Source organism: Pseudovibrio sp. Tun.PSC04-5.I4, from assembly GCF_900104145.1.
Classification (GTDB): Bacteria; Pseudomonadota; Alphaproteobacteria; order Rhizobiales; family Stappiaceae; genus Pseudovibrio.
On sequence record NZ_FNLB01000001.1, the window covers coordinates 576,716 to 634,386 of the forward strand.

Genomic DNA, 57,671 nt, shown 5'->3' on the forward strand with positions numbered 1-57,671 from the left:
CTGGCAATTTACGGCATTGGTTCGCTCATCTTCACCTTCGTGATCAGCTTTGTCTTGGCTGCAATGCTGGATCGCAAGATCCGTTTTGAAGGGGCCTTCCGGTCCATCTTTCTCTACCCCTATGCGTTGAGCTTCATTGTTACTGGTCTCGTCTGGCAATGGATACTTAATCCTGATTTTGGTGTTCAGCATATTGTCCAGTCCATGGGCTGGGAAAGCTTCGCCTTTGATCCACTAAACAATCGCGATATCGTGATTTATGGGGTGCTGATTGCCGGCCTTTGGCAAGGTACGGGCCTGATTATGGTGATCATGCTGGCAGGTCTCAGGGGCATTGACGAAGATATCTGGAGAGCCTCCCGCGTAGATGGCATCCCGGCCTGGAAAACTTATGTCTTTATCATCATCCCCATGTTGCGCCCCGTTTTCGTAACGGCCCTCGTGTTGGTCGCAGCAGGCATTGTTAAGGTCTATGACCTTGTGGTCGCCCAGACATCGGGGGGCCCCGGCATCGCATCCGAAGTGCCCGCAAAATATGTCTATGACCGTATGTTTATGTCGCAAAATCTTGGCCAAGGCTTCGCAGCCTCTACCATGATGTTGGTGACCGTTGCCATCATCCTCATCCCTTGGGCCTATCTCGAATTCAGAGGTAAAAAACGTGGCTGATACAAGCTTGCATCTCGGTCTGGAAGACGGCCCCTCCGGGCCTAAGCCGACAAAGGTCATGACACCGCGCAATATCATGCTTTATGGCACTTTGATTGTTGTGGCGATTTATTATCTTTTACCGCTCTGGGTCATGGTCATGACGTCGCTCAAGGGTATGCCGGAAATACGTATGGGCAATATCTTCGCCCCACCGATGGAAATCACTTTCGAGCCTTGGGTCAAGGCTTGGTCGGAGGCGTGCACCGGCATCAATTGTGATGGTTTGTCCCGCGGTTTCTGGAACTCAGTCCAGATCCTGATACCGTCGGTCGTGCTTTCCATCACAATCGCCTCTGTCAATGGTTATGCGCTGGCCAACTGGAAGTTCAAGGGATCGGAAATGTTCTTCTCCATCCTGATTTTGGGAGCTTTTATCCCCTATCAGATCATGATCTATCCATTGGTTATCCTTCTGCGCGAAATGGGTTTGATGAGCTCTCTTGCCGGTCTCGTACTGGTCCATACCATCTTCGGTATGCCGATCCTGACCCTTCTGTTCCGCAATTACTTTTCTGGTATCCCTGAGGAATTGTTCAAGGCCGCTCGCATTGATGGGGCTGGATTTTGGGGAATCTATTTCCGGGTCATGATGCCCATGTCCCTGCCCATCTTTGTGGTCGCCGTGATCATGCAGGTGACTGGTATCTGGAACGACTTCCTCTTCGGTGTCATCTACACCAAGCCGGATATCTACCCCATGACGGTGCAGCTCAACAATATCGTCAACTCCGTCCAAGGGGTGAAGGAGTATAACGTCAATATGGCAGCGACGCTGCTGACTGGCCTTGTTCCTCTCACCATCTATCTTGTTTCCGGCAAATTGTTTGTCCGTGGCATCGCCTCCGGTGCGGTGAAAGGATAAGTCATGTATTCAGTTTCTGTACGTAATCTAGACCTTCAGTTCGACTCAGTCTCCGTGCTGAAAACCCTCGATCTGGATATTCACAAAGGCGAGTTTCTGGTTCTTCTGGGAGCATCCGGCTGTGGTAAGTCCACCTTACTCAATTGTATCGCAGGGCTGCTCGATATCACCGCTGGCCAGATCTTCATCAATAATCGCAATGTCACCTGGGAAGAGCCATCCGAGCGCGGCATCGGCATGGTGTTTCAGAACTACGCCCTCTATCCGCAAATGACGGTGGAGGGCAACCTTACCTTCAGCCTGAAAAACCAGGGAATGAAGAAGGAAGAGATAAAAGAGAGAGTGGACCGCGCCGCCAAGGTGCTGCAAATTGAACCATACCTCAAAAGAAAACCGAGCGCCCTTTCCGGTGGTCAGCGCCAGCGTGTGGCCATTGGCCGGGCTCTGGTCCGCGATGCGGATGTCTGCTTGTTTGATGAACCGTTGTCCAACCTTGATGCTAAACTGCGCGCTGATTTGCGCGTCGAGATCAAACGGCTCCATCTGAAATTGCAAAACACCATGATCTATGTGACCCATGATCAGGTGGAGGCGATGACACTGGCTGACCGCATCGCCGTCATGAAAGACGGTGTCATTCAACAGCTATCCAGCCCCCATGAAATTTACAACAAACCGAGCAACAAGTTCGTTGCTGATTTCATTGGTTCACCATCGATGAATTTCTTTGATGGTGAACTGGAGAACGGGCATTTCACCGTCAATGGGCAGAAACTGGACACAACACGCTATGACTTTGCCGATCAAAAAGACGGAGCGGCGGTCTTCGGAGTGCGGCCTGAACATGTAGCAACGGGTCATGAACTGGAGGGTATGCCCATCCAAGCCGAAGTGACGGCTGCACTGGTTGAACCCATGGGGTCAGACACCCTCGTCTGGACCAGTTTTGCCGGCAGTCCGCTGCGCTTCCGTATGGATGGTCAAGCCATTGTCAACAAAGGCGATGTGATCAGGATCGGTATCGATCCCAAAAGATCCTCCTTCTTTGCGAAGGATACGGAACAGAGGCTGTGACATTTCCAGCTCATGTCAGTGCTCTTAAGTTGTCCGGTCAATGGCCCGCTTCTGACGAGCACGGACATTACTCCTTTGCCATGTCCCTGCCGGGCGATGTCGTCTCGGGTCATTTTTCGGACAACGCCATTCTGCTGCTGCCCAATGAACCCGCAACCATCACCTTCACGCCGAATGACCCGAAGGCCAAAGCAAGCATTACGGTACGAGATCCCTATTCGGCGACCTGCATCCAAAAAATATCAGGGTGGGAGACCACCCCTTTCCAATAATTTATTAAAAGGAACGCCACATGGCGGACAACCATCTCAAAGAACTCGTCGACCAGCTCACTTTGGAAGAGCAGGTTTCTCTGCTGTCTGGTCAGGATTTGTGGTCACTCAACGCTATTGAACGGCTTGATATCGGCTCATTGCGGGTGACGGATGGCCCGAATGGAGCAAGGGGCGCGAAAGGGTCCGGTGGCCTGTTAGAAGGAGCCCCTGCTGCCAGCTTCCCAGTGGGGATCTCAATAGGCGCTTCGTGGGATGTAGATCTAGCCGAGGAAATCGGCGCAGCACTGGCCGACGAGGTGATGACCAAAGGAGCTCACGTGCTTCTAGCCCCTACTGTCAATATTCATCGCTCGGTGACCAACGGCCGCAATTTCGAATGCCACTCAGAAGATGCCGAACTAACCGCTAAGCTTGCATGCGCCTATATCAAGGGACTGCAGGACAAGGGCATTTCCGCAACCATCAAGCATTTTGCCGGCAATGAAAGCGAAATCGAACGCACGACCATGAGTTCGGAAGTTGATGAGCGGAGCCTGCGAGAAGTTTACTTGCGCCCCTTTGAGGACGCGGTCAAACTCGCAGATACTTGGGGTATTATGACCTCCTACAATCGGCTCAATGGCACCTTTACCTCCGAACATGACTGGCTGTTGGAAGATGTGCTGCGGGGTGATTGGGGCTATCAAGGCATCGTGATGTCGGACTGGTACGGCTCGCACTCAACCGCTGAGACAGTCAATGCAGGCCTTGACCTTGAAATGCCCGGTCCAACGCGGGATCGCGGCGACAAACTGGTGACCGCAGTTGAAGCTGGGGAGGTTTCCCGTGAGGTGGTGCGCAAGCGCGCGCTCACCATGTTGCGTCTGTTAGACAAGACAGGTGCCTTAAACTCTACCCGTCCCAAACAGGAATTATCGGTGGACGCGCCCGAGCACCGTGCCCTTATCCGCAAAGCCGGTAGTGCTGGTGCCGTGCTGCTGAAAAATGAAGGTGCCATACTTCCGCTCAAAGAAACCAATGGCAAGGTTGCAGTGATCGGGCCAAATGCCAAGATTGCGCAAATTATGGGCGGCGGCTCGTCCCAGATCACGCCGCATTACCGCGTATCGCCATGGGATGGTCTTGCCTCCCGTTTGGGTGAAGAGCAGCTGATTTATGCGCAGGGTTGCACCAATCACCGCTTCGAGCCGCTCTGGACCTGCGATATCAAGGCGGACTATTTCAACAATCAGGATTTTGCCGGTGATCCGGTTCATACCGACGTCTTCTCCTCTGCGGAAGTGGTATGGGGTTTACCGATCGCTGAAGGCCATGTAACCGATCCGAACCGTTTTAGCGTGCGCATGTCCGGCACATTTAAAGCTGAAAAGTCCGGGTTGCATCAATTCGGCGTTAATTCCGCCGGTTATCTCAAACTCTTCGTCGATGATGAACTGGTTGTTGATGCCCATACCGATTGGGAGATTGGCCATACCTTCTTCGAAGAAGGCTGTGATCCTGTAGTTGGTGAAAAAGCACTTGTCGCCGGACTGAGCTATGCGATCCGGCTCGAATTTGTCACGAATGAGAATGCCAAACTGCTTTATGCCGCCTTCCGTGCCGGGATTGGTATTGGTTTGAGCGACAAGGATATTCTGGATGCCGTTCAAGCAGCCAGCGAAGCCGAAACGGCTTTGGTTTTTGTTGGCCGTTCCGGCGAATGGGACACAGAAGGCTCTGATCTTCAAGATATTACCCTGCCCGGTCGGCAAAATGAGCTGGTGAGCGCTGTCTTGAAAGCCAATCCACGCACAATCGTGGTGCTACAGACCGGCGGTCCGATTGAAATGCCATGGGTCAAGGATGCTCCGGCTATCCTACAGGCCTGGTATCCTGGCCAGGAATGCGGCAACGCAATTACTGACGTTTTATTTGGTGATACAGAGCCCGGCGGGCGCCTCTCCCAGACCTTCCCAGCCACATGGGTGGGTAATCCAACAGGTGGTAAAGGCGATGAAGTTTATCCCGGCAAAGATGGGAAAGTGCTCTATGAGGAAGGCGTCTTCATCGGCTATCGCCATTATCTCAAAACAGGGATCAAGCCGCTGTTCCCGTTCGGCTTTGGTCTTTCCTACACCGACTTCGATCTCTCGGATATGAGCGTTGTTTCAAACGGAACCAAGGCGACCGCCTCTGTGACACTGACAAATACCGGCAAAAGAGCCGGGTCTACAGTTATCCAGCTTTATGTTGGTGATGTGCAAGCCTCTGTTGAGCGCCCAATGCGCGAACTGAAAGCCTTTAAAAAGGTCAGCCTTGATGCAGGTGAAAGCCAGTGTATTGAGCTGACTCTGAGTGAAAGGGATTTCGCCTTCTTTGACACCGCAAACCGCCTCTGGCGCGTTGAACAAGGAGAATTCACCGTAGAAGTCGGTCTCTCATCGACAGATATCCGTTGCTGCGAGACCATCCAGATGGAAGCGATGACAATGAAACCCTAAGGTAACTTCCCATTTGCGACGGAGTTTTGGCGTAGATTTATGCCGCCATTTTCAGTTTGGTGGCAGGCGTGATCCCACCGATTACCCTGTTGGGGCGTTCGTTATTGTAAGTCCAGAGCCAATAGGCCCAAGGACCCAGTAACGGCATCCCCTCAGCGGTTCATCCCCGTACGTTTTCATCTCTGTGTGTGCGGGGAACGGTTGCGTTGGGAAGTATTCCGATGGTTAAGACGGACTTAGTGGGGTCTGCTCCGGCAAGGGGCGAAATGATACTCTAAGGGGTTTGCCGATAACTTTTGACGGGTTGTGTTGCAAATAAAACTTGGTAACCCAGCGGTTGAGGGTCGCGTGATGAACTACAACACCGCATGCAAAATCACGTCTTTAGGGTAATGGGTGCCTTTGAAACTGATCAACTCACCAAACCGTAAATTCAGAGCGTGCCTGTTGCAAACGAAACGATCAAAGTTGGAAACCGACTAAACTTTGCAGCACAACCCCTATTGAATCAAAAGTGCCCGCAAAAAGCGGGCACTTTTGATTCAGTTTAAGGCCCAGCAACATGCCGGGCCTATTTCTTGTTCTCCGGTCTATTCAGCCGGGAGTTTTTCTACTTCTTCTTCTGGTTCATCATCTGATGAGAAGAAATCTTTGGTCAGTTTGATAACCACCGGACTGAGGAGTGCCAAGGCGATCAAGTTTGGTATCGCCATCATGGCGTTCAACGTATCAGCGAGCAACCAGATGAAGCCCAGATCAGCTGTAGCGCCGAAGTAAATCGCGATGATCCACAAGACCCGGTAGGGTATAAGAGACTTACTGCCGAAGAAGAACCCGACACATTTCTCACCGTAAAAACTCCAACCAAGGATGGTTGTGAATGCGAAGATCGACAAAGTAATCGCGATGATATACCCACCAAATCCTGGCAAAGCAGTTTCAAAAGCGAGTGATGTCAAAGCTGCGCCGGATTGGCCGGAAGTCCATACTCCGGAAGAGACAATAGCAAGACCAGTGATACTACATACGATAATTGTATCGATGAATGTACCCAGCATCGCAATCAGACCCTGATTAACCGGGCTGTTTGTTTCTGCCGCCGCATGAGCGATTGGGGCAGACCCAAGGCCAGCTTCGTTAGAGAAGACGCCGCGAGCAACACCAAAGCGAATGGCAGCCCAAACAGCAGCCCCAGCAAACCCGCCTTCAGCGGCAGATGGGGTAAACGCTTGTGAGAACACCGCTTGCACTGCACTACCGATTGAATCGATGTTGATGAGCAGAACCAAAAGACCGGCTGCAATGTATGCAACGGCCATAAACGGAACCAGCTTACCAGCGACAGCACCAATGCGTGAGATTCCTCCCAGAATAACGGCTGCCGTCAAAACCATGAGAACGATTGCGGTTGCTTCAACAGGCACATCAAAATTTTCTTTGATGACGTGAGCAACACCATTGGCCTGCACACCATTGCCGATACCAAACGCAGCAACAGCACCAAACAATGCAAATGTTGGTGCCAGCCAGTACCACTTGGAGCTGAGTCCATTTTTGATGTAGTACATCGGGCCGCCAACAAAGTGGCCGGACTTGTCCTGCTCGCGGTATTTAACCGCACAAACAGCCTCGGCATATTTAGTCGCCATGCCAACAAGGGCAGTCATCCACATCCAGAACAATGCACCAGGTCCACCCAGGAATACGGCTGTTGCCACACCTGCGATGTTACCGGTACCAATTGTTGCGGAGAGGGACGTCATAAGCGCATTGAAGGGGCTAATGTGACCATTACCCTCGCCTTCGCGTCCGTTCCAAAGCAGGCGGAAACCAGTTGCCAGTTTCAAAATGGGCATAAACTTTAGCCCAACCTGCAGGGCAAAACCAACTCCCAGAATAAGGACCAGCATAACTGGGCCCCATACAATAGAATTAACTTGTCCGACGATATCATTTAGTACGTCCATGGTTAGCCTCCCACCATGATTTTTATTATAAGTTATCTTACATCGTCTACATGTATCGCGAATACATCTACAATATTACTATTTCAAAGAAATCATCACAATATCAATTAGTTATGTAAATTATAGGTGTTTTACCTAGGGTCATCACGGAAAGTTTTAGCGAATTTTTCCCGCTAAGATAGAGGTTTTGACTCCATGCAATCGCAATTTTTGGCAAAAGACGTGCCGCGCAGCAGTCTGTCTTGCGTATCCAATCGCACGACTAGGTAATCAACTGAAAAATGGGGCTTTTGCAAAGGGGAACAGGCAACTGGAAAATAACTTAGATTATTGAAAAGGTGAATACTTTGTAGATTTGTTCGCGGATGGATCTGGGGCATAGATGATGTCGCTCCCTCGCGTTTCTACAGCTAATTGCACCGAAACCCGCAGCACCTTCGCGAAAATCTGGGTTGCGGGAAATTAACCAAAATGCAGGGGAGGTTGAGGCGTTACGCGTAATCGAGCGCGGGCTTTATCCTGACTGCGAGGGACCTGTGAGGCTGAGTTCATCATGCCCGTGTTGGGCTGGATGAAGGGCTTCATACCTAAAGCTTGCAGTATGCCATAGACAGCAGGAAACCATGAGTAGACAGGCGTTGTTGGGTGAAAGTATTTCCAGCATCTATATTTGTTGAAGTTCTCTTTTTCAAAGACCCTTTTCAAACCGCATAAGAACAATGTCGATCATCGACCTAAATTTCCGCAGGTTAAGTTTGGCGTGATTAACTGGCCAAAGTATTACGTTAGCTTAGGCCGCCGTGGGAACATCGCTGTGTGGAACCATGATGACGTTGCAAGTTAATGGCCCGCTCAGCGCCATCTTACTTGGTTTAGTTTGAATGAGTATTTTCTTCTTCAGTTTTTGCTAAGGAGGCAAGTCAGCATGGGAAGAAGAGCACTCAACTGCGCCGGAGCTGCTGCCTCCCACATCTAACAGGACACCAAATCCGGCCCACGGCAAACACCGGATACATAACGATGAGGAACACGAGCGCGGTACTCTGCAATCGCCTCAAGCGTGCCTTCATTATGGCGACGAACTACGGCTCAATGGTAAGGATGTGCCTGAACTGGTGGAGTTCATCACCGCAAAGCTAAAAGTGATTGAAGCCGTGTACCAAGGAGACCTGCCAAGCCAACTCTAAGATGATGCAAGCTCCCGCGCCAACCCGACCCTTTTAAAGATCAAGCGTCGGAGCCAGCTTATCAGTGCATATTCTGGTCTCCAAATTTGATAGGCATTTGCCGCTGTACCGTCGGAGCGAGTTTTTTGGCCGTCACTGCATTGATATTTCCCGCTCTACTCTGTCGGACCTGTGCGGCCTTGCCATAAAAACACCGCTCCGTTGAAGGGGTAACCCGAGTTTAATATTCTTCCATCTTCAATTTATTTCCCTGAGAAACAAACTTCTTTATTTGCCGTACTCACTTTTGCAGGCTCGGACTGAGCTCCTTCGATAAAGGCCAAGACTCCAAAGTGAACAGCAAACAAGACACCGGGTTACCAGAGCTTAATCTGTATAAATAATCCAATCTTTTCAGCTTTTTAGTTTTTCCCAACAACATTTGGAATGCTTGATGATGTATTGGAGACGTTATATTATTGACCATTTGGTAGAAAATGCGACATCACGCACTGTATTCATTTAGATTTATTGATATACTTTAGTGATAACTTCAACAATCATTTGCACACTGCACATTACCAGGGTATTTAGCCGACTTTAGCAGAACAATTTCATACAGGCTGTCTTTAACCTCGCAGTGCATGTAGTGGAGCTACCGGCAAATAGCCGAAGCTGCGCTTTTTGTTGCAGGCGAGAGCTGATTTGGCACGCGCTTACTTGCGCTCTGTAAATATTTACTGTCACGACAAGAATAAAAACGTCAGGATCTAAGAGATGGCTCAAACCCAAGTTCTGGATGAGGTTTCGCGCGGCCAATCGCGCCTAATGGAACCCTCAATTCTTCCCGTCTGGCTCAATCAGCGTGCCATCAGCAATCGCGGATACATCGGCCTTTGGATCTCAATGGCGGTTATCATTGCCACATTTCAACTGGGTGCTGGCGGCGTTGCCGGACTTCCTCTGCCAATCGTTATCGCGACAATCTTCTTCGCCAACCTTTTGCTTGGCATCGTTATGGCGCTCACAGCAGATATTGGGACTGAACACGGCATCTCTTTTGCTGTTTACCTGCGCGCACCGTTTGGTACGGTTGGCACACACATCCCCTCCATTACCCGCGGTATTGTGGCCGCGATCTGGTTTGGCATTCAAACCTACCTTGGCGCACTGGCGCTTAACGGAATTTTCGCTTATCTCACCGGCTTCGATAACTGGATTGTCTGGTACATCAGCTTTGCGATCCTTCAGGTTGCTAACACAGCCATGGGCATTCGTGCTGTTGAGCGGCTTGCGAAAATCGCGGCTCCGGCGATCATGGCTATTTCAGTTTGGATGTACTTCACCGTCGACGGGTTAGCGACTGCCAGCGGAAAAGATATCTGGTCATTTGCGGGCGATGCGGAAATTTCCATTCTGGCTCTTTTTGTCGCCAACATGGCCTTCTGGTCCTCTCTGGCCGTCGACATCCCCAACATCACCCGCTTCTTGCATGTTGAAGCGGGCACCAAAAGCTTCTTCAAGCGTAACAAGAATGTATTTTTGGCTCAGTTTGTTGCGCTCCCGGTCGTACAGAGCTGGATCGCGCTGATCGGCGCGGTATCCTTCATCGCAGCTGGTGACTGGAACCCGATCACGGTCATTCAGGGTCAAGGTGCTGGCATTACCCTCGTGGTTCTGCTCGTGATGGTGGTTCTGGCGCAGTGGTCTACTAACACCAGCGCGAACCTCATTCCGGCGGCGCTGACTTTCGTGAACGCAGGCGCTCCATGGATCAACTACGCGATGGGCCTTGTCCTTGCAGCGATTGTTGGCACACTAGCCATGCCATGGCTGATCCTTGATCACCTCTTCACCTACCTCGGTCTGTATGGTGCGATGCTTGCCTCTCTCGGCGGTATTATGATCTGCGATTACTTCGTGATCCGCAAACGCCGTCTCAACGTGCCTGAGCTTTATGAGGAAGATGGTCAGTTCCATTACATTGCGGGTTGCAACCCAGCAGGCCTGATTGCATGGGCCGTCGGCGGCGCACTGGCGATCTACGCAATTGAGCTCTCCTACTTTGTCGGATTTTTCACCGCCTTTGCACTGTACTGGGTGCTTATGAAGGCTTGGATCCTGCCGAAGTTCAAACAGGATGAACTGATGCATGCCGATGATGAGAAATATCTGGCAACCAGCGTCAACCGCAACTGGGTGTATCTTGAGGGTCAAGGCATGGTGAAGATGGACTGTGCAAGCATTCCCGCACACGCTTTGTCTCGCGAAGACCTCTAACGCTCCGGTGTGGGGGCATATTCAAAGACACGACAAATTAACAGCATCAAACCCCTTGCACATCCGTGTAAGGGGTTTGCGCGTATATGAGAGGCTAGGAGAGTGGACGGGCGAGCCGAGCACCATCCCCAGTGTTGTAACCCCGAACCTGAACTCGTAAGTGACGGTATTTGCTGCAATCAACGCAAACATAAAGAATAGGGGCCGCACTCAGTGTGGCGGCTTCCCTTTGTGTTTGCAATTCTAAGCCCTAGTGGATCGCTGTAAGTTTATCTGGATTGCGTTGCGCATAGATGGCGTTCACCTTCATCTCCGCATCATATGCAAAGGCAAACGTGGTGGTGATGCCGGACCCATCTACTGTTACCAGAGACAGACAAGCGTTGAGTTCCATAATCCACGCACGCCCACTGCGCGTTGCGGGCGATATAGCTTTGCGAATAAAGCCGAGCACTTGCTCAAGCCCCACCAACGGTTCCGGGATAGCGTTGACCTTGCCACCACCATCAGAAATGAGGGCAACATCTGCGGCTAGTAATTGAGAAAGCTTATCAGTTTGCCCTGTTTCCAAGGCAGACTGGAATGCATGAACCATCACAGCCTGTTTTTCAGCTGGCGCAACATAACACTGAGAGGCTTGCTGAACATTAGCTTTCGCCCGCGAGACAAGTTTACGGCAGCTTGCTGGGCTTATTTCCAGAATATCTGCAACCTCTTCATAGCTTGATGAGAATACTTCTCGCAGCAAAAATGCAGCTTTTTCCTTGGGACCAAGGCGTTCCATTACCAGCAAAAATGCCATTGTCAGGCTTTCCGCCAACTCAATACGGTCCTCTGGATTATCCTCTGATGCGGTGTGTAACGGCTCTGGAAGCCACATACCCACGTAGCTCTCCCGCTTTTTGCGTGCGGACTTCAAGAAATCCAATGCCTTACGCGTACACACGGTGGTGAGCCAAGCATCCGGGTTTACGATTTCAGCGTGCTTAGCGGTTGACCAGCTCAGGTACGTTTCCTGAACTACATCCTCCGCTTCTGCAACGGTGCCAAGCAGACGATATGCCAGCCCCATAAGCATGGGTCTGGCACTTTCAAAAACAGTTAGTGTAGAGTTTTTTATCATTATCAATGGTTCGATATTGCGATGCGGTTCCAGAGGTTAATCATGCCGACCATAGCAGTCATAGTGGAGATTTCCACATCACTATAGTGGGTTCTCAGCTTCTGGCGAAGCTCTGGTAATTCTTCTTCCCGGTTTAATTGAGTCAGGGCTTCAGTCCATTCAAACGCCAGCCTTACGTGCATCGCGAGTGTGCATCTGCACGCAAAATCCACAACCGTTGATTTGTGACGCACGTAGCAAAATGAGGTGGTGCAGTTTCTCATCAAACCCGGTGTTGCTGATCGTTGCTTCAACGCCTTGCAAGGCTGCCATAATCGGAGCAGCGTTTTCATAATGATTGATGGTGTTTTGAACGGTCATGTCCGTCTCCAGTGATTGTTTTTGTTGCCTTCACTGGTTCGACGAGACAGGTCTTCCATATGTGACGTGGGAATTGAAGAAAACCGTTTGAAAGCTATCACCTTTCAAAGACGACATACCAACCACATCACCCACCAATTAGAAGAGGCGGAGGCGGAGATATCCCGTTGGATTTGCCATTTGAAACCTGAGAAGGCCGAACAGATCGACGTTTTTGTGGCTGACTGGCATAGTTTGGATTACTTACTTTTACGGTCGGCGCATCTGTAATCTTATCAAAATATGACCTGTCATTGATAAGGTAAATTTCTTTTTTGAAGCGATAAACCAATCTGTCCGCCAGACGATTAAAAACCCATTCTGGTGAATAGTACTTGTTGAATCCAACAGACAAAGACGCGAACGTTCCCTTGCCTGGGTCGCCGCTCAACTTAAAGCGATGGACAACGCCGTTTGCTTTGGGGCCGATAAAGAAATAGCCATTCAGGTAACCGTTTGCTGAGCCTTTAAACCCCAAAACCGTTGTATATTTGATCTTCGTTAGCGCAATAGTCAGTTCGTGAGATGAAGTACCCGCAGGTACCCATTTTGCGCTTTCCCGAGCCATCCTATTGAATTTTTGCGTGAGCTGCTTTGCAACGAGAGCACCATGTTTAACATTAGGTGCAATGACCTTCACCTTATTGATCCGATAGGCGCCGCGCTCTTCTGGCGTCTTAGTGGTTACACACCCGCCCAATAGGAATAGAGGAAGAAGTAAAATCAAAAAACGAGTCATTTTTGCAATACCTGTAAGAGAATGAATGCAATTTACAGGTGTTAAAGTTAAACGTCGTTTAATACTGATCGCTTTCCATCCGCATCGCCTCTGTGCCAATTCATCCTGTGCACCACTCCTGATTTCCTACCGGAAATTGCGGTAGTTCAAATCTTCGCGCGGTTTGCTGGTTTAAGATTGGTTCCAAAGAGCAATAAGGAACAGACCCATGTCGGAGCTTCTTGAACGGTTTAAAGGGATCACCGAGGATCCTAGCCTCTCCTTTGCGCAAAAAGCGCGTTACCTCTCGCTGGAGGCAGAAAATTCTCTGCCCTACCCCGAGCTTGATGAGGAAACCGCCAAGGCACTGGAAGAGCGCGTTATCTGCGATATGTACGAGGGACACGCGCCCTTTAAACCGCGCTATGTGATGCCGGATTATTCGGTTGTGTTGGAACAGGGCAGCAAGTTCCTTGAGCTTGAGCCAGCCACAACACTGGATGAAGCCATCAACTCGCTGATGATCGCGTACCATCACGTGCCATCAGTCACCAATATGCCGGTGTTCATCGGGCGGCTGGATAATTTGCTGCTGCCCTATTGTGACGGCGTGAGCGATGAAGAGCTATACACCAAACTCAAGCTGTTCTGGCGCTATCTGGACCGGGTTCTGCCGGATGCTTTCATGCATGCCAATGTTGGGCCAACAGATAACCGTGTTGCTCGTGCGGTTATGCAGGTGGACGCTGAGCTGAAGCAAATTGCCCCAAACCTCACCTTCATATGGGATCCTGAGGTCAGCACAGACGAGATTTTCAGTCAGGCGTGCCAGAGCATCATTGAATGTTCCAAGCCGCATATTGCCAACAACCCACTGCATCAACCGTTGTTTGATGATTACGGGTATGGCATTGCCAGTTGTTACAATGTTTTGCCGTTGTGTGGCGGTGCCTCTACTCTGACACGCATCAACCTGCGTGAAGTGGCGCGCCGTTCTAAAGACACCGCTGATTTCTTTGAGAATGTGCTGCCGAAATACATCGCCCTGAATTTCCGCCTGACAGAAGCGCGGATTGATCACCTCTTCAACAAATCAGGTTTCTTTGAGAGCTTTCTGATTGAAGAAGGCTGGTTGCGCAAAGATCGTTTCACCGCCATGTATGGCATTTTCGCCATGGCTCAATGTGTAAACGAGCTGCAGGAGAAAGAAGGCCGTGACGGCAAATATGGGCATGACAAGGTAGCCAACACACTGGGTCATCGCATCTCCAAAGCGCTTTATGAAGCGGTTGAAGCACGCCCAATGGAAAACGTTTGGCAAGGTAAGGCTATGCTGCACTCACAAGCGGGCCTGAGCGATGATGATGGCTGTACCCCGGGAGTTCGTATTCCCTATGGCACCGAGCCGGACCCAGTGACCCATGTGCAAGCATTAGCTGGGCATCATGCTTACTATCCATCAGGTGTTTCCGAAATTCTGACGCTTGACGAAACCATTGAGAACAACCCAGCCGCGCTGGAGCAACTGGTTAAGGGCGCGTTTACTATGGGATTCCGTGAGTTTTCTGCCAACATCTCCAACAATGATCTGATACGCATTACCGGATACATGGTACGTTTGTCAGACATCGCGAAGTTTAAGGAATGCGGCGGGTCTCGCATCAATACGACAGTGCTGGGCGCGGAAGCTGCCGACTCCGGTAAAATTTTGGAGCGCGCACCACGAGTGATGAGCCATGAACTTACCCCACGCTACAGTAAGTAAGGTAATCAAGTTCTCTTGTGTGGACGGGCCGGGAAACCGGCTTGTCCTGTTTTTGCAAGGGTGCAATTTTGCCTGCCCGAGCTGCCACAACCCGCACACCATGAAGCTATGCAACGATTGCGGTGATTGCATACCGGAATGCCCAAGCGGTGCGCTGACAATAGTGCAAGGCAAGGTGCTGCATGATCCAAGTATTTGCGAGCATTGCGATAAATGTCTGGACGTCTGCCCAATCAACGCCAATCCGAAGGTGACGCAATACAGCGTTGAGGATGTGCTGGTTCTGCTGCGCCGGAATAAGCCATTTCTCAATGGCATCACCATCTCTGGCGGGGAAGCGACCACACAACTGAAGTTTATTATAGCTCTGTTTAGCGCCATCAAAACAGAAGAGAAATTGAAAGACCTCACCTGTTTTATTGACAGCAACGGCTACCTACCAAACACTGCGTGGCAAACTGTATTGCCCGTAACAGATGGCGTGATGCTGGACATCAAAGCGTTTAATAATGATCTCCACAGTCTGCTGACATCACGCAGCAACGAGCGAGTTCTCAGCTCTGCCAAACTGCTTTACGATGCAGGCAAGTTGCATGAACTGCGCTATCTCCTCATCCCGCACCGGACAGATAAACCGGAGGAACTGGAGCAACTCAAAGCGTTTATGCTTGGTCTGGATGTAGACCTACCATTGCGCCTCAACGCATTTCAGCACCACGGCGTCAAAGGCGAAGCTCTCAACTGGCCAACCATGCAAAAGCCGGATGTGGAACGCATTGCGTTAGAGCTACAAACAGCGGGCGTGAGGAATGTCATCACCCCTGCGGTTTATGTGTGAGGTAGACGCAAAGCCTCACACTACGCTTTCTTCTGCATCCGGAACTTCTGCGGCGAGAGGCCTATCGCACCTTCGAATGCTCGTGAGAAAGCACTGCGGCTGCGGAAGCCGATGAGGTGTGAAATGCGCTCAATGGGATGGTCGGTTTCCAGCAGCATGGTAGCGGCCCTGCGCATGCGTACATCTCGCAGCAGTTCCATAGGTCCGCTGCCATAGGCCTCCTGAAACCGCTTGGCAAACCCACTGCGGCTCATGCCTGCCAGGGAGGCGAGGCTTTCAACGGAGTGTGAATCTCCCGGCGTATCAAGGATATGTCGCAAAACGGGCCACATGCGTTGATCGCGTAAGGCAGCCATCCATTCCAAACCACCAAGGGGATCATCAAACCGACGGCGGACCAACTCAATCATGCACTGCATCAACAATGCGCGCACCATAGCAAGGCTACCTGGGGCAGGTTCTGCAAGCTCTTGCAACAACCGTTCAATAGGTGCAGCGAAAGCATTTTCGCCGGTTCTGTTCTCGACAATTGGCTCTTGCACCAGATCAATCAGATTTTCCATCTGCCGTAAGCTGAGTGAAATGCGAGCGCAGATGGCGATCAACTGGCCTTTATCCTGACTGTCACTGTTATGGATGAGGTGAGCCATCTTCAGCTTGTCGGGGTTGCAGCTGGGAATCGGATCCTGAATCTGCCCAAAACTGCGCAATACATGTGTTTTGAGAGCAGGCACAAGGATCAAAGACCCACGACTAACGGGGATGGCCGGGCGGGCGGGCAGCACCAGCTCCCCCTCCCCGGCGAGCACATAGTGCAGCGTGGCGAGTGGGTCTTTGCCCAAATCCAGATCGCAGGCACCGTTCAGCTCACACAAGGCAAACGGATGGGCCTGTATCTCCATTTCGTCGAGAATAAAATGAATATCCATGAGTGTATCTATAAAGCGCAGCGCGATAGAATGATACATAAAGAGACGATAAGGTACCATTTCTGGACCATAAAGCACATTGCATGACGCATCTTCAACTTACCAACTTGAAGAAGGAACAGACAATGTGTAACGATCATGATCACAAGAAAACACTCAGCCGCCGCGACGCTCTGCGTGGTGGGCTTGCAACAGCAGCCGCTGTGGGCGGCGTTGTTGTAGCTGGTGCGGCACAAGCAAAGTCTAACGATAAGGCACCTGATCCTTATGCACCGGTTGCAAATTCTGTTCTGCCACCAAGCAACATGAAGCTGGATCTGAAGCGCACAGCTCTCGTTATTACAGACCCACAGAATGACTTCCTATCACCTAAAGGAGTTACATGGGGCGTGGTTGGCGAAAGCGTGACACGCAACAACACCGTCAACAACATCGAGCGTCTATTCAAAGCTGCAAAGGCCTCTGACCTTACCGTTGCTGTTTCTCCTCACTACTATTACCCAACCGATCATGGTTGGAAATTTGAGGGTGCACTTGAAAAACTGATGCACAACATTGGCATGTTTGACCGCAAAAGCGCGCTTAATCTGGATGGCTTTGAAGGTTCAGGCGCTGACTGGTTGGAGCTTTACAAGCCATACATCAATGACGGCAAAACCATTATCACCTCACCGCATAAGGTTTACGGCAACGATACCAACGACCTTTCTTTGCAACTGCGCAAGCAGGGTGTGGATCAGGTTATCCTTGCAGGCATGTCTGCAAACCTTTGCACCGAAAGCCACATGCGCGAATTGATCGAGCAAGGCTTTGAAGTCGGCGTCGTCAGCGATGGCACCGCAGCGGCTATCATTCCAGATGGTGATGGCTACCTCGCTGCTCTGACCAACTTCCGCTTTATTGCAAATGCGGTTTGGACCACAGATGAAGTCGTTAAGCTGCTCCAAGCTTAATGCAGAGTACGCACCGCCTTTTTCCATGGCGGTGCGTTTTCTATTTTGAACTGCGGTTGATTTGAACAGCATACGCGCCTGCAATCGGCTAAACACAGCCATGGCTCAGAAATTAAAAATAGGTCGCCGCGTCGGCGGTTGGCTCTATCTCCATCGGTCAGGTGTGGACCTTCTGCATCCAGAGGATGCAGAGCGGCTGGCACAAGCCCTCGCCCATTTGCCAGATGCACAATGGAATCTTTGCAAAATCGGCAAAGACAAGATCTCGCTCCTCCATTACGAGGCGTTTGAGGTCTCAGGTTTCCCGGTACTGCTGCACTCCATTACGTTTGACCTGAAGACAAACGCAAATAAAGCCATCGATTATTCCAAACGCGATAACCCGCCCATCTTACATCGCAAAGAGCTTTTGTTGCCCGAAGACGACCCGAATATCCCGATGTATGAAGCTCTCACCAAAGCAGCGGAAGGTTATGGGTTGTTTATCAATCCAGCAGGCATCGGAACCCGGCGCGCATGGGATAAACGCATATTTGAGGCTGGGTTGAAACTGGAAGGTCATGCGTTAATCAAGCTGGTTTAGGAGATGGCCAATAGGCTTTTGGTGTTTCCTCCAGCCAATATTTTCAACGAAACCCGTCTCACTCAGCCAATGGGTAGTTGCGGATGAAGCGATCTGTGAAAATAAGCAGGATTATGCCGGGGATTGATGCAACTAGGGCGATGCCTGCGCCAGTTGCGTCCAACGCGCCGCCTGAGATTTTCGCAAACAGAAGGGTCGGCAACGTAATGATTTTGCCCTGCCCGATGAAAAACGTCAGCAAAAACAGGTTGGTGGAGACCAGAAACGTGAACAATGAGCCTGCAATGACGCCCGGCAAAATCATCGGCAGCGTCACCTTGAAAAACACCTGCCTGCGGCTTGCACCCAGCACCCGGGCATGGTCTTCCGCCTCGGTTCCCTGCCCTTGGTAGACAGCAGTTAACATCCGTACCATGTAAGGTATTGTCGGGATCAAGTGAACGAGGATCACGCCTGCATAGGTTCCAGCCAAACCCAGTGTGATGAAGATCATCAGCAAAGCAATACCTATCGCAGCTTCTGGTAGAAGCAACGGCAGCGCTATCAAAAACTCCAACTGATTTTTGCCGCGAAAATCCCTTTGTGCCAACACGCGAGCAGCGGGCAAACAAATGATCAGGCACAGCAAGGTCACAACAATCCCGATGCCAAGGGTGTTAAGTGTTGCTTCCACCACGCGGGAGCTGGGGGAGAAAACATAATCCCACGCCAGTGGAAAAGGAGATCGCGTGCGCTGTTCATGCCACCACACGGTTGGCAGGACATTTGGCCATGCCCACCGAAATGCCAGAGACTGAATGATAAGAGGTGCAAACGGTGCGATGGTGAACACTGCCATTGCAAGCACGAACAAGCGCTGCCAAGGACTTATGGCTTTGATATCTCGCAGTTTGGGGCCGTGAGCACTCATCTAAACTCTCCCCCGTGCACGTTCATATCTGCGATAACCCAGCAAATACGCCGCGAGGAATACCCCGGAAACCAGCGCTAACGAGACCACAACAGCCATGCCTTGCAACTGAAATGCGTAGTTGGCATCCTGAAAATACCGCCATGCCAGAACAGGAAGGGTATCAGGATAACCGCCTCCAAGGATAAGCGGTGCTTCAAAGGCCCCAATGTTGAATGCAAAACAGATGAGAGAGGCTGACACAATACCGGGCATAATCTGCGGAAGAGTGACCCGCCAGAAAATCTGCTGTGTCGTCGCGCCCAGCACCATGGCCGCTTCAACCGTATCCTCGCCTTTGCGGGCAAGAACAGCAGCTAAGGTCAGCGTCATGAACGGAACTTGCTTCCAGACATAAACAGCAATGATGCCCCAACCCCAATGAGTTTTCAGAATACGCGCAAACTGTGATGGGTCGTCAATCCAGCCAACTGCTGCGGAGAACCGGGAGAGCAATCCACCGTTACCGAGCATAATCAAAGCTAGCGCGATACCAACTGTATAAGGCACCATCAACGGCAAGCGGATGAGAGCTGCAAAAAGGCGAGAGCTTTTGAAGCGTTTTGAAAGAGCAATACTAAGAGGCACTGAAATGACGAGGCCAATCAGCGTTGCTGCAAATCCATAATAGAGCGTATAGCCCAAAGACACCCAGAATCCGGGCGAGAACCAAAGGCGCTCGAAATAAATAGTGGTTGGGAAGTCATTAATGCCGAACCAAGGTGCATAACCAAAGCTTTGCAAAACTCCCAGTAAAACGGCCCCACCAAACAAACCCACCAAAACCACAAGTAATGGCGTTACTTCTGCCACATCGCGCAGTGTCTGCATCCTGTTCGTCATCGCGGTCGTTTGGGTGTTGGCTGGACGTGCCTCAGGCATCAATATTCATTTCATTGAGAGAGGCAGATGGCAGTGCACCGCCATCTGCGTAATCCAGAGTTAGTTGTTCAGCTCACCTGAAAATTCGGCAATGATATCAGCAAGCGGTTTATCTTCTTTGCGCTCAATAACGGCCAGCCAGGTCGCCTCAATCACATCAACAAGGCTTGCGTTTGTGTCAGGTGCAATGTTGTCGTCAAAGTCTTGCTGAGTCACGCCATAATGCGGTGGTGCTGCGGCTTCCACAACGGCGTTTTCCTCTGCAGTTAAGCGCCATAGATCCAGCCCAACCGGCATTCCTGCTGTCTTCAACATGGAGGCCTGCGCTTCCATGGAGGAGAAGTAATTAATAGCAACAAGAGCTGCAGCCGGGTTCGGGCTGTTCAACGGCACGGCAAGGTAGTTCTTGTTTTTGATCATGTTGCCAGTCGGGAAGATCATCTCTTCTGCCTGTTCAGGATAAGCACCTGTGATCAAACCATTGTGGTTGCCAAACACGCCAAACTTACAGCTGAAATTGACCTCCGAGTTGAGGAACAGATTGTCCAGCTCTCCCGAGTTTTCAGCATAGCGCGGCGAACCGGAACTTCCGCCAAGCAGCAACGGCTCGAGGCTTTTTAGGTACTCAAAACCGGGTGTCATCAGGCGAGCCAACTCCGCGCCGCCGAGCTCTTCAAAGGATTTCTGGTAGGGCTCCGCCCCAGTCCCATCTGGATTATGGGCATAAAGCACAGACTGCACGAAGGTGTTGCCCAGATAATGAGGCGGCTTCACATAGGTGAACTTGCCCGGATTGGCTTTCAAGTAGGTCTTGAGCTGTGAAAATGTAGTGGGTGTATTTTCGACAGGAACATGAGCGCGGTTGACGGAGCACACATATTGCTCACCAGACCATGGCATTTCCTGGTAGCCGGTCTTAACGCCGAAATCGCGCAGGTTCAAAAGCGAACGGGTATCAGATTCATCCCATTCGAAGTTCATAGAATTTGGCAGGCGATTGGCAAAAGCACCCCAAAGCGCATTTTGCTGCTTTAAAGAGTAGAAGTTCTCGCCATTCACCCAAATCAGATCAACGCTACCCTGTTCCTCACCGCGTCCGGCCGCCAGTTCTGCGATCACAACATCAATGGTATCTTTTGTTGCAGTGATGCGGACCGGATTGAGTTTTACCCCTTCGGCAGCAAGTGCTGGCTGGGCTACTTGATCCATCCACAGGTTGAGGATGTCAGACCCACCCCAATAATAGAAATTGACGGTGCCTTGTGCACGCGCTTTGGTCGTCACATCTTCCCAACCAAGGTTGCCTTTCAAGAACTCACTGCGGAACAGGCCCGGCGCGTCTTCTGCCTGTGCAGCACCGCTCAAGCTTGCCAAGGCGAGCGTGCTTGCAAGAAGCATTTGCTGTGTGAGTGCTTTCGATCTTCCCATTAAATTTCCCCAAAGATTTCGGTAGAGCTGCTTTATTGCAACAGCCATATTTGTTCTGGCGGAAGGGTTACAGTAACCGCATCGCCTGTTTTTCGTTTAAGTGTAGATGCTTCTTCGACGGTCAGAGATCCCTCTCCTACCTGAAGCGTATAGCGCATCATAGCGCCAAGAAATTCTGCTCGTTTGATAAGGCCAGAAAAGATGTTAGGCCCTACCGGAGCCAATGCATCCCCTAAAGTGATGCTCTCATATCGCACCATCGCCTTGGTGGGATCTTCTAGTTTGATGTTTGATTTAACGCTAAATTTCAAGGGCCCGAATGGGCTTTGAATATGCGAACTGGAGTGCGTGCAACATTCAAAAATATTGGAGTGCCCCATGAAGCGTGCTGTCTGCTCATTGGCTGGTTGCTGGTAGATCTCATCGGGCGCTGCCAACTGCGCAATACGCCCATCAAACATAACCGCAATCCGGTCTGCCAGATCCATCGCCTCAATTTGATCATGCGTGACGAGCAGCGTTGTCATGCCGTATTCATCATGCAAATCACGAATAAATTGGCGCATTTCGGTGCGCAGAAGCGTGTCGAGGCTGGCCATTGGTTCATCCAAGAGCAGCACATCTGGTTTTGTCACCAGTGTGCGGGCAATAGCGACACGTTGCATTTGCCCACCAGAGAGTTGAGGAGGAAAGCGCTTGGCAAAAGCGGAAAGGCGCACAACCTCCAGCATTTCTCCAACTAACTGGTTTTGCTGTTGCAAGGGCATTCCGCGGACGGACAAACCAAATGCAACATTCTGTTCCACGGTCATGTGGGGAAATAAGCCAAAGCGTTGAGAAACAAGGCCAACCTTACGATTCTGAACAGGCAGATTGGTCACATCCCGGCCATCAAACCAAATTGAACCCGAGGTCGGCTGTTCCAATCCGCAAACCATACGCAAACTGGTGGTTTTACCGCAACCAGAGGGGCCTAGAAGAACGAGAAATTCACCACTGGACACATCAAGATTTATCCGATCAACCGCAGGCGCGCCGGAGAATACTCTTGATACATCTTTGAGTTGAACCTTCGTCACGAGGGGCCTCTTCACTCATCTTGATCGGGACTGTTAGGCCCAGTTTATTATTATAGTTTTCAAGCAATTAGGAAACCTGCACAATAACTGGAGTGATCTTCCAGAAGTACAAAGGCTCCAGTTTCCATGGGCAATTAAGTAATTTGCACACTATGCCAGCAAGTTGTTGACAGTACAGTAAAATCGGTGTGAAGTCGACGTTATGAAATGGGCAAAAAGCCTACACAGCTGGCATTCAATGCGTGCCGTCTTCTATTTCTTATAGCTGTATTGGCAGCAAACGAACCTCACCAATTCTAAGAGTTTTGCAAGAAGCTCATATTACTGAATAATTTCGAACATCATTTTTGCTCAATGCGTATTTAGGGATCTATGCATCAGCATTTGCAAAGGCGAACCAGAACTGTTCCGCAATTGGTTTGCTCTGTGAATAGATTTCGCGAAAAGGAGCGGGAAAGTTAGTTTTTGCAAACGCAATATCCCCTTCGTTAAAATGCTTTCGGTAAATATCTTCCACGTCCTTAGACATGACCTCTGCACGAGCCCCTTTCTTGCAATAATCAAACGCACAAGCCAGTAATTGCTTGCGGAGCCCTTTATCCTCAATCGTGGAAAGTTGAGGAATGACCGCAAAGCCAAGATCATTCAGTCCAAGATTAACTTGCCCACGAATATCGTTAGGTTCAAGCAACTTCAGTTCATAGAATTTGTTTATATGCCCAACGAATTCTGCAGTATCGTTCTCCATTGCCTCTTGGGGCAAGTAAGTAACTGAGATATTTTTCAACTGATCTGCCACAGCTTGCCAAGCGAACGAACTCGTCACCGTATTGTTTGCAAAGTCATGAAAGTTAGTCCGGGCTCCGCGCCAAGCCAAACCGTGCAAGAACAAAGAAATCAGATAGTCCGTCCGCCCCTGAACTGTCACAAGTGTCTCCACCTCCACGCCAGTGCGTTGTAACCCTTCAACCAAACGCACATACCGCTTTAAATATGGATAGAAACTACCAGTGTGAAATGGCTTTCCCATCAAGCGTTCATGAGACAACCGATATGTATCTGTACCTCTCCTATAAATAGCCTCCTGAAACAGTTCAGCCAGTTGCGATGCTTTGGGTTTAATCAACCTGTTCTCATAGAGCGTCATGAATGCGCTGTTTTTGAAACTCGTCCGGTCATCAAATAGGTCAGGATGTTTGGCATAAAGCTGTTTTTGAAGCGCAGTTGTACCTGTCTTATGAGCTCCGATATGAACTAGAATTTTTTTCATCAGCACAGACCTTCAGAAACAAGCATCCGATCAGCCTACTTACATTTGCCTGTACTGCTATTCCTCAATATTGGCCCCTGTAATGGAATAGAGGAGGTTCACCAGTCATCTGAACTGCGCGCAACTTACATAATAATATGCGCTTAAAGACTTTACTTTGGAGCCAGTTCTTCCAGAAACTGCTCTAACTGCAAACTCCGGACTGCTGTCTGATCACCCATGCAAACTGACATGGCCAGACTGGCATGAGACCCTCCCTCATAAATCAATGCATTTGCCGAACAGGTTTCATCACGGAATTCAATCCAAGAGCGTTGCGCGGACTTCAGGCTGGATTTCACGTTAAAACTCGCCAGTTTCATAATTGCCTGATAGGCAGCATTTAAACGCTGGTCCCACACCATGTACTCTTGAACCGCACAATAGATCATGCGGTTGTTTTGGTAGCTATCACCAATGCAGGATTGCATAGTCTCGCCGTAGCACATCATGGCGGGATAACCGCCGCCATTCTCCTCCACACATTTTGCTACAGCGCCAGCTTCCAGTTCAGTGGGGGCTTCGGTTGCGAAAATATCTGTGCCCGTCAAAACAATAAGGGAAATACACAGGAATAGTGTTTGAAGAAAATTCATTGCAACCTCAAATATTACTCAATTTAATACCTTAATCGCATCGGCAATTTATTTAAACTGCCACTATTGAATGGTCTTTTGTATTATCTGAATTTCGCATAGTCTTCAGGATCTATAAACTGCTGCATTTCACTCCACAACAGCCTATTCAACAGCCGGCGCGGTAGAAGTGCTACGGCAAGTCTTATAGCCAGCGAGCTGTTCCCATAACTGATATTCGGTTGTTTCTTGGCCATACCTTTAACAATAACATTCACCAGTTTGGCAGGCGGCGTTGTTAGATATTTCGCCTTGTAAGCCTCATATTGCGCGCCATTGACTATGTTTGTTGCTGCTCCACCTGGATAAACACCGTAAATCTCGACGGGTGTTTTATAGAACTCGACCATCAACGCCTCTGTGAATCCACGGATCGCAAATTTTGACGCGCAGTAGTCTGAATTGTTGGGGATGCCGAGTAAGCCATAGATGCTGGAGATATTGACCAGCGCAGCTTCGCTCTGCTTAATCAGTTGCGGCAAAAACGCTTGCGTTCCGTTTACAACTCCATTGAAATTTACATTCATAGTGCGCTGAAAATCATCTGGCGCCATTGCATAAAACGGCTTGGCAGCGCCCCGTATTCCTGCATTGTTGACCACCACATGAGCGGAACCAACCAAACTTTGCACTTCTATGGCAAACCGCTGCATTTCCAACCGATCTGCCACATCAAAATCACAAGTGAAGATCTGACAATTTGGGTATTTGGTATGGACCAGTTCATGCGTTTCCCGCAGCCGCTCAACATCGTGATCGTTGAGTGCTAGTTTCGCACCGAGGTCGGCGAATTTCATCGCAAATGCTCGGCCTATTCCAGAACCGGCACCCGTTATCACAACTGTTTTGCCTGCAAAGTCTTTCATCACCAGCTCTCCTCAAGCCAGGAGGCAATTCTCATGCAAGTCTATCGACATTTTGCCCCTAGGGTAAGTGAGAAACGTAGCGTTACGTCCCTTCGATTTTAGGGAAAACATGCGATATGTCACCTAAATCGGGTTTGCCCCAGCCTGGGGAAAACGCACCTTGTGCGTATTTTGGCGAATAGTTTTCGGAACGTTTTACTCGTCGAATTATCATTTGAATACAATGAGTTAGCTCAATTTATTTCTTCATCACCCAACCTATGCTTACTTGTCTTTCAGCGTCCAAAAACCGCACAAATTGCGCAAAATTATCGCCATAATCGGGTATATCATATTGTCTTATCGGCATAAGTGTCTTAAGTTACTCTTCAATTAATTGAGGTGGCTAATAATAGCCGCCGGACTGAATTCACGAGTACGCAGAGCCTCCCAAAACATTTGCGACGTGTGTCATCAAGTTATTCTGATCACTCTCAGAAACAAAAGATGCCACGCAATTTTTGATGATCCGGAAAACCAGCTTAAAAACCCTTGCCGCACACCACGACAACTGCGTTTAAGTTTAGTTCCTCAAGATAACCGCGAGATTATAACCCGGAGACCTTGATGAGCAGTTTTGAAATACTTCTATACCTTGCCGCAGGTATTTCCTTGTTGTTTTGGGCAACCAGAATGATCCGGACCGGGGTAGAGCGTGCGATTGGCCAGAAGTTTCAGGGCTGGATGCAGCAGGCATCTAAAAACCGTTACACCAGTTTCACCACTGGCTTGCTTGTTTCAATTATTCTGCAAAGCGCGACAGCGACAGCCATTCTGGCTCGGGGGTTCATCAGCAAAGGCACAATTACGCTGGCCGCAGGCCTCGCAATTATGCTTGGCGCGGACCTTGGGTCCACCATGGTGGTACAGGTGTTGTCTTTAGACCTCAGCTGGCTGCTGCCCGTGTGTCTTGTGGTTGGCGGTGCTTTGTTTTCGCGCGGCAGCACGCGCACCATGCGCCAAAGTGGGCGGATCATCATCGGCATTGGACAAATGCTGATTGCGCTTTCTTTCATCAGCATGGCTTCAACTCCATTACGTGAAAGCGGTGCCCTTCCGGTTATTCTTAACCTGTTAATTGGGGATCCGTTTATTGCTATCATCACCGCCGCTGCATTGACTTGGTTGTTGCATTCCTCTGTTGCCGTTGTGCTGATGATTATGACACTTGCAAGCACTGGTGTTTTGCCGCTGGAAGGAGCCTTGCTCTTTGTCCTCGGTGCCAACATAGGCTCAAGTATTATTCCGCTGGTTCTCACCATGAATGACAGTGCAGATGTACGCCGCGTTCCAGTGGGCAACATGATCTTCCGCGTGGCAGGTGTTTTGATCGCCCTATTGTTGATGAAGCTTGACCTTTTATCTGCTGATATGTTGGGGGCAGATCCGGCTCGTGCCATTGCAAACTTCCACAGTGGGTTCAACCTTGCAGTCGTACTGCTTGGCATTCCAACGATCAGTATAGTGGCTCGCCTGACAAAGTTGATAATTTCTGATCATGCCGGCGAGCAGTCTGATGACCTCGCGATGGAACGCCTCAGTTTGCTTGACCGAAAGTTACTGCAAACACCCGACCTCGCCTTTAGTGCAGCCACACGCGAAATGCTGCATATGAGCGAGAAGGTTGAGGCCATGTTGCGCGGCGTGATGGTTGTTTTCCGCGAGGAAGACCCACATACAGCCCGACGCTTGATGAAGATGGATGATGAAATTGATGATCTTCACATATCTATCAAGGAATACCTGACAGACGTCACCACCCATTCCATGAGTGAGGTGGATTACCAGAAATATACCGAGCTAATGAACTACTGTGTTTGCCTTGAACAGATGGGTGATGTGGTACAGCGGAATTTGTTGGTTCTGGCTGAGAAGATGTCCGGTTTGAATAAAGAATTCTCAAAGGAAGGTTGGCGGGAAATCCAAGATCTGCATGCAGCTGTTTTGCAAAACTTGCAAATCTCGCTTCGTGTGTTGATTACGCGTGACCCTGCCCTCGCACGGGATCTTGTTGCTCGCAAAGTTGTTGTCAGGGAACTGGAATATAAAAGCCGTGAAGCACACCTACGCCGGTTGACACAAAACCGGCAGTCCAGCCGCACAACAAGCTCCATTCATCTGGAAACAATTAGTGATCTCAAATACTTGAATGCACTTCTCACCACGGTAGCCTACCCTATTGTGGAAGGGGAAGGCGAATTATTGCGTAGCCGATTGACCAATGAGGATCACGGCGAACAACCCGCATTGCGGCCAGCAAGCACCTAGATCTCCTCTCCCAACATTTGGGGAGGCACGTTGGAATACAGATTGATACTCTCAATTGGAATTCCAAGCTAAGTGTTTCCTCAAAGGCCCGGAGCAGCGCCATTATGTTTGACAAGGACTATGATGTAACCTTTTCGATCAAACGGCTTTGGATTTTGCTGGGTGTCGGCATGTTTCTCAGCTTTGCCGTGCTGCTTTATTTTGGCGCAGAGATTTACCATCTCAAACCCCCGATCCCCAGTATGGTTGTCTCTGATGATGGCGACGTGATCTACACCCGTGAGGAAATTGAGGAAGGCCAGAATGTCTGGCAATCCCTTGGCGGCATGCAACAAGGTAGCATCTGGGGTCATGGCAGTTATGTTGCGCCGGATTGGTCAACCGACTGGCTGCACCGGGAAGCTCTAGCCCTCCGGGATACGTACCACCGAGCACGGTTAGGCGCAGCCTACGCACCGCCAAGTGAGGAGCAGAAAGCGTTTCTCCAGGTTCTTGTTGCAGAGGAGATGAGGCAAAATCGCTACAATCCCGGCAACGAGACAACCACGATCTCCAATGAACGTGCCAGTGCTGTGGCACGGGTGGAGCAACATTTTACTCAACTTTTTTCAACCTACGATAACATCGAGGGCCAGAACCTACGCGATGACTATGCGTTTCCTCCCAACATACTGATATCGCCAGAAAAAGCGCACAAGCTCTCAGCTTTCTTCTTCTGGACATCCTGGAGCACCGTTACCAACCGGCCGAACGACACCATTTCCTATACAAGCAACTGGCCGCATGAACCATTGGTCAACAATAAGCCCACAGGCGCCTCGTTCATCTGGACGATCATCAGCATCATGCTGTTGCTGGGGTGTGCGGGCACGTTGTGCTTTTATTATGTACGTCAGTATGACTTGTGGCGAGAACAGATAGTTCCGGAAGGTGGACCAGCTAAAAGCAATCCGCTGGTCAACGCCCACATCACATCCTCTATGCGTGCCACCGCCAAGTATTTCTGGGTGGTCGTTGCGTTGATGACAGCGCAAGTGGCGCTTGGCATTCTCACAGCACATTATGCTGTTGAAGGCCAAGATCTCTATGGTATCCCGCTGGCGGACATTCTGCCTTATTCAATTTCCCGCACATGGCACACACAATTAGCCGTTTTCTGGATCGCAACCGCATGGTTGGGGACGGGGCTGTTTATGGCGCCGCTGCTTTCGGGGAAAGATCCTGCCTTTCAAACATTCGGCGTCAATTTTCTCTGGACCTGTCTCATCATCATTGTGGTTGGTTCATTCGCTGGCGAATGGCTTGGAGTCAATCAGTTCTTCTCACGCACTATGAACTTCTGGTTTGGCCACCAGGGTTATGAGTATGTGGATTTGGGCCGTTTCTGGCAGATTTTTCTCTTTATCGGTCTACTGCTCTGGACGATATTGGTCATACGTGGATTGTACCCGGCCCTCGAAGGTGGTCACAATCGCAGTCTCATCGCGCTTACACTCCTTTCAGCCGTGGCAATTGGCCTGCTTTACGGGGCGGGCTTGTTCTGGGGCGAAAATACTCACATCAGCATCATGGAATACTGGCGATGGTGGGTGGTCCACCTTTGGGTAGAAGGCGTTTTTGAAGTTTTCGCCACTGCAATTATCGCGTTGATTTTTGTCAACCTGCAAATCCTGCGTGGGTCTACGGCAGCCGTTGCGGTGATCTTCGCTACAATCATCTTCATGGCAGGCGGAGTACTGGGTACCTTCCACCATTTGTACTGGAGTGGCACACCGATTGGGGTGTTGGCCTTGGGCGCAGTCTTTTCTGCGCTGGAAGTTGTACCACTACTCGTCGTTGGGTTTGAGGCGTACCAAACGCATAAGCTGGAGCAAAATACGTCATGGATTGGGCATTACAAATGGCCGCTTAACTTCTTTGCATCTGTGTTGTTTTGGAACCTTGTTGGAGCAGGACTTCTCGGCTTTCTCATCAACCCGCCACTCGCGCTTTATTACATGCAAGGCCTCAATTCTACAGCCGCACACGGGCATGCTGCCATGTTCGGTGTCTATGGGTTGTTAGGTGTCGGCCTGATGCTATTCTGTCTGAGATCACTTATTGCGGACGACAGATGGAGCGATAAGTGGTTAAAGCATGCGTTTTGGGGCCTTAACATCGGTTTGGCTATGATGCTGGGACTTTCTCTAATTCCTCAAGGCCTCTATCAGGCTTATATCAGCTTTACAGAAAGCTATTGGCTTGCACGAGCCCCTGAAACGATCCACGGTCCACTTATGACGGCACTGGTGTGGGCACGCGTACCGGGAGACATTGTCTTCTCATGGGGGATCTTCTCCATCATCATGTTTATGTACCACGCCTATTTTGGCGAACCCATAGACGAAAAAACCGCGAAAGCTTCTGCAGTTGATGGTTGATGGTTGATGGTTGATGGTTGATGGAGCTTTTCTTTACATGGGGATGGGTCAAGACCTCTCGAGACTAACTTGAGAGGTCGAAACGCAGCGTTATCCAGTTTTCGTGATACTCTTGCAACACCGACCTCGCATTAATTACATGCGTGCAATGCTCATAATGCGCAATCTATAATAGTTAGTTATACTACCCCAAGTTTATAGAAGTTTCATTTCCGCAGGATCGTTTCAATGCTTGCTCAGGTTTCTTTTGTTTCGTCATGAACTGACGAATGTCATTCGCGTATCAGGTCCCCTAATGTTGGCCATGTCTGGCCGTACCCTGATGATGATCGTGGATAGATTGTGTCTTGCTGCTTATTCGGAGCAGACCCTCACCGCATCCGGACCTGCTGTCTTCATGGGCATGTCCGCTATATCTTTCTTCTCCGGCATCACACAGATTGGCCGCTCAGCCGTTGCTGAAATTAATGCACGCGATGGAGCCGAGGCTGCCAGCAAACTCGGGGGGCGCCTTTTTGTTGTCGCGCTCCTTTGCGTGTTGGGGCTCAATCTAACCCTTCCATTGCTTATGAACCTGTCTCAGTTCAGCGCACGTCCCGAAGAGATTGTCGTCCTGGAGAACATTTACCTGAGTTGGGCCATGTTGTTCGGGTCCATCATGATTCTGGACGGAGCAGCAAGTTGTTATTTCGGCGCTATCGGCAACACCCGACTCATTTTCAAAGCCAGCCTGGTGGGACAACTGGTTTCCATGCCTATGACGTACCTGCTGGTGTTCGGACTCTACGGATTTCCGGAGTTGGGCATGGCTGGTTCTGCCATCGGAACAGTCCTAGGCTCATTTGCCGTGCTGTTGGTGTACCTACCCAAAACGCCACTGGCTTTACGAGTTGCAGTCATTGAGGAATTGAAAAGCCTTACCCACATATCACGCGGACCTCTTCAGGTTTTAGTACTCTTCAAACGCGGCCTGCCGCTTGGTGCACATGACAGCGCTGATGAGATTGGTAACACCGCAATCCTTTGGGCAGCTTCCATCATCGGCACTGTTGCCCTTGCCGCCAACAACTTCAACGTTATCCTGAACTATATCGGCATCATTCCTGTCATCGGCATTGCAAATGGTGCAACCATATTAGCCTCTCAAGCAGTTGGCAAAGCCCAGTTTGATCGTATCGGAAAAATTGCCAGTGCCTCTCTTATGATAGCGCTCACCTACGTCGCTTTTGTCACAGTCATGCTACAAACGTTTGATGAGGAGATCACCACGCTCTTTTCAATTCGCAATTATGGCATTGATGTTTATGAACTTTCTATATCAGTCACGTCCTTGATCTGGTTTTATGCCGTAGCCTTTGCGCTCTCCTTCATTTCCAGCGGCATGTTGCAGAGCTTTCATCAAAATACGTTTGTATTTTGGGTTCGCATCGTAACCATGTGGTTCGGCAGCGTTCCTGCAGCCTACGTCATTGTTCTAAATTTTTCGCTAGAAGAAGGCGCTCTACAGTACATCTGGATTTCACTCAGTGCTTTTGAGTTAGCGCTCGGCTTCATTTTCGCCTCTCGTCTCTATTTTTGCGTTCGCAAGACAGTCGACAGAATAGATTTGTTGGACGTATTGATTAAGAGAACATAAGGCACCTAACCCACAAGAAAGACAACGGAGCTGCTGATAACCGCTGGTAATGCTATATAAATTGGCTAGGTCGACTGCGATGAACCTTGCCGTTTTTGGAATAGGTCCTTCCAACAATAATTGCTGCAAACTCATCCCATTTCAGAGTTTGATCCTCATATTTCCAAATAACAAAGCGAATTACTGTTGCAGAGGTTTTGCCCTCACACTTTTCGCCATTCCATTCATCAACGCAGCCCATATCGAAACGCTGAGTACCGTGAATATCGCGCTTGGGGGCAACACGTGGCCTACGGTTTTGCCTGTCCAACTTTTGTTTGGGCAAATGTTGGGCGTGCTCGGCACAGGGTGGGCCATCTGGCGCTGGCGCAATATGCCATTTTCAATCGGCAGGTATGAAGGTATCCTGCGAATTTTCTTCGCTGCTTCCATGCTTTGGTCGTTTTCATTAACCCTCCACCCAATTCTACTGCTCTTTGCGCTCGTTGATCTGGTCGGCGGAGGCTTGCATCTCGCCAAACCGATTGCAGCAGAGGAAATTGGTACAACTCAGCCTGCACAACAGGGAACAGCAAGTCATCCACTTATATGGCTTGCTGACCTCTTGAAGAAGAGAACCCACATAATCTGCAACATGACGCGCATCAACGGTGGCCGCCTGACCAACCAGTCCAGTTGTTCGATCAGCGAGTTCACCCGCTCAACCTACCGAAAAGTCAAATAGCACTGCCTTACATAAATCACCCTAAACACCTTGCGGGCAGATTGGATTGATTTATTAAATATTAGGACATCAGAAGCTCTGCAATTACTGAAAACATGTTGTTGCATATTTTTGCCAGCACCGAGACAGAATACAACGATCAAAATGAATGTGGGACACTCGCCCTGATGTTTCTACTGCTACTTGTCTATGCGGTGCGAATGTGTGGTTTCCTTTTTAATTTTTGTGCCCAATTTACTCTGTTGAATTGACGTCAGGTTGCGGGCTAGTTGCAGGACTGAGTACTAAATTAACGTAGTTTTACCGGGGTATTTATTTCTGTTTATCGCAACTGATATGTTAACTCGTCGCCTCGTTTGCGCACGAATTGCTGGTCGAGCTGAAGTACATCAAGAGAAGAATAAGCGCACCCCTTCATTTGCGCACCCGGGGTAATCAATAAGTGCATTTTCACCTGCTCGCAGGTCCAAAAGACGCGTAAACTCTATCTCACTAGCAACTGTCGTTTTGGTACTCTCAATCAGGGGCCTTTCTTCCTTTACTACGGCGCAAGAAGTCGTAACAGGAGGCGTATCAGTTACGCTAGACACAGAAGGTTTTGATGCATCTGAGGGCCTTATCGTTGGTGCCGATAGATTATCCGGCATTTTGTATATTTCAGAGGGTGCGTCAGTTGCCGTGAGCGTATTTGCGACCGTCGGTTATGGCGCCGAAGGAACCATAACTATTACCGATGCAACGATGTATGTGCAAAATGGCGTGCCGTTCTCAATCGGTAAGAACGGGTTCGCGGGAACGCATACTGCAACAAACTGTGGCCTTGTTGATCTCAGTTACGTCGGTACTATTAACATTCGCGCGGTATCAGATACCCCAAGTGAGAACCCAGGCGGGCTTATCGCCGGTACCATAAATGTGTTCGAGGGAAGTCAGATTGTTATCAATCATGACTACTATACCAACCTGTCAATGCTCGCACCAATTGTCTCTCAAAGCGAAGGCGCTGGTGACATTCTTTTTGAAGATGGTCATGCGATACTCGATGAGGATAATAGTAAATTCAGCGGTCCCATAACCGTTAAAGAAAATGCGCAACTCACCATAGATTCTACAGAAAGCACAGGTGAAGCTGACTTGGTTTTCTTTGGCGAGGAAGTCGTCGTTTCTGATGATGCCACAATTGACGACATCGCGATCGGCGGTGATATCTTCATCCAAAAACATGGCTACGCCGTTTTTAACACCCTCTCTGGGGTCTCTGGGAGGAAACTTATTCTTTCAGGCACCATCAACAATCAAGGAAGTTTACGCGCTCTGGTCGGAGGTACGTTGGTTCTGAGTTGAACGATCATTAATTTAAACGGGGATATTGAGCTTACTGGCGGCACTACACTTGAATTTACAAATGGTGATGCTCTAGGCGGCGGGTCTATCAACCTTGATTCCTGGCACTTAAGCTTTATTGGCACCAAAGACGCGTCGATTTCAAATGCGATTACTTTTAAAGGTGATACCAATTTCCTTATTGCGGCGGATCGCAGCCTGACTACATTTGGCGATATAGCTGTGAATTCGTCGAGTTCTTTTAATAAAACGGGTGCAGGTACATTGGTACTTGGAGGCACAAACAGTTTTGACGACGGTCTTCGACTAAATGCAGGCGCTGTTTAATTTGGTGCAGGCACCCTTTATTTTGGTGGAGGTGGTCTGGTATTTTCATCTGAGTCAGACGCAACTCTCAACAATTCCATTCAGTTGGAGAGTGACGGCTCTATTCGTATTGTTGAAGAGAGGATACTGACTATAGATGGCATCATATCGAATAGTGGTCTTCTCACGAAAACAGGCACACTCATTCTCACCGCCATCAATACGTGGACTGGTGGCCTTAGTATTGATGAAGATGAAATTCAGTTTGATGATCTAAGTAATCTTGGAACCAGCACAACAACACTTAACGGCGGAATTCTAATCTATACCGCGTTCAACGAGGATAGTGCTTCAGGAGAAGCTGTCCTAGGAGAGAACGCCAGCGTATTTTCGATTCAAGATTCCAGCAGCAAATTCGAAATCAGTACAGATTTAGCAGGCGCTGCGGGTTTAACCATTCAAGGGGATAGCACGACCGAGTTAACCGGAAACAACTCCGGCTGGTCCGGTGATATAACCGTGGTTTCATCGACATTGGAGCTCAGCGAACACGATAGCTTGAGTATTCGGAAACTTACGCTTAACGACAGTACTTTGATAGTGGTGCCTTCAGGCGACCTGGCGTTGGATAACTTTGCTTTGACAGGAACATCTTCCACGATTGATGTCGAAGACCCATCGGGTAGCGTTACCATTTCTGATGACCTGACCGGCCCCACCAATTTAAACACAACTGGGTCCGGCAAATAAGTAGATTCATCCGGAGATAACTCTACTTAGAGTGGTGATATCAACCCAATCAGCAACACCCTATTGTTTTCTGCCAGTGAAAATATTGGCAGAAAACAATAAACTTGGAAGACAGCCTATTAGCTTACAAAGGAAGTGACACGATCACGCTGTCTAATCTGTTGTTTTCTGGTACATCAGGCGACCTTACGGCTTTACACCCCGATAGTCTCATTAATTTGAAGGCAGCTTTCACTGACGTAAACCTCCTTTCGTTTAGTAGTAACGGTCAAATCAATCTGCTTGGCGACAACTCCGCGTATAACGGGCCTATTAATGTTAATGGGCCATCCCTGAGCCTTTCTTCTCAGATTCACAGATAGGCACCCATGGGGTCGAATTTGTTGGCGGCACATTGATCTACACTGGCACTGAAGACGTGGTGCTCTCCACCACACGCCTCCGGTTCGGCACTGGCGATAACGAGTTTTCTATCGTCAATTCAGGCACCACCTTAACATGGACAGGGGATGCCTCGCCTTCCGTTAATACAGACCTTAAAAAAACAGGTGATGGAACACTGATTTTTGCTGGTGGTACCAAAGGACTTGCCGACGTAGGTGTGGATGGCGGGACGTTTCTTCTAGGCGGATCACCAACAGACCTATCTGTACTTACAGGCGATGTTGAAGTGAACTCTGGCGGCACATTGGGTTGCCGTGGGACGATTGATGGCACAGCAATCTTGAACGGCGGTACGTTCTCCCCAGATGCGTCATTCGGCACGACAACAGTTGGTGGGCTTAATGCGGGCACCACAAGTACACTAAACATGGAAATCGGTTACGATGCCAACAACCCTGGTATTATCAGCAGTGACCAGATCATTGTTTCTGCTGGTGGCATTGTTGATCTCACAGGCATCAACCTGAAACTAGTGGAAGTTGCTGGACCAGATATCATCAATACAGCAACCATAGTGGATATTATCAATTTGGGCGCTGGGGCAACCCTTATTGGAACCTTCGCCAGTATCACGGACGATATGTATTTCCTGGATGCAGTAGTTAATATTGATACTGTAACGCCAGTGGTGGGGCTCTCCTTTGTACGCAACGCCAACAGGTTTGGCGGTGTCGCTGACACACCAAACGAAGGTGCGGTTGCAGGCGCTGGATTCTTTAAATGAAGCCGGTGAACTCTTCGGTGCTCTTGCTCCAATGTCAGCTGTGCAGGTCGCTGCCTTGCTTGAGCCGTTGGATGGGAAGATTAACACCTCCAGCCACGCTATCATCCTGGCGGATAGCCGTTTTGTACGTCAGGCAGTAAACGATAGGCTTTATACCGCACACCGTGCATTCCAAGAGCCTGAGATGAATGACAGCCAAGCAACAAAGACGGTCGGTGCCTACGAAATGTGGGGTCAGGTCTACGGCAGTTGGGCTCAGTTCTCCAGCGATGACAACGCTCATACAACAGACCGTAACGTTGGCGGGCTTGTGGTTGGTGTTGATGCACTTGCCAATGATTTGGTTCGCTTTGGTGCTGTCGCCGGGTTCGGTCGCTCAACGTTCGATGTGGGCGCGGTTGCTTCAGACGCAGATAGCGATAACTTCACCTTTGGCGATACATGAGTTTGGAAGGCTTTGCCCCCGCGGCTCTGCTAGGTGGGGTAACTGGCTCCTAGCATAACATTTCCACCAACCGTGAGGTTAACTTGATTGGCGCAGGGCAGCTGGTGTCTGATCAGTTTGCCAGCAGTGTGCAGGTGTTTGGTGAACTAGGTTCCAATGTAGAATTGGATAGCGCTAGCATTGAACCGTTTGTGGGCATCTCCTACGTATACCTTTCAAGCCGTAGGTTTAATGAAACCGGAGGTCTTGCTGGCTCAGAGCGGGCGATCAAAGTGATAGCCTCACATTTGTAACGCTGGGTGCGCGCGGTGCTTGGGATTTATCCTCTTATGTTTATGATAGGCTGTCACTCGTTGGCTTGACGGCGTGGCAATACAGCAATGAAGATACCCTAGACTTCACTCAGGAATTTGTTGACAGCGGCAATCCGTTTATGATCGCCAGCGTGCCAATTGCGCAAAATGTAGCACTGCTGGAGTTGGTCTTGAATCTCAAATAACCGAGAACATGCGCCTTGACCTGAATTACTACGGGCTCATTTCCCACGATGTGCAGGATCATGGTGCAAATGCGCGCTTCATTGCAAACTTCTGACGCCACATCAACAGTACAAACAGCAAGCGTTGTTGCAGGCGGGTCAATTAATCAGAGAAGACCCATAAGCATCTAGCTACTATGTTGATAGCGACCTAACAAACAATACTCTAACAGTTAACACTAGCCCAACAGCGACGGCAATCACACCGTTACCCGGCTCAAAGGCCCGGTCAACCAGATACATTTTACCCTCACGCTTTAACTCAGAAATTTTGTAGGCGCTTTAGCATTTCGGCTCGGCGGTAGGCAAAAATCGATAGTTCTGCCTTCCTCATCCACCGCCACTGCCACTGCGCGATAAAGATAGAACCACTTTCCCCCGATTTTCAGGTAGGCCTCATCCACACGTCAGCTCCGCAATCAACTCGTTGCTCAACCCAACGAAAGCACTTGTCAAGTTGCGAGGCGTAATGCTGGACCCAACCCACATGCCTTATCGGAAATTGAGCGATCTAGACAATATACTTACGTTTTCTCACTAATAACGACCTGTACTTCTTCAAGAAAAAATGACAGCTAATATACCACGTATTTCTGATCATTTGTTTTGGAGAGGGAAACCGATGAGAACCAAACTTATTTCCATGATGGGCGCTGCAGCCCTGACATTATCTTGTGCATCTGCAATGGCGACGGAGACTATCCGCGTTACTCTTCAGTTGCCTGAAACGCATAGCCTCGGCAAAAACTGGAACGCCTTCAAAGACATCATTGAAGCAAAGTCCAATGGCGAACTGTCTTTGCAGCTGTTCCCGTCTGCTCAGCTCTTTAAGGATAAAGAAGTTCCTGAGGCTGTTGGTTCTGGCGCGATTGAAGCCGGTTCAGCCTTCCTTGGCCGTTTTGCAGGTTCCGTACCAGCCGTTGAAATCGTCAACCTGCCTTTCTTCTTCCGTGATGAAGACCACCTGCGCGCTGCTGCAAGCAACGGGTCTCCAATGCGTGAGATCCTCGATGCAGCCGTCTTGGAAGAAACTGGCGCACGCGTTTTGTGGTGGCAGGCTTATGGCCGTAACATCTACCTCAACAACGGTGATCCAATCAAAACCCCGGATGACCTCAAGGGTCAGAAGGTTCGGACCTACGGTAAGGTTTTGGGTTGGACGGTTGAAGCCCTTGGCGGCGCACCAACGCTTATGTCTGGCTCCAAGCAGTTCCTTGCTTATCAGCAGGGCGCGGTTGATGTTGGCATGACTGGTACATCCGGCGTAAGCAGCCGTAAGCTTTATGAAGTCATGGAAAACATGACGCTCTCATATGATTTTGCCATTGAGTTTGTTGCAGTCATCAACAACGAGTTCTTCGAGGGCCTTTCTGCCGAAAACCAGAAGATCATTCTGGACGCTGCTGCACTGGTTGAAAAGCAACTGCGTGATGAAGTTTATGCCGGTGAAGACGCTTTGGTTGAAAGCGTTTCCGACAAAATCAACGTTGTCCGTTTGAGCGCTGAAGAGCGTGCAAAATGGGTAGAGGCAACCGCTTCTGTTCAGGACCGCTTTGTTGAGGCTGCTGGCCCTGTTGGTGCAAAGGCTGTTGAAGCTGCCAACAACATGTAAGGGCACTCAGGCAAGCCACTCGTCTGCCCGTCCTCGCCCAAAAATTGGCCTTGTTAAAAATGAGAGGGAGCCACCTGGCTCCTTTTCCATTCCTAACATCCTTCGGGGTCTCCTTTATAAAAGGAGAGGACTGCACACCATATGAACCCATCAATGTGTGCAGTTATCGTCTCCGGCAAACACATCTGGTGCTCAGCCGTGATCAAACTCATTGATAGTATTTCCGAATTCACCGGTAAGGTTGCTGCCTGGGTGTTTTTCGCCATTGGCTTCTTCATCACTTACGAAGTCATTTCTCGTTACGTCTTCAACAGCCCAACCATTTGGGTGGATGAGGTTTCCCGTATCGGACAAGTATGGGCCGCCTATTTGGCAGGTGCCTTCGCTCTTAAACACCGTGAGATGATCGTCATTGACGTTGCCTTCCGCCGGACGGACACGACAATCCGCAAAGTCGTTGAAACCTTTGCTATTTGTGTGATTGCACTCTTCTGCCTGACTGCCGTTTGGTACGGCTATGGCCTGTGGCTCAAGTCTACCCTGCGCGGACACACAACCGATACGTACCTCGCTTTGCCCAAATGGTTCACCCACGCCTCCGTTTGGGTTGGCTTCAGTTTGCTGGGCCTTCAAGCCATTGCCGAGGCGGTGAAAATCTGGACGGTTGGAGTGCCGGCAGATGACACCTTGCAACATGAGATTTAGGGGCTTTTGATGACCGCATTTATTATTCTCGCTGCCCTGCTGCTGCTGCTTGTCTTTCGCGTGCCTGTGGCGTTTGCGCTTGGCTCACTCGGCGTCTTTCTGCTCTGGTATTTCCCGCTGCCACTGAACGCTGTGCCACAACGTCTTTACGGCTCCATGGACAGCTTTGAGTTGCTGGCCGTGCCTATGTTTTTGCTCATGTCCAATGTGTTGCTGAAGGGCGGTGTTGGCAAAGATCTGTTCGCTGCGGTGCAAAGCTGGGTTGGCCATTGGCCGGGCGGTCTTGGCGTTGCCACCATCCTGTCTTGTGGTTTGTTTTCTGCAGTGTCCGGGTCCTCAGTCGCCACAGCGGCCACCATCGCAACTGTCGCGATCCCCGAGATGACATCTCGCGGTTATGATCGTCCGTTCGTGCTGGGTATGCTGGCAGCTGGCGGAACGCTTGGCATTCTTATTCCGCCGTCCATTCCGCTCATCCTGTATGGCATCGTGACGGAAAGCTCGATCCCTAAACTGTTCCTTGCAGGGATTGGGCCGGGCCTGTTCCTCGCCAGTGTGTTCATCGTCTACGGTATGCTTTATTCCCGCTTCAGCGGCAAATATGAGCGCATTGCCAAAGCAACATGGGCAGAACGCAAACGCGCCACCTTCATGGCTTTACCGACAGTGCTGCTGGCTGGCTCCATCATCGGTTCCATTTATGCAGGCATTGCAACGCCTTCCGAGAGTGCTGGCATTGGCTTTGTCATGTCTTTGGTGATCACCATCGCCATGGGCCGTATGAACTGGCAAGGTCTGAAAGAGGCCACCTACAAATCCATGAAGACCACCACAATGGTGTTCCTCATCATTGCCGGGGCCAAGGTGTTTTCCTACGCGATCACGCTGTACAGACTGCCGCAAGATGTCTCTACGATGCTGACCTCCAACATCTCAGACCCAACTATCTTCATTCTGGCGGTTGGTTTGGTATTGCTGATTGTTGGTTTCTTCCTTGAATCTCTCAGCATGTTGCTGATTATGGTGCCTGTGCTGTTCCCAGCGCTTAGTGGAATGGGTATTGATCCGATCTGGTTCGGTATCTTTTTTGTGGTCTTGATTGAGACTGCATTGATCACGCCGCCGGTGGGGATGAACCTGTTTATTATTCAAGCAGTTGGCGGAGCAAAGCTCTCCGAGGTTGCCAAAGGCGCATGGCCGTTTGCGCTCATGATGCTGGCAACAGCAGCGCTGCTTTACTATTGGCAAGGGCTTGCCCTGTATATCCCATACAACACATAGATTGAGAGCAAGACAATGTCGAAAGCCCACGTGCTGAAAACTCTGTTTGAGAGCGGCAAACTCAATGTAACACCGTGCTGCTGGGATGCACTTTCCGCCAGCCTCATAGAGCAAGCCGGATTCCCGCTCGCCTTCATGAGCGGCTTTGGCGTCTCAGCTGCCCGTCTGGGCCAACCTGATGCTGGCCTCATCTCCTACGCTGAGATGGTGGACCAAGCCCGCACCATCGCAGGTGCCACATCCATTCCAGTAATTGGCGATGGAGATACGGGCTACGGCAATGCGCTCAACGTAAAACGCACCGTCAAAGGTTACGCAAATGCGGGCGTAGCCTGCGTGATGATTGAGGATCAACTGGCACCCAAACGCTGCGGCCACACCAAGGGCAAACATGTGGTTGACCGTAATGAAGCGTTCATGCGCATACGGGCAGCGGTTGATGCAAAGAATGAAGGCGCTGACATCCTCATTCTGGCGCGCACAGATGCTCGGGCTGAGCACGGTCTGGACGAAGCCATTGAACGGGCAAAGATGTTCCGTGAAATTGGGGCAGACATGACTTTTGTGGAAGCACCGCGCACCTTGGACGAGATGAAGCGTATTTGTGACGAGGTGGAAGGTCCAAAGATGGCGAACATGCTGGAAGGCGGCCTAACGCCATTCCTCCAACCCGCTGAGTTGCAAGAGCTGGGCTACGCCATCTCCACCTACCCGTTTACTGGCCTGATGGCGATGATCAAAGCCCAACAAGATGCGCTCACACAGATGAAAAACGGCATCTTCCCAAACCCTGCGATGAGCTTTGAAGACCTGCAAAAAGCCGTCGGTTTCGACAAATACTATGAAGCCGAGGAACGTTATAGGCACTAAGAGCCACCACAAATGGCAGGGGTCCACCCTCGCCATTATCATCGGATCACCAGCTGATCTTACCCCGGAATTCGTTCATCGGGGCGCAGGGTTAGAACCTCATAGCCATCGCTGGTGACCAGCACTGTATGTTCCCACTGGGCGGAGAGTTTTCTGTCCAGTGTTTCCACCGTCCAGCCATCTTCTTTGGTGACGGTTAGCTCTGTTCCCGCATTTACCATGGGCTCAATGGTGAAGGTCATGCCTTCCTTCAGCAGAATGCCTGTGCCCTTTTTGCCGAAGTGCATCACCGAGGGGCCTTCGTGCATATCACGGCCAATGCCATGCCCGCAATAATCTTTGACGATGGAGTATCCGGCGGTCTCTGCCACCTGCTGGATCGCCGCGCCCACATCTCCCAGCCGCGCACCGGGGCGCACCTGTTTTATGCCAGCCCACATGGCTTTGTAGGTTGTTTTTACGAGCTTTTGGGCCGCGCGGGATGCATTGGGGAGCACAAAGGTGGTGCTGGAATCGGCAATGAAGCCATCCTTTTCCAGCGTGATATCAACATTGATAATATCAGTAGAGTTCAGCTTCCGTGTCTGGTCAGGAATACCATGGCAGACCACTTCATTAACCGAGGTATTGAGGGCGAACTTAAACCCATACTGGCCTTTACTGGCAGGACGGGATTTCAACTCACTGACGATGTACTCTTCAGCGCGGTCGTTGATTTCCAGAGTCGAAACGCCCGGTTTCACAACATCTTCAAGCATCTCAAACACCTGAGCCAGAAGCTTACCGGATTGCCGCATCAGCACGATTTCATCGGCATTTTTAAGGACAATCGCACTCATGTGCTGATCACCTCAGGCATCGTTACTTTGCAAGCTCTCATCTGCTCCTGCACCAACTCAGTGTAGGAGAGGGTTGGGTTGAGTTCTGCCAACATACCCATTTTGATCCAGAACTCTGCCTGCGCGTTGATCGAGCGAGACATGACGGTGCTCGCTTTTCTGATTTCCTCGTGCAGATTATCTGAGATTTTGACAATACCCATGACGAGCTCCTATATGATTTGTATACATATCGTATACGAATCATATAAATGCAAGGCCTCATCCCTCTCAGCAGAATGCAAAGGAGCCCATTGCACGCTAGGTATCGGGGAAAGGCATTTCTTTCAGTTTAAACTCAAAAGGGTATTGCCGGTAGTACTGCTGGTGAAGGCGCTTATGATCATTCAATTCGGTCAGTAACCGCTGCCAGTCCAGGTTTGGTTCACCACTTAGCTTGCACAACTTTGTAAAGTTCTCAAAGGCACACTCGTGATAGGCGTTGAGGTCCGACGGCAATCTTTGCAAAACACAGGAGCCGTCGTGCGCTTCTTTCTGAATATCTGCGAGTGAGGGTAGGCTTTGTTCGCCGCTCAAAATCTGCGCACAATAAACGCTTTGCAGGTGAACATTGGCAAAGTGAACTGTAAACCGCGGCAAGCCCAGAAAAATCAGACTCGGGTCTGTTGGATAAAACATATTGAGATACAACGGCCCCATGGTTTGGCCACTAAGCTCTATATCATCCAGTTCCCCTTCTAAAAAAGGAAAGCGGTAAATATAGCCCGTGCACAGGATGATTGTATCCACGTCATACAGAACCTCACCGTTCTGCAAAATCACTTTGTTGCCTTCAACACGCTTAGGCCGGGCATGTTGACTGATGTTGAAACCATCCCCATAGAGGCCATCGCGGACATAGCATTTATGTCCATTGGGCGGGAATGTTCCACAAATATAAACCTGCTCGGCATGAGGGCTGAGATCCAGCGAGATATCCTCGGAGGAGACGCAAGCCCCTATCAACACCACACGTTTGCCCTCGTGAATCTCTGGCAAGCGATAGGATTGTGAGTGGATTACAGGGCCATCAAAGCTATCCAGTCCTTCAATTTCAGGAATATTGGGGTGACTGTCCTTACCGGATGCGACCATGACATGCGTAAAAATCTCGCGCTTTTCTTCTGTTTCAAGCAGCCAACCCCCAGCCACCTTACTGAGCTGTTTAACGGGGCTGTTGAAACGGATGAGCGGCACAATCCCAGCAGCTTTCGCGGTTGCACTGATGTAATCGAGCACATCAACTCTGCCGGGGAACGGTTGTAATTCCTCAGGTAGCGGATAATCAGAGATCTGCATTGAATATTTGGGTAGGTTGGTCCAAAGCCGCGGGTACATGGCAGAAGAAACCGATTGGCTTTGCGGATCGCGGATATCAACGGGTTCATCCGACAACACCTCGTAAGCCCACTGCCCACCCAAACAATTACGCGCTTCAAACAATGTTGGCGTCAATCCACGTCGCTTAAGCTCGATTGCAGCAGTCAATCCGGTTGGGCCAGCTCCAATAATTGCGATGTTAGGACCCATGTAACCCTCTACCTTGTTCTGGTTGTAGGTACTATGAGGGTCGCGGGTTAATTGCCTGTTCTTCTGATTGTTAGGATGTGAGAGGAGTGCGGAACACCCCCTAAAAAAAGGGAGAGCAAATGCCCTCCCTTCGTAAAATTCACAATGAATTTCGCTACATGGCCCCAACAAGCCAGAGAGAGAACCACGGAAAAGCGATCAGGAGTGCGAGGCGGACAAGGTCGGATACCCAGAACGGGAACACGCCTTTGAAGATCGTGGAGAGCTTCACATCCTGCAGCACGTTACGCAGCACAAACACGTTGAGCCCGACGGGAGGTGAGATCAGACTGATCTCCGTCACAACCACCACAATCACCGCAAACCAGATCAGCACAGCCTCCGGGTCGTTCAAAGCTTCGACGCCAAAATCCAACTCTAAAATGAGCGGATAGAACACCGGCACAGTGAGCAAGATCATGGAAAGGCTTTCCAGCACACACCCCAGCACAATGTAGATCAGCACGATACCGAGCAGCACCATGTAAGCGTTAACGTCAAGGTTCAGCACCCATTCGGCCAGCGTATCCGGCAGGCCTGCAAAATTGACGAAGTTGGAGAACACCTCAGCGCCGATGATGATCATGAAGATCATAGCCGTGGTGCGCGCGCTTTCCAGCATCGCGTGATACAGGCTCTCCATGGTCATGCCGCCCATAGCAAGCGCAATCAAAAAGGCAGTTCCTGCGCCAATACCCGCGGCTTCTGTTGGGGTAAAGAACCCACCATAGATGCCAGTCATGATAACGGCGAAGAGACCGAGAACCGCAAACACACCGATCTTTTCTTTTCGCGTGAACGGCTCAACACCTTCTGACTTGGGCGCGAGAGACGGGTTGATGAGCGTGGTGACATAAATGGCGCCGATGTAAAGCAAAAGCCCTAAAATGCCCGGAATAACACCAGCAATAAATAGTTTGCCAATGTCAGATTCTGTCAACAGGCCATAGATGATCATCACCACGGATGGCGGAATGAGAATACCCAGCGTGCCACCTGCTGCAATGGACCCGGCTGCCAGACTATCGGCATAACCGTATTTGCGCATGGAAGGCATCGCCACTTTGGACATGGTCGCAGCGGTTGCCAGAGAAGACCCACACACCGCCGAAAAACCACCACAGGCCACAACGGAGGCCATAGCAAGGCCACCGCGAGCCCCGCCAACCAAGCGGTTCGCGGCTGCATAAAGCCCGTGGCTGACGCCGGAAATGGTGAGCAGATTGCCCATCAGAATAAACAGCGGCACAACGGAGAGCGAGTAAGACAGGCTGGTATCAAATCCAACTGTGCTCACAACTGACCATGTTGCGTTCCAGCCACGCAACCACGCAAAGCCAACGGACCCGACAAGGATCATGGCGAACGCAATGGGCACGCGCAAAAAGATCAATGAGAGCAGAGCTGTAAAGCCGACTAGGGACTCAAACATGACTTTAAAAACCTCTGCGGAATGCTTTTCTGAACAGAACGAGCGTGTAAGCTCCGCTCAAAAGGGCTGACGCGGCCGCAATCCAGGAAAGCGGGGCCAGCGGAATATCGAGGGCGTTGGTCACTGATCCATCTTCCATCAGGCGAACAGCATGTGCAGCAAGGCGCCAGGACAGGACAAAGAGAACAACGGTAGAAACAAACCCTGAGATCGCAGTCATCAAAGACTGCATAACAGGGGGAACCATGCCGTAAATCATGTCGACTTCAACATGTTCCCGGCGTGATGTGGTGAGCGGCAGGGCGGAAAAAACCAAAGCCCCAAGCATCAACTGAGTTACTTCAAACGCCCCGCGAACAGGGGCGTTGAACCAGTAACGGCCAACCACATCAACAACTGTAAGGCCAGTCATACCCGCGAGGAGTAACGCGCAACATATTCCAAGGCCAAGCTCAATGAGCTTGACCAAGGAGCGCACCCGCGATGCGCTCCCCGAAGTGTTGTTAGACCAACTCAATTTTCCACGCCTGTAGAATTGCGGAACTTGGTAAGGGCAGCAGCGCCGTCAAAGCCATCTTTTGCAATCGCTTCGCCCCATGCAGCTTCATAAGCAGCCGCTTTGCCTTTGATCGCGTCAACCATTGCAGGAGATGCATCGTAGATTTCGATGCCAGCTTTGTTGATGCGCTCAATCGCTTTTTCATCAGCGTCGTTCCATGCCTTACCAACGCGCTCAGAAAAAGCATCGCCGGAAATTGCCATGATCGCAGTCTGATCTTCAGCAGAAATGTCGTTCCACTTGCCCTCATTCATGACGAGGAACCATGTGGTGTTGTAGATCCCACCTGGAACACGCATGGAGTACTTCACGTGGTCGAGCAATTTAAACGCTGTCAGAGCTTCATAGGTGAAGGTCACACCGTCAATGATGCCGCGAGACAGTTTCTCATAGACTTCGCCGGAAGACATGAAGATCGGAGACGCACCCAGATCACTGGCCAGATCCGCAATGTACCCGCCCGGTACACGGATTTTCAGGCCTTCAATGTCTGAAGGTGTGTTCAGCTTGCGCACGTTGTTATGGAACACGCCCGGACCATGAACGAAGAGACCAAGAACCTTGGTGCCTTTGTGCTCTGCCTGTGCATCCAGATCATTTGCATACACATCCCAAAATGCCTTGGACCCGGACACAGCATCATCTCCAAGGAAGGAGAATTGGCCAATACGGGAGCGCTGGAAGCGATTGTCTTTGGTGAAGGAATGCAGGCCGTACGTGATGTCCGCAACGCCATCTGCCGCCATATCAAAGTGGGCAGGTGGAGCACCAGCAGACTTTGCAAGCACGCGTACAGAAACGCGGCCATCCGTTACTTTTTTGATTTCCCGCGCCCACGGCTTGATTGCGTTGACCACAACCGGGTGACGGGGTGGTAACCAACTGGAAAGAACCAGAGTGGTTTCAGCATAGGCAGCCGTTACAAATGCAGTCGGTGCCAACAGAGCAACGGTTGCAACACCAAGCAATGCGCGGCGCGCAACTTTCGTTTTCAAGAATTCCATGGATCCCTCCCATAAGATACCATTAAAATAATGTCGTAGATTGGAAAACGGGGCCCCTCCAGGCTCCATTTTCTCCCGCGTAGTCTAAGATAAATTAGTCTCTTCCGAGTTCTTTTGCGTGTAACCAATCAGCATGTTTCGGCGCTTTTTTGGTGCGGCTCCACTCTTCAAGCATGTCCCACTTAACCGCGTCGAGACGCTTCAATTTCTCTTCTTCTTCTGGATCTGGACAAGCAAGTTCTACACGGTGTCCATTTGGATCGAAGAAGTAGATGGAGTGGAAGATGGAGTGATCAGTCACGCCCAGCACATCAATGCCGTTGCCTTCAAGATGCTCTTTGAACTCGATCAGGGTTTCGCGGTCCTTCACCTTGAAGGCGATATGCTGCACCCAGATTGGTGTGTTCTCGTCGCGGCCCATCTCTGGCTTGGTTGGCAGTTCAAAAAACGCCAGCACGTTGCCATTACCTGCATCAAGGAACAGATGCATGTAAGGATCAGGCTCGTGGGTCGAGGGAACTTTGTCCTCGGCAATCGCCAGCACGAAGTCCATGTTGAGGTTTTTGGTGTACCACTCAACGGTTTCTTTCGCGTCTTTACAACGGTACGCAACGTGGTGAATTTGTTCAATTTTCATGTGTCTACAACCCAAAGCGATTAAGCTTCGGCTCCTCCCTGAGTGCTGGCAGCCAGTTCCATTGCTTCGCGAAGGACTGTTCTGTCGCCAATGTGATTGGCGAGAATGAGGATGAGCTTGGCGTTGAGCGCTTCGCTTTCCTTCTCAGAACGACCTCCATGCAGAACCAGAAGTTCTTCGTAAAAATCATCTGGCTTGGAGATGTTTGGTTTTGTATTCAGATGGCTCATTGTGCGGCCTCCTGTTCAAAAATGCCGATTGTGCGGTTCATAGCCTCAGCCACCAAATCTCCGTTGTAGCTTTCCCAACGCGCTGCCACATGCTGGTCAGGGCGCATCAGATACACACCAGAGGTTTTGTCTCCGAGGTAACGAGCTTTCATTTCAGCGTTGGCTTCGACACGCAGTGCTGAAATAGTGATGCCGTTCACGATAACAGTATCAGGCACATCTGCATTAACCGCCAACAACTGGAATTTGTTGCCAAGCTGGCTCAGCAGGTACCCATTTTCTGTTGGCGCATCCGCTGCCGGAGACCCCGGACGTGAACGCGCGGGCATGCCCTCGCAATCATCACTGTTGAGCGAGGACCCGTCATAGGTCGCTGGAACAGACAGGCGACCGGAGTTCACCAGTGGACGTGCAAATTCGGCTTTTTCCGCCAGTTCCAGCACAGCATCGCGGAACACACGGCTGATAGCTGATTTTGGCGTGATGAAGTCTGTTGCGCGGGACGAGTTCATAATGTTCTCTTGCGCCGCATAAACACGTTCTTCATCGTAACTGTCCAGCAGGCTCATTGGCGCTTTGCCGTCCATCACCAGCGCCAGTTTCCAGATCAGATTGTCTGTATCCTGAAGACCGGAGTTGGCACCGCGGGCACCGAAGGGAGACACCTGATGGGCACTGTCGCCAGCAAAGATCACACGGCCTTTGCGGAACTGTTCCATACGGCGGCACTGGAAGGTGTAGATGGAAACCCACTCAAGCTCGAACTTAACATCCTCGCCAAGCATAGCTTTAAGGCGCGGAATAACGTTCTCGGGCTTCTTCTCTTCTTCCTTATCAATGTCCCAGCCAAGCTGAAGATCGATGCGCCATACATTATCTGGCTGCTTATGCAAAAGAGCAGACTGACCACGGTTGAACGGCGGATCAAACCAGAACCAACGCTCTGTTGGGAATTCGGCATCCATGATCACATCAGCGATCAGGAAGTTGTCTTCAAACACGCGGCCTACAAAATCCAGATCCATCATGGAGCGGATTGGAGAGGCAGCACCGTCACAGGCGATCACCCAGTCAGTTTCGACTTTGTAATTGCCTTCTGGTGTTTCCAGCTCAACAGTTGCGAAGTCAGTGCCTTGATCTACAGAAACAACCTTGTTGTTGCCACGGATTTCAATCGGCTTACCTTGGGCTTTTAACTCAACGACCCGGTTAAACAGATACTCTTCAAAATAATACTGTTGTAGGTTGATAAAGGCCGGGCGCTTGTGGCCATCTTCTGGCAGCAGATCAAACTGGTAGACCTGACGCTCATCAAAGAACACCTTGCCAACGTTCCACTGAACGCCCTTGTCAACAAACTGATCCCCACAGCCAAGGCGGTCGAGGATTTCAAGCGGACGTTTTGCGTAACAAACCGCGCGCGAGCCCCAGCTCACCTTGTCATTGTCATCAACAACAACAACTTCAATATCCTGCATAGCCAGTTCAATTGCCGCTGCCAGACCAATCGGGCCGGCTCCCACAACAACAACCTTATGGCGTACTACCTGTTCCGCATCCTGATCCGATGATCGGACATATGGATATAGCGGAACTTCGAAAATCTTTTTCAATTCAAAACCTCCCAGTTTCGTCATAGAAACAGCTATTTAACGACGCTCCCTCAAAGTTGAGGGGAGTTGGACTGTGTTGTGGAGTTCTTTGAGATATCGACGCATTTTTTATCCGAAAACTGGGCTCTGAATGCTTCTATCTGTCGGGCTATTGCGTAGTCCGGGTTGTAGTAACATTCGCCTAGAGCGCGTAGGCTTAAAATTCCGAGGAACATAAAGCTAAACAAACCCCAGAGTGCTGTTATTCCGATCCATTTGCGAAGATCTCGGTGTCTCCCTCCAAGTAAAAACTGACCGTAAAGTTTGGCGTACAAGACAGGATAGAGGAAGATTGAACGACCAGAAGTCTTCCAATCTTCATGCAGTTTTGACATGAGCGAAGAATGGAGCAACATCCAGACAATCGTTGCTACAGCAAGATTTACGAATGCTAGTATTACCACCCCTTCACTCAAGCTCATCTCATTTTATCCTTGCAATGCTGCCCACATTTCTTGGTCACGTTCAGCAGTCCAGATACGGGGGGTGTCGATGCCGCGGGCTTCGTCAAATGCGCGGGCAACATTGAATGGCAGACAATGTTCGTAGATTGCGTAGTCAGCGAATTTTGGATCGCATTCTGCACGCACTGCGTCCCATGCTTCTTTGAGCGTGCCGCCTCGTACTGCCACGCGGGCGGCTGGTTTATAGGTACTCATGACAAAGTCACGAGTGTTCTCGATAGCTTTGCCGACCATTTCTTTGCCAACAAGCGCATCACCACGACCGGGTGCAATTGCGTCTGGGTTGTAGGCTTTGATTGCGTCGAGCGTGTTGCCCCAGTCTTTGAAATGACCATCACCGCAGTAACAAGCTGAGTGGTACTCAACGATATCACCGGTGAACATCACGCCTTCGTCTGGAACCCATGCAACTATGTCGCCAGCGGTGTGTGCGCGGCCAAGGTGCATCAGTTCAACCTTACGGTTGCCCATGTTGATGGTCATACGGTCTTTGAAGGTCATAGTTGGCCATGTGAGGCCCGGGATGGAATCAGCTGCATCAAACAGGCGCGGGAAACGACCAAACTCGGAGTCCCAATCTTCCTGACCGCGCTCGTAAATCATGCCCTCGCATTTCTCAGAAGCGACGATTTCTGAAGCACCGTAACCGGAGGCACCCAGCACACGCACAGCATGGTAATGCGAAAGCACCACGTATTTGATCGGCTTGTCCGTGACTTCGCGGATTTTATCAACCACGAGCTGCGCCATGACAGGTGTTGCCTGCGCATCAACCACCATAACGCTGTCATCACCAATGATAACGCCGGTATTTGGATCGCCCTCAGCGGTGAACGCGTAAAGATCGCGTCCAACTTCGGTGAAGGAGATTTTTTTGGCTTCCATGTCGCCACTGGATGCAAATGCTTTGGCCATGATAGTCGTCCTAATTAAACTTTAAAATCTGGAGATGGCAGAATTTTGCCGACACATTCGCCAAAACCAATGCGGAAGCCATCGCCCTGCGCCCAACCTGTCAACGTCAGGGTGTCGCCATCCTCGATGAACGTGCGGGTCTCACCGCTGTCCAGAGTGATTGGCTCTTTGCCACCCCAGGTCAGTTCCATCAGGGATCCGTACTCGGATTTATCCGGACCTGAGATGGTGCCGGAGCCGAGCAGATCGCCGGTGTTCATTTTACAGCCGCCAATGGCATGGTGGGTCAACTGCTGAGCCGCTGAGTAGTACATGCGATTGTAGTTTGTGTGGCACAGAAGCGTCGCCTTATCAGCGCCCTCTGGCTGCATGTGTGCCTGCAACTCAATATCGTAGATCATCGGACCCGGCTCATTGAGGTAGGGCAGCAGCACTTTTTCACGTGCAGGCGTGTTGGTGCGGAACGCTTCCAACGCAGCCTTGGTCACAACCCATGGGCTGATGGAGGTCGCAAACGCTTTAGCCTGAAACGGACCAAGCGGCTGGTATTCCCAGCCCTGAATATCACGAGCGGACCAGTCATTGAGCAGGACATATCCGAAGATCATGTCGTCGGCTTCCTGAACGGTGATCGGCTTGCCCATCTGGCTTGGCGTGCCAACAACAGTCCCCATTTCCAGCTCAATATCGAGGCGAGCGCATGGGTTGAAGGAGGGCACCTGCGCCGTTGGCGCTTTGGTCTGACCCAGAGGGCGAATAACATCCGTTCCGCTGACAACAATGGTAGAGGCACGGCCATTATAACCGATTGGAATGTGCAACCAATTCGGCGGCAGAGCGTTTTCTGCACCGCGAAGGATCGTGCCGACGTTCAGGGCGTGCTGTTTGCCCGCATAAAAATCGGTGTACTCGGCAACCTTGAAGGGCATGAACATCTGAGCGGCACTCATAGGCACCAGTGCTTTCGGCATCAGTGTTTCATTGCCGGACAGCGCAGTATCACCACCCTTTTTGAGCAGTGAGGTCAGCTGATCGCGAACGCTATCCCACGCAGCCATGCCCAGTTCCATGAAGTCATTAAGAGCCGGTTTGTCGAAAACTGTCGTGGTTCCGCCCGCCTTGAGAAGGCCCGCAGATTCCAACACAGCCATATCAACAACCATGTCGCCGATCGCAACACCACACCGTGGCTCTTCTCCATCCTTGGCAAACACACCGTAGGGAAGATTCTGGATTGGGAAATGGCAGTGCGGCGCGTTCGCACTCTCGATCCAACTCGTCATAACACATCCTTGGCAATTGAAGATTGCGGCAAAGTCCAACCAGACTCAGACAATCAGTAATTTATCTGATCTCAGAATAGTTTCACATGTAACTTTGTCAATAACATTTTCCTTGGGAGACAGATCACGATGCGTCAAAAAACCCGCTAATGCCCTCATAACTGGCAGAAAATATCGGTTTATACTACTTTCGCATATATATCAGTAGCGTAATGTGCGGTCTTGACATATAGTTGCAGTTGATACTATCAGGGTAACTGTGCCACTGTAGAAGCATAATAGTTTCATTTTAAACCAACGAGTCTCAATGATGGCGAAACCGACGAACACGACAGAGCGGGATGATTTCCAACTTGGTACTTTCTTCCCCTATAAGGTCCGTGTTTTTGGCACAGCCGTAAGCGCAGCGGTTTCAAGTGTTTACCGGGAGCGATATGGCTTGAGCGTTTCTGAATGGCGCACCATGGCAATTCTTGGCCGCAATCATGCGCTGTCAGCCTCGGAAATTGTTGAGCGCTCAAGCATGGACAAAGTGAATGTCAGCCGCGCCGTGCAATCGCTTCGCAAAAAGGAATTTCTCCGCCGGGATATTGACGGGGAGGACCGCAGAAAATCCGTTTTGCGGCTAACTGCTGAAGGCCTGCGTATATTTAAGGATGTCGTTCCGCTGGTGCGTGACGTTGAAACCGCCCTGACTGCCAACCTGAGTGCGCAGGAGCAGGATGTGCTGCTCGCCCTCATGGAAAAAGTTCAGCACAATGCTGAGGCTTTGGTTGACGAACGAGGCGAGATCACGAAAGCCAACGAACCTACTTGAGGGAACAGTGCTCTGGGGGGCGCCGATACCATGTCTAACATTACTCTTTACGACTACTGGCGCTCATCAGCGAGCTATCGGGTGCGCATCGCGCTGAACCTGAAAGGGCTTGAGTATGACATGGTTACGGTCAACCTGCTGAAGGGCGAGCAGAAGGGCGACGAAAATTTACAGCGCAATCCACTCGGATTTGTCCCCTCACTGGACATGGACGGTGACATACTCACCCAGTCCCTCGCGATTGTTGAATATCTGGATGAACTCCACCCGACTCCAGCCCTAATGCCTGCAACTGCGCGTGAACGGGCACGGGTCCGCGCTTTATCTCACGCCATTGCGATGGACATTCACCCGGTCTGTAATCTGGGCATCGTGCAACGTATTGTGCAGTTGAGCGGCGGGGATGACACAGTCAAAGTGGACTGGATGCGCGCATACATCAGCAAAGGCCTCAACGCATTTGAGGCGCTGCTCGCAGACGGGCAGAGCGGCAAATTCTGTCATAGCGATCAGGTGAGCATGGCGGATCTTTGCCTTGTCCCGCAGGTCTACAACGCAGATCGTTGGGGCGCAGATCGCTCGCACCTCACCCGCGTCAATGCCATTATTGCTGAGACAGAAAAGCTGGAAGCCTTCCAAAAGGCTGCACCTAAGCAAGACGCTTAGCCTAACAACAATCCTAGTTTGGATGAGTATGCTTCATTTATGAGGAGGTAGCGGAATAATATTCCGGTGCCTCTTTTTTGTGTTTAGTCCCATAAGTCTAGATTTATTCAACTGTTGGTCGCAAAGGTTCAGGTGTAGATACCGCAGATTACCTAGAGGCAAAGCACAAGTTTCTCTCAGTGAAACTGCAATTACAGCAATATTTCACCCCTAAACTATTAATTCAGAGAGTTTCGTTGTGATGAAAATTTTTCTTTAGTGAGTTTTGGCTCTTGCAAACAGAGATATATCAGAGATAATACTGATATATCAGTGGTGGCTTATGGAATTACGGGAGCAGCCATCACCTGCGGGCCCGCATGCGCAATAATATAACACAGCATGTCCGGCACGTATCATTTGAGGGGACTACCATGAAGACTTTATTGATTGCCGCGCTTACCGGCGTGTCCATGCTTGCCATGAATTCCGCACTCGCGGTTGAGCGTGGCGGGACTATGACCTTTGCGCGCTACGATGATTCCAATCTGGTTGATCCAGTCTACGCAGACCGGAACCCGGATATCTGGATGGTCACCAACCTCTATGACACGCTGCTACGCACCAACGCAGATGGCAAAACAATCGTACCGGGCCTCGCCTCTGGCTATGCCGTCTCTGAAGACGGCAAAACCATCAGCGTCACCCTGCGCGATGGCATCAAGTTCTCCGATGGTTCCGCGATCACCTCACATGACGTGCAGTTCTCTCTTGAACGCGCCATGAACCCCGATTTGGGTCCGTGGTCTGGCCTGATGGGATCGGTTGGGGGCGTGTCCACGGATGGCAACACCGTCACGCTTACCTTGAAAAACCCTGATCCTGCGCTGATCTCCATTCTGGCAACCTTTAACACCGCAATTGTTTCCAAGGCTGCATTTGATGCGGCACCGGGTGCCACTGATCAGGAAAAAGCAACCGCTCTGTTTGCGCCCGGAACACCTGTTTCCGGTCCGTTCAGCTTGAAGGACCGTGCACGCGGCAGCACTATGACATTTTCCGCCAACCCGCATTACTGGCGTCAAGGTGAAGACGGCAAGCCACTGCCTTACCTTGATGAAGTGAGCTTCATCGTCATCCCCGATGATGCCACTCGTATCCTGAAGCTTCAGGCTGGCGAAGTGAACGGGGCTGAGTTCGTGCCATTTTCCCGTGTAGCAGAGCTGACCGCTGATCCTGCCATCAACATGGAATTGTACCCATCCACCCGCATCGTTTACAGCCCGATTAACACCCGTCAAACCCGTGCAGATGGGTCTGCCAACCCACTGGCGAACAAGGGCGTGCGTCAGGCGCTCAACTACGCAACCAACAAGGATGCGCTGGTTCAGCTGATTACACACGGCACTGGTAAGGCGATGACATCTCCGTTGATGGCATCCACCACGCAGCTCGCTCATGATGGTGGCCCGCTTTACCCTTATGATATGGCGAAAGCAAAAGAACTTGCCGCCGCTGCAGGCCTAAAAGAAGGCACTGAAATCACGCTCACCACACTGGCCGGCTCTTCTGACGATTCCACATTGTTTGCAGCGCTTCAGCAGATGTGGACACCGCTTGGTGTGAGCTTGAAGGTTGAGCAAGTTGATGGCCCAACTCGTGGCGCAAAGAACCGCTCCGGCGAGTTCGACATCCACACCTACGGCTGGGTGAATGACGTGAATGATCCGGCGCAGGTTGCTGGCTGGCTTGGCTATTACCCAACCCGTAAAGCTGTTGGGACTGGCTGGAACAACGCAGAATTCAACACGTTGTTTGAAGCCTCCAACACTGAAATTGACCCGGAAAAACGCAGTGAGCAATACAAGAGTATGCAGGACATATATGCAGACGCTGCACCGCTGCTGTTCCTTTATGAAACTCCGTTTGCTGTGGCACTTTCTTCCAACGTGAATGGATATCTCCAGACTCCACTGGGGAACAATGAGTTCTCATCTGCCTGGATTGCAAAATAACTTCTCCAACCTTCCCAGCAATCCAAACTCTGCCGAAGCGCCCTTTTTGTGAGCCAGCGCTTCGGCCCATTCAGGGCTCATTTCGCTGTTGCCCTAATTAGGACTGAGGAATGTCTTCACTTTCCTATCTTGTGTCCCGCCTCCTGCAGATTATTCCTGTGTTTCTGCTGGTGATGGTGGTGATTTTTTTACTCGTTCGCATGTTGCCGGGAGATCCGGCCATTGCAATGGCGGATGCCAAGGCAACAGAAGTGCAACTTGAACTGATCCGGCAGAAATTGGGCCTGAATGAACCCTTTGTGATGCAGTTCTTCTACTTTGTCAGAAACACGCTCACAGGTGATATGGGCACGTCCATTCTGCTCAAAGCCCCCGTTACCGAAGTTATTCTGGAACGCATGCCCGTTACAGCGTTCCTCACCATTTACGCGGTCTGCCTGTCCATCCTTATTGCCGGGCCGATGGCTTTTATCGCCGCGCTCAACAAAAACGGCCCTGTCGACATCGCAATTCGCAGCGTCTTTCAGATTGGCCTCTCAACACCTGTGTTTTACATCGGACTGTTGCTGCTCACATTTCTTGCGGCTTCCTTGCGGCTGTTTCCGGTTGGGGGATACGGCAAAACGTTTTTACAGCACATGCACCATCTGATGCTGCCTGCATTGACAGTGGCGCTCTACACCTCCGCAATCATCATGCGAAATTTGCGCTCTGCTGTGATTGAGGTGCTGGATGCTGAGTATATTCAGTTTGCCCGCTCCAAAGGCCTTTCCAACGGCGTCATTCTTGGCCGGCATGTGTTGCGCAATGCGCTCATTTCCACCGTGACGCTTCTGGGCCTTTCCATTGGCAACCTGATGAGCGGAACGCTAGTGACTGAAACCGTCTTCGCGGTGCCCGGTCTGGGCCGGTTGATGCTGGAGGCCATTTTCGCCCGCGATTATCCGTTGATTCAGGGGCTAACCCTCACCTTTGCCGTGATGGTCTCCGTCGTGTTCCTGTTCACCGATCTGGTGCAGACATGGCTAGATCCGAGGTTACGTGTCGCATGACCCAGTTCGATACCTCACAGGCTCAAGCCTCTTTGAAAAAAGGCATGCATCCACGGGTGAAAGCCCTGCTGCGCCCCGGTTTTCTGCTTGGCCTTTTCATTCTCACCAGCTCCATCATTCTGGCGGTATTTCCATGGGCATTTGCCCCGTATGATCCCAGCGCATTTGATTATTCGACCCTACAACAACCACCGAGTTGGGATCACCCGTTCGGCACGGATAATCTGGGCAGAGACACGCTGTCTCGTGTGATCTGGGCATATTCCGTTGATATGCAGATTGCGTTTTTTGCAACCTTCTTTGCCATGGTGATCGGTATTTTTGTTGGCTCCATGGTCGCCTATCATGGCGGCATTGCAGATATCATTTTTGGCCGCATTGTTGATGTCACCATCACCTTCCCGTTTCTGGTACTGGTGATTGCCGTTGTTGCGGTTCTCGGCCCCGGCCTGACCAACATGTATGTGGCCGTCACGCTGGTGCAGTGGGTGTATTACGCCCGCCTCACCCGCGCTGAAGTCATGACCCAGATGACGAATGATTATGCCTTGGCGGGGCGTGTGATGGGCTATTCCTCCTTCCGCATTATCTTCCGCCATTTGCTGCCTAATGCCATGACACCGCTGATCACCTATTGGATGACAGACATGGCGCTGGCTATCCTTCTCGGCTCATCGCTTGGCTATCTGGGCCTTGGCGCGCAGCCACCGCAAGCCGAATGGGGCGTGCTGATTGCAGAAGGGCGCAACTTCATCACCACAGCCTGGTGGCTGAGCTTAATGCCGGGCATTGCGATTGTGATTACAGGCCTTGGGTTCTCCCTTGTGGGAGATAGTCTTGCTGATGTTCTACGTCCACGAGGAGCATCCTGATGACCACCTCACAAACACCTTTGCTCAAGGTCTGCAATCTCACCACCAAGTTTCACAGTAAGGGCAAAACCCTCACAGCGGTCGACGGCATCTCGCTGGAGGTGAACCCCGGCGAAGTCCTCGGCCTTGTGGGCGAAAGCGGGTCTGGCAAATCCATCACCCTGCGCTCCATCACCGGGCTGGCGAAACAACATGGCACAGTTGAGGGTAACGTGTTTTGGAAAGGGGAAGATCTCATTCCCCAAAGCGAAAAGCAGTTGCAGTCGGTTC

The 57,671-nt window shown here is 50.6% G+C and carries 53 protein-coding genes and 2 pseudogenes (2 of these 55 running past the window's edge); 29 read left to right on the forward strand and 26 right to left on the reverse strand.

Annotation, left to right across the window (positions count from 1 at the left end; genetic code table 11):
- The 5 genes in view from BLS62_RS02705 to BLS62_RS02720 are tightly spaced (at most 58 nt apart) and all read left to right on the forward strand, a layout consistent with a single transcriptional unit that may run on beyond the window.
- Nucleotides 1–669: the 3' portion of a carbohydrate ABC transporter permease gene (locus tag BLS62_RS02705; protein ID WP_093176605.1), read on the forward strand. It extends 258 nt beyond the left edge of the window; the window shows 669 of its 927 coding nt (coding positions 259–927); its start codon lies beyond the left edge, outside the window; the stop codon is at nucleotides 667–669.
- A 58-nt stretch (nucleotides 670–727) separates the two neighbouring features.
- Nucleotides 728–1,573, forward strand: coding sequence for a carbohydrate ABC transporter permease (locus BLS62_RS02710; protein WP_093176965.1), 846 nt, complete (start codon nucleotides 728–730; stop codon nucleotides 1,571–1,573).
- Nucleotides 1,574–1,576: 3 nt separating this feature from the next.
- Nucleotides 1,577–2,647 (forward strand): ABC transporter ATP-binding protein, encoded by a 1,071-nt coding sequence (locus tag BLS62_RS02715; RefSeq protein WP_093176608.1) that lies wholly within the window; start codon nucleotides 1,577–1,579, stop codon nucleotides 2,645–2,647.
- Nucleotides 2,644–2,919: a glycoside hydrolase family 2 protein gene (locus BLS62_RS30665; protein WP_143521482.1), complete on the forward strand. Its 276-nt coding sequence runs from the start codon at nucleotides 2,644–2,646 to the stop codon at nucleotides 2,917–2,919. The genes BLS62_RS02715 and BLS62_RS30665 overlap by 4 nt, the downstream gene beginning before the upstream one ends.
- A 20-nt stretch (nucleotides 2,920–2,939) precedes the next feature.
- Nucleotides 2,940–5,402: a beta-glucosidase gene (locus tag BLS62_RS02720; RefSeq protein ID WP_093176611.1), complete on the forward strand. Its 2,463-nt coding sequence runs from the start codon at nucleotides 2,940–2,942 to the stop codon at nucleotides 5,400–5,402.
- A gap of 318 nt (nucleotides 5,403–5,720) precedes the next feature.
- Here BLS62_RS02720 and BLS62_RS30405 read toward each other — a convergent pair.
- Together BLS62_RS30405 and BLS62_RS02725 are read right to left on the reverse strand one after the other, a co-directional pair.
- Nucleotides 5,721–5,818, reverse strand: a pseudogene (locus BLS62_RS30405) (IS6 family transposase); the annotation flags it as partial.
- Between the two features lie 174 nt (nucleotides 5,819–5,992).
- Nucleotides 5,993–7,369: an alanine/glycine:cation symporter family protein gene (locus tag BLS62_RS02725; protein WP_093176613.1), complete on the reverse strand. Its 1,377-nt coding sequence runs from the start codon at nucleotides 7,367–7,369 to the stop codon at nucleotides 5,993–5,995.
- Nucleotides 7,370–9,312: 1,943 nt separating this feature from the next.
- Here BLS62_RS02725 and BLS62_RS02735 point away from each other — a divergent pair.
- On the forward strand, nucleotides 9,313–10,815 hold the full coding sequence (locus tag BLS62_RS02735) for an NCS1 family transporter (protein WP_093176619.1): 1,503 nt from the start codon (nucleotides 9,313–9,315) through the stop codon (nucleotides 10,813–10,815).
- Nucleotides 10,816–11,065: 250 nt separating this feature from the next.
- Here the strand turns inward: BLS62_RS02735 and sigJ are convergent, their stop codons facing one another.
- The 3 genes from sigJ to BLS62_RS02750 all read right to left on the reverse strand — a co-directional run bounded on the left by sigJ (nucleotide 11,066) and on the right by BLS62_RS02750 (nucleotide 13,175).
- Nucleotides 11,066–11,938, reverse strand: a complete 873-nt coding sequence (sigJ, locus tag BLS62_RS02740) for an RNA polymerase sigma factor SigJ (RefSeq protein ID WP_093176622.1) — start codon at nucleotides 11,936–11,938, stop codon at nucleotides 11,066–11,068.
- 159 nt (nucleotides 11,939–12,097) lie between these two features.
- Nucleotides 12,098–12,298, reverse strand: coding sequence for a carboxymuconolactone decarboxylase family protein (locus tag BLS62_RS31570; protein ID WP_208990649.1), 201 nt, complete (start codon nucleotides 12,296–12,298; stop codon nucleotides 12,098–12,100).
- Nucleotides 12,299–12,425: 127 nt separating this feature from the next.
- The gene (locus BLS62_RS02750) at nucleotides 12,426–13,175 is read right to left on the reverse strand and encodes a hypothetical protein (protein WP_200798441.1); all 750 of its coding nucleotides are present in this window, start codon (nucleotides 13,173–13,175) and stop codon (nucleotides 12,426–12,428) included.
- Between the two features lie 109 nt (nucleotides 13,176–13,284).
- Between BLS62_RS02750 and BLS62_RS02755 the strand changes: the two genes are divergently transcribed.
- Entirely contained in the window at nucleotides 13,285–14,820 is a 1,536-nt protein-coding gene (locus BLS62_RS02755) for a YjjI family glycine radical enzyme (RefSeq protein ID WP_093176625.1), read from the forward strand.
- Nucleotides 14,792–15,658 carry a YjjW family glycine radical enzyme activase gene (locus BLS62_RS02760; protein WP_093176628.1) on the forward strand — a complete coding sequence of 289 codons (867 nt, stop codon included), beginning with the start codon at nucleotides 14,792–14,794 and terminating at the stop codon, nucleotides 15,656–15,658. The genes BLS62_RS02755 and BLS62_RS02760 overlap by 29 nt, the downstream gene beginning before the upstream one ends.
- 20 nt (nucleotides 15,659–15,678) lie before the next feature.
- Here the strand turns inward: BLS62_RS02760 and BLS62_RS02765 are convergent, their stop codons facing one another.
- Nucleotides 15,679–16,587, reverse strand: coding sequence for an AraC family transcriptional regulator (locus BLS62_RS02765; RefSeq protein WP_208990650.1), 909 nt, complete (start codon nucleotides 16,585–16,587; stop codon nucleotides 15,679–15,681).
- A 125-nt stretch (nucleotides 16,588–16,712) separates the two neighbouring features.
- Between BLS62_RS02765 and BLS62_RS02770 the strand changes: the two genes are divergently transcribed.
- Both BLS62_RS02770 and BLS62_RS02775 read left to right on the forward strand, forming a co-directional pair.
- Nucleotides 16,713–17,540, forward strand: a complete 828-nt coding sequence (locus BLS62_RS02770; protein WP_093176631.1) for a cysteine hydrolase family protein — start codon at nucleotides 16,713–16,715, stop codon at nucleotides 17,538–17,540.
- 100 nt (nucleotides 17,541–17,640) lie between these two features.
- Entirely contained in the window at nucleotides 17,641–18,123 is a 483-nt protein-coding gene (locus BLS62_RS02775; RefSeq protein WP_093176634.1) for a class I SAM-dependent methyltransferase, read from the forward strand.
- A 58-nt stretch (nucleotides 18,124–18,181) separates the two neighbouring features.
- On the opposite strand, the gene BLS62_RS02780 is transcribed toward BLS62_RS02775, so the two are convergent.
- From BLS62_RS02780 to BLS62_RS02810, 7 genes are all read right to left on the reverse strand, one after another.
- Complete coding sequence (locus BLS62_RS02780) at nucleotides 18,182–19,033, reverse strand: ABC transporter permease (RefSeq protein ID WP_208990651.1); 852 nt, start codon at nucleotides 19,031–19,033, stop codon at nucleotides 18,182–18,184.
- A complete protein-coding gene (locus BLS62_RS02785; protein ID WP_093176636.1) occupies nucleotides 19,034–19,954 on the reverse strand; it encodes an ABC transporter permease in 921 nt (306 codons plus the stop codon).
- A gap of 60 nt (nucleotides 19,955–20,014) precedes the next feature.
- Nucleotides 20,015–21,382, reverse strand: a complete 1,368-nt coding sequence (locus BLS62_RS02790) for an ABC transporter substrate-binding protein (protein WP_093176639.1) — start codon at nucleotides 21,380–21,382, stop codon at nucleotides 20,015–20,017.
- Between the two features lie 32 nt (nucleotides 21,383–21,414).
- Nucleotides 21,415–22,461: an ABC transporter ATP-binding protein gene (locus tag BLS62_RS02795; protein WP_093176642.1), complete on the reverse strand. Its 1,047-nt coding sequence runs from the start codon at nucleotides 22,459–22,461 to the stop codon at nucleotides 21,415–21,417.
- A gap of 370 nt (nucleotides 22,462–22,831) precedes the next feature.
- Entirely contained in the window at nucleotides 22,832–23,731 is a 900-nt protein-coding gene (locus tag BLS62_RS02800) for a hypothetical protein (RefSeq protein ID WP_093176645.1), read from the reverse strand.
- Nucleotides 23,732–23,883: 152 nt separating this feature from the next.
- Nucleotides 23,884–24,366, reverse strand: a complete 483-nt coding sequence (locus BLS62_RS02805) for a lysozyme inhibitor LprI family protein (protein WP_093176647.1) — start codon at nucleotides 24,364–24,366, stop codon at nucleotides 23,884–23,886.
- 83 nt (nucleotides 24,367–24,449) lie between these two features.
- Nucleotides 24,450–25,271 (reverse strand): SDR family NAD(P)-dependent oxidoreductase, encoded by an 822-nt coding sequence (locus tag BLS62_RS02810; protein ID WP_093176649.1) that lies wholly within the window; start codon nucleotides 25,269–25,271, stop codon nucleotides 24,450–24,452.
- A 606-nt stretch (nucleotides 25,272–25,877) separates the two neighbouring features.
- Here BLS62_RS02810 and BLS62_RS02815 point away from each other — a divergent pair.
- From BLS62_RS02815 to BLS62_RS32520, 9 genes are all read left to right on the forward strand, one after another.
- Complete coding sequence (locus tag BLS62_RS02815; RefSeq protein ID WP_093176651.1) at nucleotides 25,878–27,578, forward strand: Na/Pi cotransporter family protein; 1,701 nt, start codon at nucleotides 25,878–25,880, stop codon at nucleotides 27,576–27,578.
- 104 nt (nucleotides 27,579–27,682) lie between these two features.
- Nucleotides 27,683–29,998 (forward strand): nitric-oxide reductase large subunit, encoded by a 2,316-nt coding sequence (locus BLS62_RS02820; protein ID WP_093176653.1) that lies wholly within the window; start codon nucleotides 27,683–27,685, stop codon nucleotides 29,996–29,998.
- 232 nt (nucleotides 29,999–30,230) lie between these two features.
- A complete protein-coding gene (locus BLS62_RS02825) occupies nucleotides 30,231–31,634 on the forward strand; it encodes an MATE family efflux transporter (RefSeq protein WP_208990652.1) in 1,404 nt (467 codons plus the stop codon).
- Between the two features lie 298 nt (nucleotides 31,635–31,932).
- Nucleotides 31,933–32,358 carry a hypothetical protein gene (locus BLS62_RS31575; protein ID WP_208990653.1) on the forward strand — a complete coding sequence of 142 codons (426 nt, stop codon included), beginning with the start codon at nucleotides 31,933–31,935 and terminating at the stop codon, nucleotides 32,356–32,358.
- Between the two features lie 678 nt (nucleotides 32,359–33,036).
- Nucleotides 33,037–33,702: a hypothetical protein gene (locus BLS62_RS02835; RefSeq protein ID WP_143521483.1), complete on the forward strand. Its 666-nt coding sequence runs from the start codon at nucleotides 33,037–33,039 to the stop codon at nucleotides 33,700–33,702.
- A gap of 411 nt (nucleotides 33,703–34,113) precedes the next feature.
- Nucleotides 34,114–34,758: a hypothetical protein gene (locus tag BLS62_RS02845; protein ID WP_093176662.1), complete on the forward strand. Its 645-nt coding sequence runs from the start codon at nucleotides 34,114–34,116 to the stop codon at nucleotides 34,756–34,758.
- Between the two features lie 394 nt (nucleotides 34,759–35,152).
- Nucleotides 35,153–35,926, forward strand: a complete 774-nt coding sequence (locus BLS62_RS02855) for a hypothetical protein (RefSeq protein ID WP_093176667.1) — start codon at nucleotides 35,153–35,155, stop codon at nucleotides 35,924–35,926.
- Nucleotides 35,901–36,371, forward strand: coding sequence for an autotransporter outer membrane beta-barrel domain-containing protein (locus BLS62_RS32515; protein ID WP_093176669.1), 471 nt, complete (start codon nucleotides 35,901–35,903; stop codon nucleotides 36,369–36,371). Before BLS62_RS02855 ends, BLS62_RS32515 begins: the two co-directional genes overlap by 26 nt.
- Nucleotides 36,372–36,430: 59 nt before the next feature.
- A complete protein-coding gene (locus tag BLS62_RS32520) occupies nucleotides 36,431–36,664 on the forward strand; it encodes an autotransporter domain-containing protein (protein ID WP_093176671.1) in 234 nt (77 codons plus the stop codon).
- A 502-nt stretch (nucleotides 36,665–37,166) separates the two neighbouring features.
- On the opposite strand, the pseudogene BLS62_RS02870 reads toward BLS62_RS32520, so the two are convergent.
- Nucleotides 37,167–37,322: pseudogene (locus BLS62_RS02870) on the reverse strand (DDE-type integrase/transposase/recombinase); the annotation flags it as partial.
- A 209-nt stretch (nucleotides 37,323–37,531) separates the two neighbouring features.
- Between BLS62_RS02870 and dctP the strand changes: the two are divergent.
- The 4 genes from dctP (at nucleotide 37,532) to BLS62_RS02890 (ending at nucleotide 41,377) form a co-directional block, all read left to right on the forward strand.
- A complete protein-coding gene (dctP, locus tag BLS62_RS02875) occupies nucleotides 37,532–38,521 on the forward strand; it encodes a TRAP transporter substrate-binding protein (RefSeq protein ID WP_093176675.1) in 990 nt (329 codons plus the stop codon).
- Nucleotides 38,522–38,662: 141 nt separating this feature from the next.
- Complete coding sequence (locus BLS62_RS02880; protein WP_208990654.1) at nucleotides 38,663–39,226, forward strand: TRAP transporter small permease; 564 nt, start codon at nucleotides 38,663–38,665, stop codon at nucleotides 39,224–39,226.
- Between the two features lie 9 nt (nucleotides 39,227–39,235).
- The gene (locus BLS62_RS02885) at nucleotides 39,236–40,507 is read left to right on the forward strand and encodes a TRAP transporter large permease (RefSeq protein ID WP_093176677.1); all 1,272 of its coding nucleotides are present in this window, start codon (nucleotides 39,236–39,238) and stop codon (nucleotides 40,505–40,507) included.
- A 15-nt stretch (nucleotides 40,508–40,522) separates the two neighbouring features.
- Nucleotides 40,523–41,377 (forward strand): isocitrate lyase/PEP mutase family protein, encoded by an 855-nt coding sequence (locus tag BLS62_RS02890; RefSeq protein WP_093176680.1) that lies wholly within the window; start codon nucleotides 40,523–40,525, stop codon nucleotides 41,375–41,377.
- Nucleotides 41,378–41,436: 59 nt separating this feature from the next.
- Here the strand turns inward: BLS62_RS02890 and map are convergent, their stop codons facing one another.
- The 12 genes from map to fahA all read right to left on the reverse strand — a co-directional run bounded on the left by map (nucleotide 41,437) and on the right by fahA (nucleotide 52,000).
- Nucleotides 41,437–42,216, reverse strand: coding sequence for a type I methionyl aminopeptidase (gene map, locus BLS62_RS02895; protein WP_093176683.1), 780 nt, complete (start codon nucleotides 42,214–42,216; stop codon nucleotides 41,437–41,439).
- On the reverse strand, nucleotides 42,213–42,419 hold the full coding sequence (locus BLS62_RS02900) for a ParD-like family protein (RefSeq protein ID WP_093176687.1): 207 nt from the start codon (nucleotides 42,417–42,419) through the stop codon (nucleotides 42,213–42,215). Before BLS62_RS02900 ends, map begins: the two co-directional genes overlap by 4 nt.
- A gap of 97 nt (nucleotides 42,420–42,516) precedes the next feature.
- Nucleotides 42,517–43,785, reverse strand: coding sequence for an NAD(P)-binding domain-containing protein (locus tag BLS62_RS02905; RefSeq protein WP_093176690.1), 1,269 nt, complete (start codon nucleotides 43,783–43,785; stop codon nucleotides 42,517–42,519).
- Nucleotides 43,786–43,939: 154 nt separating this feature from the next.
- A complete protein-coding gene (locus BLS62_RS02910; protein WP_093176692.1) occupies nucleotides 43,940–45,256 on the reverse strand; it encodes a TRAP transporter large permease in 1,317 nt (438 codons plus the stop codon).
- A 4-nt stretch (nucleotides 45,257–45,260) separates the two neighbouring features.
- Entirely contained in the window at nucleotides 45,261–45,734 is a 474-nt protein-coding gene (locus BLS62_RS02915; protein WP_093176695.1) for a TRAP transporter small permease, read from the reverse strand.
- A gap of 35 nt (nucleotides 45,735–45,769) precedes the next feature.
- Nucleotides 45,770–46,819 (reverse strand): TRAP transporter substrate-binding protein, encoded by a 1,050-nt coding sequence (locus tag BLS62_RS02920; RefSeq protein WP_093176697.1) that lies wholly within the window; start codon nucleotides 46,817–46,819, stop codon nucleotides 45,770–45,772.
- Between the two features lie 94 nt (nucleotides 46,820–46,913).
- Nucleotides 46,914–47,456 carry a VOC family protein gene (locus BLS62_RS02925; RefSeq protein ID WP_093176700.1) on the reverse strand — a complete coding sequence of 181 codons (543 nt, stop codon included), beginning with the start codon at nucleotides 47,454–47,456 and terminating at the stop codon, nucleotides 46,914–46,916.
- 20 nt (nucleotides 47,457–47,476) lie between these two features.
- Nucleotides 47,477–47,686, reverse strand: a complete 210-nt coding sequence (locus tag BLS62_RS02930) for a DUF2783 domain-containing protein (protein ID WP_093176702.1) — start codon at nucleotides 47,684–47,686, stop codon at nucleotides 47,477–47,479.
- A complete protein-coding gene (locus BLS62_RS02935) occupies nucleotides 47,683–49,323 on the reverse strand; it encodes an FAD-dependent oxidoreductase (protein WP_093176705.1) in 1,641 nt (546 codons plus the stop codon). The genes BLS62_RS02930 and BLS62_RS02935 overlap by 4 nt, the downstream gene beginning before the upstream one ends.
- A gap of 26 nt (nucleotides 49,324–49,349) precedes the next feature.
- Complete coding sequence (locus BLS62_RS02940) at nucleotides 49,350–49,760, reverse strand: hypothetical protein (RefSeq protein WP_093176708.1); 411 nt, start codon at nucleotides 49,758–49,760, stop codon at nucleotides 49,350–49,352.
- Between the two features lie 6 nt (nucleotides 49,761–49,766).
- Entirely contained in the window at nucleotides 49,767–50,717 is a 951-nt protein-coding gene (locus tag BLS62_RS02945; protein WP_093176711.1) for an MBL fold metallo-hydrolase, read from the reverse strand.
- Between the two features lie 14 nt (nucleotides 50,718–50,731).
- Nucleotides 50,732–52,000, reverse strand: a complete 1,269-nt coding sequence (gene fahA / locus BLS62_RS02950; protein WP_093176713.1) for a fumarylacetoacetase — start codon at nucleotides 51,998–52,000, stop codon at nucleotides 50,732–50,734.
- A gap of 307 nt (nucleotides 52,001–52,307) precedes the next feature.
- On the opposite strand from fahA, the gene BLS62_RS02955 reads away from it, so the two are divergent.
- From BLS62_RS02955 to BLS62_RS02980, 6 genes are all read left to right on the forward strand, one after another.
- Nucleotides 52,308–52,817, forward strand: coding sequence for a MarR family winged helix-turn-helix transcriptional regulator (locus BLS62_RS02955; protein ID WP_093176715.1), 510 nt, complete (start codon nucleotides 52,308–52,310; stop codon nucleotides 52,815–52,817).
- Between the two features lie 30 nt (nucleotides 52,818–52,847).
- Entirely contained in the window at nucleotides 52,848–53,483 is a 636-nt protein-coding gene (gene maiA, locus BLS62_RS02960) for a maleylacetoacetate isomerase (protein WP_093176718.1), read from the forward strand.
- A gap of 413 nt (nucleotides 53,484–53,896) precedes the next feature.
- The gene (locus tag BLS62_RS02965) at nucleotides 53,897–55,477 is read left to right on the forward strand and encodes an ABC transporter substrate-binding protein (protein WP_093176721.1); all 1,581 of its coding nucleotides are present in this window, start codon (nucleotides 53,897–53,899) and stop codon (nucleotides 55,475–55,477) included.
- A gap of 110 nt (nucleotides 55,478–55,587) precedes the next feature.
- Nucleotides 55,588–56,529, forward strand: a complete 942-nt coding sequence (locus BLS62_RS02970; protein ID WP_093176724.1) for an ABC transporter permease — start codon at nucleotides 55,588–55,590, stop codon at nucleotides 56,527–56,529.
- Nucleotides 56,526–57,401: an ABC transporter permease gene (locus BLS62_RS02975; RefSeq protein WP_093176727.1), complete on the forward strand. Its 876-nt coding sequence runs from the start codon at nucleotides 56,526–56,528 to the stop codon at nucleotides 57,399–57,401. The genes BLS62_RS02970 and BLS62_RS02975 overlap by 4 nt, the downstream gene beginning before the upstream one ends.
- Nucleotides 57,401–57,671, forward strand: the start of a protein-coding gene (locus BLS62_RS02980; RefSeq protein ID WP_093176730.1) for an ABC transporter ATP-binding protein. It continues 725 nt past the right edge of the window; only the first 271 of its 996 coding nucleotides appear in the window; its start codon is at nucleotides 57,401–57,403; the stop codon falls past the right edge of the window. Before BLS62_RS02975 ends, BLS62_RS02980 begins: the two co-directional genes overlap by 1 nt.

Excerpts from the sequence above, each read along its gene's own strand:
- dctP (WP_093176675.1), top strand. The coding sequence starts at position 37,532 with ATGAGAACCAAACTTATTTCCATGATGGGCGCTGCAGCCCTGACATTA.
- BLS62_RS02725 (WP_093176613.1), bottom strand. The coding sequence starts at position 7,369 with ATGGACGTACTAAATGATATCGTCGGACAAGTTAATTCTATTGTATGG.
- BLS62_RS02880 (WP_208990654.1), top strand. The coding sequence starts at position 38,663 with ATGAACCCATCAATGTGTGCAGTTATCGTCTCCGGCAAACACATCTGG.
- BLS62_RS02910 (WP_093176692.1), bottom strand. The coding sequence starts at position 45,256 with ATGTTTGAGTCCCTAGTCGGCTTTACAGCTCTGCTCTCATTGATCTTT.
- BLS62_RS02790 (WP_093176639.1), bottom strand. The coding sequence starts at position 21,382 with ATGGGAAGATCGAAAGCACTCACACAGCAAATGCTTCTTGCAAGCACG.
- BLS62_RS02755 (WP_093176625.1), top strand. The coding sequence starts at position 13,285 with ATGTCGGAGCTTCTTGAACGGTTTAAAGGGATCACCGAGGATCCTAGC.
- BLS62_RS02820 (WP_093176653.1), top strand. The coding sequence starts at position 27,683 with ATGTTTGACAAGGACTATGATGTAACCTTTTCGATCAAACGGCTTTGG.
- fahA (WP_093176713.1), bottom strand. The coding sequence starts at position 52,000 with ATGACGAGTTGGATCGAGAGTGCGAACGCGCCGCACTGCCATTTCCCA.
- BLS62_RS02720 (WP_093176611.1), top strand. The coding sequence starts at position 2,940 with ATGGCGGACAACCATCTCAAAGAACTCGTCGACCAGCTCACTTTGGAA.
- BLS62_RS02785 (WP_093176636.1), bottom strand. The coding sequence starts at position 19,954 with ATGCCTGAGGCACGTCCAGCCAACACCCAAACGACCGCGATGACGAAC.
- BLS62_RS31570 (WP_208990649.1), bottom strand. The coding sequence starts at position 12,298 with ATGACCGTTCAAAACACCATCAATCATTATGAAAACGCTGCTCCGATT.
- BLS62_RS02815 (WP_093176651.1), top strand. The coding sequence starts at position 25,878 with ATGAGCAGTTTTGAAATACTTCTATACCTTGCCGCAGGTATTTCCTTG.
- BLS62_RS02975 (WP_093176727.1), top strand. The coding sequence starts at position 56,526 with ATGACCCAGTTCGATACCTCACAGGCTCAAGCCTCTTTGAAAAAAGGC.
- sigJ (WP_093176622.1), bottom strand. The coding sequence starts at position 11,938 with ATGATAAAAAACTCTACACTAACTGTTTTTGAAAGTGCCAGACCCATG.
- BLS62_RS02800 (WP_093176645.1), bottom strand. The coding sequence starts at position 23,731 with ATGAAAAAAATTCTAGTTCATATCGGAGCTCATAAGACAGGTACAACT.
- BLS62_RS02885 (WP_093176677.1), top strand. The coding sequence starts at position 39,236 with ATGACCGCATTTATTATTCTCGCTGCCCTGCTGCTGCTGCTTGTCTTT.
- BLS62_RS02770 (WP_093176631.1), top strand. The coding sequence starts at position 16,713 with ATGTGTAACGATCATGATCACAAGAAAACACTCAGCCGCCGCGACGCT.
- BLS62_RS02765 (WP_208990650.1), bottom strand. The coding sequence starts at position 16,587 with ATGGATATTCATTTTATTCTCGACGAAATGGAGATACAGGCCCATCCG.
- BLS62_RS02940 (WP_093176708.1), bottom strand. The coding sequence starts at position 49,760 with ATGAGCTTGAGTGAAGGGGTGGTAATACTAGCATTCGTAAATCTTGCT.
- BLS62_RS02890 (WP_093176680.1), top strand. The coding sequence starts at position 40,523 with ATGTCGAAAGCCCACGTGCTGAAAACTCTGTTTGAGAGCGGCAAACTC.
- BLS62_RS02715 (WP_093176608.1), top strand. The coding sequence starts at position 1,577 with ATGTATTCAGTTTCTGTACGTAATCTAGACCTTCAGTTCGACTCAGTC.
- BLS62_RS02710 (WP_093176965.1), top strand. The coding sequence starts at position 728 with ATGACACCGCGCAATATCATGCTTTATGGCACTTTGATTGTTGTGGCG.
- maiA (WP_093176718.1), top strand. The coding sequence starts at position 52,848 with ATGTCTAACATTACTCTTTACGACTACTGGCGCTCATCAGCGAGCTAT.
- BLS62_RS02905 (WP_093176690.1), bottom strand. The coding sequence starts at position 43,785 with ATGGGTCCTAACATCGCAATTATTGGAGCTGGCCCAACCGGATTGACT.
- BLS62_RS02900 (WP_093176687.1), bottom strand. The coding sequence starts at position 42,419 with ATGGGTATTGTCAAAATCTCAGATAATCTGCACGAGGAAATCAGAAAA.
- BLS62_RS02930 (WP_093176702.1), bottom strand. The coding sequence starts at position 47,686 with ATGAGCCATCTGAATACAAAACCAAACATCTCCAAGCCAGATGATTTT.
- BLS62_RS02965 (WP_093176721.1), top strand. The coding sequence starts at position 53,897 with ATGAAGACTTTATTGATTGCCGCGCTTACCGGCGTGTCCATGCTTGCC.
- BLS62_RS02775 (WP_093176634.1), top strand. The coding sequence starts at position 17,641 with ATGGCTCAGAAATTAAAAATAGGTCGCCGCGTCGGCGGTTGGCTCTAT.
- BLS62_RS02735 (WP_093176619.1), top strand. The coding sequence starts at position 9,313 with ATGGCTCAAACCCAAGTTCTGGATGAGGTTTCGCGCGGCCAATCGCGC.
- BLS62_RS02810 (WP_093176649.1), bottom strand. The coding sequence starts at position 25,271 with ATGAAAGACTTTGCAGGCAAAACAGTTGTGATAACGGGTGCCGGTTCT.
- BLS62_RS02935 (WP_093176705.1), bottom strand. The coding sequence starts at position 49,323 with ATGACGAAACTGGGAGGTTTTGAATTGAAAAAGATTTTCGAAGTTCCG.
- BLS62_RS02805 (WP_093176647.1), bottom strand. The coding sequence starts at position 24,366 with ATGAATTTTCTTCAAACACTATTCCTGTGTATTTCCCTTATTGTTTTG.
- BLS62_RS02920 (WP_093176697.1), bottom strand. The coding sequence starts at position 46,819 with ATGGAATTCTTGAAAACGAAAGTTGCGCGCCGCGCATTGCTTGGTGTT.
- BLS62_RS02955 (WP_093176715.1), top strand. The coding sequence starts at position 52,308 with ATGATGGCGAAACCGACGAACACGACAGAGCGGGATGATTTCCAACTT.
- BLS62_RS02780 (WP_208990651.1), bottom strand. The coding sequence starts at position 19,033 with ATGAGTGCTCACGGCCCCAAACTGCGAGATATCAAAGCCATAAGTCCT.
- BLS62_RS02945 (WP_093176711.1), bottom strand. The coding sequence starts at position 50,717 with ATGGCCAAAGCATTTGCATCCAGTGGCGACATGGAAGCCAAAAAAATC.
- BLS62_RS02970 (WP_093176724.1), top strand. The coding sequence starts at position 55,588 with ATGTCTTCACTTTCCTATCTTGTGTCCCGCCTCCTGCAGATTATTCCT.
- map (WP_093176683.1), bottom strand. The coding sequence starts at position 42,216 with ATGAGTGCGATTGTCCTTAAAAATGCCGATGAAATCGTGCTGATGCGG.
- BLS62_RS02760 (WP_093176628.1), top strand. The coding sequence starts at position 14,792 with ATGAACTTACCCCACGCTACAGTAAGTAAGGTAATCAAGTTCTCTTGT.
- BLS62_RS02925 (WP_093176700.1), bottom strand. The coding sequence starts at position 47,456 with ATGAAAATTGAACAAATTCACCACGTTGCGTACCGTTGTAAAGACGCG.